49 protein-coding genes and 1 riboswitch (1 of these 50 running past the window's edge) are annotated in these 57,671 nt (G+C 63.7%); of the genes, 23 read left to right on the top strand and 26 right to left on the bottom strand.

Annotated features, from left to right (window positions below; genetic code table 11):
* Positions 1–2,238, bottom strand: partial view of a pyruvate dehydrogenase (acetyl-transferring), homodimeric type gene (gene aceE, locus VGG51_10140; protein ID HEY1883384.1) — the 5' portion only. Its footprint begins 453 nt before the window's first position; 2,238 of the gene's 2,691 nt are visible here — the first part of the coding sequence; it begins with the start codon at positions 2,236–2,238; its stop codon lies off the left edge, out of view.
* A 133-nt stretch (positions 2,239–2,371) separates the two neighbouring features.
* Positions 2,372–2,478, top strand: a riboswitch (TPP riboswitch).
* On the opposite strand from aceE, the gene thiC reads away from it, so the two are divergent.
* Positions 2,469–4,133, top strand: a complete 1,665-nt coding sequence (thiC, locus tag VGG51_10135) for a phosphomethylpyrimidine synthase ThiC (protein ID HEY1883383.1) — start codon at positions 2,469–2,471, stop codon at positions 4,131–4,133. (Overlaps the previous riboswitch by 10 nt.)
* Entirely contained in the window at positions 4,133–4,627 is a 495-nt protein-coding gene (locus tag VGG51_10130) for an HAD family hydrolase (GenBank protein ID HEY1883382.1), read from the top strand. The genes thiC and VGG51_10130 overlap by 1 nt, the downstream gene beginning before the upstream one ends.
* Here VGG51_10130 and VGG51_10125 read toward each other — a convergent pair.
* Positions 4,600–5,091 (bottom strand): lytic transglycosylase domain-containing protein, encoded by a 492-nt coding sequence (locus VGG51_10125; GenBank protein ID HEY1883381.1) that lies wholly within the window; start codon positions 5,089–5,091, stop codon positions 4,600–4,602. The two genes, VGG51_10130 and VGG51_10125, sit on opposite strands and share 28 nt — an antisense overlap.
* A 321-nt stretch (positions 5,092–5,412) precedes the next feature.
* On the opposite strand from VGG51_10125, the gene VGG51_10120 reads away from it, so the two are divergent.
* Complete coding sequence (locus tag VGG51_10120; GenBank protein ID HEY1883380.1) at positions 5,413–8,634, top strand: hypothetical protein; 3,222 nt, start codon at positions 5,413–5,415, stop codon at positions 8,632–8,634.
* The gene (locus VGG51_10115) at positions 8,631–11,705 is read left to right on the top strand and encodes a hypothetical protein (GenBank protein HEY1883379.1); all 3,075 of its coding nucleotides are present in this window, start codon (positions 8,631–8,633) and stop codon (positions 11,703–11,705) included. The genes VGG51_10120 and VGG51_10115 overlap by 4 nt, the downstream gene beginning before the upstream one ends.
* Here the strand turns inward: VGG51_10115 and VGG51_10110 are convergent.
* Entirely contained in the window at positions 11,702–12,532 is an 831-nt protein-coding gene (locus VGG51_10110) for a serine hydrolase (GenBank protein ID HEY1883378.1), read from the bottom strand. The two genes, VGG51_10115 and VGG51_10110, sit on opposite strands and share 4 nt — an antisense overlap.
* 38 nt (positions 12,533–12,570) lie before the next feature.
* On the opposite strand from VGG51_10110, the gene VGG51_10105 reads away from it, so the two are divergent.
* A complete protein-coding gene (locus tag VGG51_10105) occupies positions 12,571–13,896 on the top strand; it encodes a sugar porter family MFS transporter (protein ID HEY1883377.1) in 1,326 nt (441 codons plus the stop codon).
* Between the two features lie 10 nt (positions 13,897–13,906).
* Positions 13,907–15,445, top strand: a complete 1,539-nt coding sequence (locus tag VGG51_10100) for a glycosyltransferase family 2 protein (protein HEY1883376.1) — start codon at positions 13,907–13,909, stop codon at positions 15,443–15,445.
* On the opposite strand, the gene VGG51_10095 is transcribed toward VGG51_10100, so the two are convergent.
* The 4 genes from VGG51_10095 to VGG51_10080 are packed head-to-tail and all read right to left on the bottom strand — an operon-like array spanning position 15,347 to position 20,312.
* The gene (locus VGG51_10095; protein ID HEY1883375.1) at positions 15,347–17,008 is read right to left on the bottom strand and encodes a hydantoinase B/oxoprolinase family protein; all 1,662 of its coding nucleotides are present in this window, start codon (positions 17,006–17,008) and stop codon (positions 15,347–15,349) included. The genes VGG51_10100 and VGG51_10095 overlap by 99 nt on opposite strands.
* Complete coding sequence (locus VGG51_10090) at positions 17,005–19,077, bottom strand: hydantoinase/oxoprolinase family protein (GenBank protein ID HEY1883374.1); 2,073 nt, start codon at positions 19,075–19,077, stop codon at positions 17,005–17,007. Before VGG51_10090 ends, VGG51_10095 begins: the two co-directional genes overlap by 4 nt.
* A 3-nt stretch (positions 19,078–19,080) precedes the next feature.
* Positions 19,081–19,896, bottom strand: coding sequence for a VOC family protein (locus tag VGG51_10085; protein ID HEY1883373.1), 816 nt, complete (start codon positions 19,894–19,896; stop codon positions 19,081–19,083).
* Positions 19,893–20,312, bottom strand: a complete 420-nt coding sequence (locus VGG51_10080; GenBank protein ID HEY1883372.1) for a VOC family protein — start codon at positions 20,310–20,312, stop codon at positions 19,893–19,895. Before VGG51_10080 ends, VGG51_10085 begins: the two co-directional genes overlap by 4 nt.
* A gap of 133 nt (positions 20,313–20,445) precedes the next feature.
* Here VGG51_10080 and VGG51_10075 point away from each other — a divergent pair, with 133 nt between their 5' ends.
* Positions 20,446–21,114, top strand: a complete 669-nt coding sequence (locus VGG51_10075) for a helix-turn-helix domain-containing protein (GenBank protein ID HEY1883371.1) — start codon at positions 20,446–20,448, stop codon at positions 21,112–21,114.
* Here the strand turns inward: VGG51_10075 and VGG51_10070 are convergent.
* Positions 21,111–21,515 (bottom strand): hypothetical protein, encoded by a 405-nt coding sequence (locus tag VGG51_10070; GenBank protein HEY1883370.1) that lies wholly within the window; start codon positions 21,513–21,515, stop codon positions 21,111–21,113. The genes VGG51_10075 and VGG51_10070 overlap by 4 nt on opposite strands.
* A gap of 368 nt (positions 21,516–21,883) precedes the next feature.
* Between VGG51_10070 and VGG51_10065 the strand changes: the two genes are divergently transcribed.
* Positions 21,884–22,699, top strand: a complete 816-nt coding sequence (locus tag VGG51_10065) for an isocitrate lyase/phosphoenolpyruvate mutase family protein (GenBank protein HEY1883369.1) — start codon at positions 21,884–21,886, stop codon at positions 22,697–22,699.
* Between the two features lie 80 nt (positions 22,700–22,779).
* On the opposite strand, the gene VGG51_10060 is transcribed toward VGG51_10065, so the two are convergent.
* Entirely contained in the window at positions 22,780–23,988 is a 1,209-nt protein-coding gene (locus VGG51_10060; protein HEY1883368.1) for a hypothetical protein, read from the bottom strand.
* Between the two features lie 99 nt (positions 23,989–24,087).
* Between VGG51_10060 and VGG51_10055 the strand changes: the two genes are divergently transcribed.
* Positions 24,088–25,602 carry an RDD family protein gene (locus tag VGG51_10055; protein HEY1883367.1) on the top strand — a complete coding sequence of 505 codons (1,515 nt, stop codon included), beginning with the start codon at positions 24,088–24,090 and terminating at the stop codon, positions 25,600–25,602.
* Here the strand turns inward: VGG51_10055 and VGG51_10050 are convergent.
* Entirely contained in the window at positions 25,580–26,515 is a 936-nt protein-coding gene (locus VGG51_10050; protein HEY1883366.1) for a CsgG/HfaB family protein, read from the bottom strand. The genes VGG51_10055 and VGG51_10050 overlap by 23 nt on opposite strands.
* A gap of 86 nt (positions 26,516–26,601) precedes the next feature.
* Here VGG51_10050 and VGG51_10045 point away from each other — a divergent pair, with 86 nt between their 5' ends.
* The gene (locus tag VGG51_10045) at positions 26,602–27,213 is read left to right on the top strand and encodes an SOS response-associated peptidase (protein ID HEY1883365.1); all 612 of its coding nucleotides are present in this window, start codon (positions 26,602–26,604) and stop codon (positions 27,211–27,213) included.
* Here the strand turns inward: VGG51_10045 and VGG51_10040 are convergent.
* Genes VGG51_10040 through VGG51_10030 form a run of 3 tightly spaced genes read right to left on the bottom strand, consistent with a single transcriptional unit; the run spans position 27,165 to position 30,571 of the window.
* Entirely contained in the window at positions 27,165–27,863 is a 699-nt protein-coding gene (locus VGG51_10040) for a DUF4386 family protein (protein ID HEY1883364.1), read from the bottom strand. The two genes, VGG51_10045 and VGG51_10040, sit on opposite strands and share 49 nt — an antisense overlap.
* 51 nt (positions 27,864–27,914) lie before the next feature.
* Positions 27,915–29,459: a glycosyltransferase family 39 protein gene (locus VGG51_10035; GenBank protein HEY1883363.1), complete on the bottom strand. Its 1,545-nt coding sequence runs from the start codon at positions 29,457–29,459 to the stop codon at positions 27,915–27,917.
* Positions 29,456–30,571, bottom strand: a complete 1,116-nt coding sequence (locus tag VGG51_10030; GenBank protein ID HEY1883362.1) for a hypothetical protein — start codon at positions 30,569–30,571, stop codon at positions 29,456–29,458. The genes VGG51_10035 and VGG51_10030 overlap by 4 nt, the downstream gene beginning before the upstream one ends.
* A gap of 159 nt (positions 30,572–30,730) precedes the next feature.
* Here VGG51_10030 and VGG51_10025 point away from each other — a divergent pair, with 159 nt between their 5' ends.
* Entirely contained in the window at positions 30,731–31,045 is a 315-nt protein-coding gene (locus VGG51_10025) for a hypothetical protein (protein ID HEY1883361.1), read from the top strand.
* A gap of 5 nt (positions 31,046–31,050) precedes the next feature.
* Here VGG51_10025 and VGG51_10020 read toward each other — a convergent pair whose 3' ends face one another.
* Positions 31,051–31,878: a YihY/virulence factor BrkB family protein gene (locus VGG51_10020; protein HEY1883360.1), complete on the bottom strand. Its 828-nt coding sequence runs from the start codon at positions 31,876–31,878 to the stop codon at positions 31,051–31,053.
* Between the two features lie 150 nt (positions 31,879–32,028).
* On the opposite strand from VGG51_10020, the gene VGG51_10015 reads away from it, so the two are divergent.
* Positions 32,029–33,282, top strand: a complete 1,254-nt coding sequence (locus VGG51_10015) for a hypothetical protein (GenBank protein HEY1883359.1) — start codon at positions 32,029–32,031, stop codon at positions 33,280–33,282.
* Between the two features lie 62 nt (positions 33,283–33,344).
* On the opposite strand, the gene VGG51_10010 is transcribed toward VGG51_10015, so the two are convergent.
* From VGG51_10010 to VGG51_10000, 3 genes are read right to left on the bottom strand one after another with little or no spacing between them, the layout of a single operon-like run.
* Positions 33,345–33,659: a hypothetical protein gene (locus tag VGG51_10010; protein ID HEY1883358.1), complete on the bottom strand. Its 315-nt coding sequence runs from the start codon at positions 33,657–33,659 to the stop codon at positions 33,345–33,347.
* Between the two features lie 55 nt (positions 33,660–33,714).
* Positions 33,715–33,861 (bottom strand): hypothetical protein, encoded by a 147-nt coding sequence (locus VGG51_10005; protein HEY1883357.1) that lies wholly within the window; start codon positions 33,859–33,861, stop codon positions 33,715–33,717.
* Between the two features lie 38 nt (positions 33,862–33,899).
* Complete coding sequence (locus VGG51_10000; protein HEY1883356.1) at positions 33,900–37,307, bottom strand: TM0106 family RecB-like putative nuclease; 3,408 nt, start codon at positions 37,305–37,307, stop codon at positions 33,900–33,902.
* On the opposite strand from VGG51_10000, the gene VGG51_09995 reads away from it, so the two are divergent.
* The 4 genes from VGG51_09995 (at position 37,306) to VGG51_09980 (ending at position 42,856) form a co-directional block, all read left to right on the top strand.
* Positions 37,306–38,514, top strand: coding sequence for an MFS transporter (locus VGG51_09995; GenBank protein ID HEY1883355.1), 1,209 nt, complete (start codon positions 37,306–37,308; stop codon positions 38,512–38,514). The genes VGG51_10000 and VGG51_09995 overlap by 2 nt on opposite strands.
* On the top strand, positions 38,511–39,893 hold the full coding sequence (locus tag VGG51_09990) for an alkaline phosphatase family protein (protein HEY1883354.1): 1,383 nt from the start codon (positions 38,511–38,513) through the stop codon (positions 39,891–39,893). Before VGG51_09995 ends, VGG51_09990 begins: the two co-directional genes overlap by 4 nt.
* A complete protein-coding gene (locus VGG51_09985) occupies positions 39,886–42,465 on the top strand; it encodes a SpoIIE family protein phosphatase (protein ID HEY1883353.1) in 2,580 nt (859 codons plus the stop codon). Before VGG51_09990 ends, VGG51_09985 begins: the two co-directional genes overlap by 8 nt.
* Before the next feature lie 79 nt (positions 42,466–42,544).
* Complete coding sequence (locus VGG51_09980) at positions 42,545–42,856, top strand: HPF/RaiA family ribosome-associated protein (GenBank protein ID HEY1883352.1); 312 nt, start codon at positions 42,545–42,547, stop codon at positions 42,854–42,856.
* Between the two features lie 11 nt (positions 42,857–42,867).
* Here VGG51_09980 and VGG51_09975 read toward each other — a convergent pair whose 3' ends face one another.
* Both VGG51_09975 and VGG51_09970 read right to left on the bottom strand, forming a co-directional pair.
* Complete coding sequence (locus VGG51_09975; protein ID HEY1883351.1) at positions 42,868–44,220, bottom strand: MBL fold metallo-hydrolase; 1,353 nt, start codon at positions 44,218–44,220, stop codon at positions 42,868–42,870.
* Entirely contained in the window at positions 44,208–44,792 is a 585-nt protein-coding gene (locus VGG51_09970) for a hypothetical protein (protein HEY1883350.1), read from the bottom strand. The genes VGG51_09975 and VGG51_09970 overlap by 13 nt, the downstream gene beginning before the upstream one ends.
* A gap of 120 nt (positions 44,793–44,912) precedes the next feature.
* On the opposite strand from VGG51_09970, the gene VGG51_09965 reads away from it, so the two are divergent.
* Positions 44,913–45,518, top strand: a complete 606-nt coding sequence (locus VGG51_09965; GenBank protein ID HEY1883349.1) for a hypothetical protein — start codon at positions 44,913–44,915, stop codon at positions 45,516–45,518.
* Here VGG51_09965 and VGG51_09960 read toward each other — a convergent pair.
* Positions 45,493–45,972, bottom strand: a complete 480-nt coding sequence (locus VGG51_09960) for an Lrp/AsnC family transcriptional regulator (GenBank protein HEY1883348.1) — start codon at positions 45,970–45,972, stop codon at positions 45,493–45,495. The genes VGG51_09965 and VGG51_09960 overlap by 26 nt on opposite strands.
* Before the next feature lie 87 nt (positions 45,973–46,059).
* Here VGG51_09960 and VGG51_09955 point away from each other — a divergent pair, with 87 nt between their 5' ends.
* Genes VGG51_09955 through VGG51_09940 form a run of 4 tightly spaced genes read left to right on the top strand, consistent with a single transcriptional unit; the run spans position 46,060 to position 49,340 of the window.
* The gene (locus tag VGG51_09955) at positions 46,060–46,941 is read left to right on the top strand and encodes a hypothetical protein (protein HEY1883347.1); all 882 of its coding nucleotides are present in this window, start codon (positions 46,060–46,062) and stop codon (positions 46,939–46,941) included.
* Positions 46,938–47,972, top strand: a complete 1,035-nt coding sequence (locus VGG51_09950; GenBank protein HEY1883346.1) for a hypothetical protein — start codon at positions 46,938–46,940, stop codon at positions 47,970–47,972. Before VGG51_09955 ends, VGG51_09950 begins: the two co-directional genes overlap by 4 nt.
* Before the next feature lie 40 nt (positions 47,973–48,012).
* The gene (locus tag VGG51_09945; protein ID HEY1883345.1) at positions 48,013–48,654 is read left to right on the top strand and encodes a hypothetical protein; all 642 of its coding nucleotides are present in this window, start codon (positions 48,013–48,015) and stop codon (positions 48,652–48,654) included.
* 44 nt (positions 48,655–48,698) lie between these two features.
* Positions 48,699–49,340 (top strand): hypothetical protein, encoded by a 642-nt coding sequence (locus tag VGG51_09940; GenBank protein ID HEY1883344.1) that lies wholly within the window; start codon positions 48,699–48,701, stop codon positions 49,338–49,340.
* A 22-nt stretch (positions 49,341–49,362) separates the two neighbouring features.
* Here the strand turns inward: VGG51_09940 and VGG51_09935 are convergent, their stop codons facing one another.
* The 3 genes from VGG51_09935 to VGG51_09925 form a co-directional block, all read right to left on the bottom strand.
* Positions 49,363–50,016 (bottom strand): HAD-IA family hydrolase, encoded by a 654-nt coding sequence (locus VGG51_09935; protein HEY1883343.1) that lies wholly within the window; start codon positions 50,014–50,016, stop codon positions 49,363–49,365.
* Positions 50,017–51,678 carry a mechanosensitive ion channel family protein gene (locus VGG51_09930; GenBank protein HEY1883342.1) on the bottom strand — a complete coding sequence of 554 codons (1,662 nt, stop codon included), beginning with the start codon at positions 51,676–51,678 and terminating at the stop codon, positions 50,017–50,019.
* A gap of 231 nt (positions 51,679–51,909) precedes the next feature.
* Positions 51,910–52,410: a transcriptional repressor gene (locus tag VGG51_09925; protein HEY1883341.1), complete on the bottom strand. Its 501-nt coding sequence runs from the start codon at positions 52,408–52,410 to the stop codon at positions 51,910–51,912.
* A 141-nt stretch (positions 52,411–52,551) separates the two neighbouring features.
* Here VGG51_09925 and katG point away from each other — a divergent pair, with 141 nt between their 5' ends.
* The gene (katG, locus tag VGG51_09920) at positions 52,552–54,759 is read left to right on the top strand and encodes a catalase/peroxidase HPI (protein HEY1883340.1); all 2,208 of its coding nucleotides are present in this window, start codon (positions 52,552–52,554) and stop codon (positions 54,757–54,759) included.
* An 86-nt stretch (positions 54,760–54,845) separates the two neighbouring features.
* Here katG and VGG51_09915 read toward each other — a convergent pair whose 3' ends face one another.
* Complete coding sequence (locus tag VGG51_09915; GenBank protein ID HEY1883339.1) at positions 54,846–55,409, bottom strand: TetR family transcriptional regulator; 564 nt, start codon at positions 55,407–55,409, stop codon at positions 54,846–54,848.
* A 125-nt stretch (positions 55,410–55,534) separates the two neighbouring features.
* Here VGG51_09915 and VGG51_09910 point away from each other — a divergent pair, with 125 nt between their 5' ends.
* Entirely contained in the window at positions 55,535–56,443 is a 909-nt protein-coding gene (locus tag VGG51_09910; GenBank protein ID HEY1883338.1) for an SDR family oxidoreductase, read from the top strand.
* A gap of 50 nt (positions 56,444–56,493) precedes the next feature.
* Here the strand turns inward: VGG51_09910 and VGG51_09905 are convergent, their stop codons facing one another.
* Together VGG51_09905 and VGG51_09900 are read right to left on the bottom strand one after the other, a co-directional pair.
* The gene (locus VGG51_09905) at positions 56,494–56,853 is read right to left on the bottom strand and encodes a hypothetical protein (GenBank protein ID HEY1883337.1); all 360 of its coding nucleotides are present in this window, start codon (positions 56,851–56,853) and stop codon (positions 56,494–56,496) included.
* 185 nt (positions 56,854–57,038) lie between these two features.
* On the bottom strand, positions 57,039–57,671 hold a 633-nt coding region (locus VGG51_09900; GenBank protein HEY1883336.1), incomplete at its 5' end, for a fatty acid desaturase.

The raw sequence follows: 57,671 nt of genomic DNA, 5'->3' as shown, positions 1-57,671 counted from the left end.
CAGTTCCGATGCCGCAAGTACCTCGCGCAGAATCGCGCCCGAGCCGAAAAGCTGCACGCGAGGCGCCTTCCGATCGGGCTTGCCGGCGTCTGCCAGCAAGTACATCCCGCGTAAAATGCCGTCACGCGCATCGGGCGGCATCGCCGGATGCTGGTAATTTTCGTTGAGCAGCGTGATGTAGTAATAAACGTCTTCTTGTTCGACGAGCATGCGCCGGAGGCCATCTTGAATGATGACCGCAACTTCATAGGCATAGGTGGGATCGTAGCTGCGGCAGTTTGGTACGAACGAGGCTGCGACTTGGCTGCTGCCGTCTTCGTGCTGCAGGCCCTCGCCGTTGAGCGTCGTTCGGCCGGAAGTTGCGCCGAGCAGAAATCCGCGCGTGCGGCTATCGCCTGCGGCCCATGTCAGATCGCCCACGCGTTGAAATCCGAACATCGAATAGAAGATGTAAAATGGAATCATCGGCAGGTTGTGATTGGAGTACGAAGTACCGGCCGCAATCCAGGACGAAAGTGCTCCGGCTTCATTGATGCCTTCCTGCAAAATCTGTCCGAGCTTGTCTTCGCGGTACCACATGAGCTGCTCGGCGTCTTGCGGGTGGTAGAGCTGGCCGACCGACGAGTAGATTCCAAGCTGCCGGAACATCCCTTCCATACCGAAGGTACGCGATTCGTCGGCGACGATCGGAACGACGCGCGGACCGATTTCTCGATCGCGGGCGATCGTATTGAGCACGCGAACGAACGCCATCGTCGTCGAAATGCTGCGATCGCCGGTGCCCTGCAGCTGCGCGTCGAACGCCGAAAGCTCGGGCACGGCTAGTGAAACCGACCGGCGGCGACGCTGCGGTACACTTCCCAACGCCGCAGTTCGTTCGCGCAGGTAGCGCATCTCCGCCGAGTCCTCGGGGGGCTTGTAGAACGGAACCTTCTCGCCGGCGATGGCTTCGTCTGAAATCGGCAGGTCGAAGCGGTCGCGGAAGGTGCGCATCGCTTCGATCTCCATCTTTTTGGCTTGGTGCGCGATATTTTGCGCTTCGCCCGCCTCGCCCATCCCGTAGCCTTTGATCGTCTTTGCCAGCACGACCGTCGGCGCGCCGCGGTGTTCGCAGGCCGCCTTATAGGCGGCGTAGACCTTTATTGAATCGTGGCCGCCGCGCTGCAGCGCCCAGATCTCGTCGTCGGTCCACCCCTCGACCATCGCTGCGGTCTCCGGATAACGGCCGAAAAATTCGTCCCGAACGTACTTGCCATTGCGTGATTTGAACGTTTGATAGTCGCCGTCGACGCATTCCGTCATCAGCTGCACGAGCCGGCCGTTAGCGTCGGTGCGCAGAAGCTGATCCCAGCGGCTCCCCCAAATGACCTTGATGACGTTCCACCCGGCGCCCTTGAAAACGCCCTCGAGCTCCTGAATGATCTTTCCGTTACCGCGGACCGGACCGTCGAGCCGCTGCAGGTTGGCGTTGACGACCCAGATAAGGTCGTCGAGCTTCTCGCGTCCGGCAAGCGAGATCGCCCCGAGCGATTCGGGTTCGTCCATCTCGCCGTCGCCGACGAAGGCCCACACCTTGCGGCCGCTGGCGTCTCGCAGCCCGCGATCGTGCAAATATCGCATGAAGCGCGCCTGGTAGATCGACATGATCGGGCCCAAGCCCATCGATACCGTCGGGAACTGCCAGAAGTCCGGCATTAGCCACGGGTGCGGATACGAAGAGAGGCCCTCTCCGCTTACCTCTTGGCGGAAGTGTTCGAGTTGCGTTTCGCTGATGCGCCCTTCGAGAAATGCTCGCGCGTACACGCCTGGTGAGGAGTGCCCTTGAAAGAAAACGAGGTCGCCGCCGGCGTCCTCGCTCGGCGCGCGGAAGAAGTGGTTGAAGCCGACGTCGTAGAGCGTCGCCGCCGAAGCGAAGCTCGCCACGTGGCCGCCGAGCTCGGAGCTGACTTTGTTCGCGCGCACGACCGTGGCGAGCGCGTTCCAGCGAACGATGTGCCGCAGACGCGCCTCGAGCTCGCGATCGCCGGGCATCGCCGGCTGCTTGTCGACGGGGATCGTATTCACGTAAGGGGTCGTAAGGCCGAGCGATACGTGGGCGCCGCCACGCTGTGCTTCGTCGACGACCGCCGCGATCAGTTGCCGCGCGCGGTCCTGCCCCTCGACGGCGAGCACGCCGCGCATCGCTTCGAGCCATTCACGGGTTTCCTGCGGATCGGGATCTACGCCGAACGTCGTCATCGTTGCGCTCCATTCCCCGCCGCAGGCCAATCCCTTTCGGCGTGGGTGCTGCCCGCCGAGTGCTCGCCGCGCCCTGCCCAGCCGCCGCACAAAATCCGCGCTCCGCGCATGAGGCTGACGCCGAGCGGATAAACTAAGAAGCAGCGGGAGCTGCATTGGCTGAGAGGGCGGACGAGCTCCGCCGACCGCAAGCGACCTGATCCGGGTAATGCCGGCGTAGGGAGGATTTAATGAAGGTTTACGTTAGCGGGGACGACCCGTCGATTCGAGTTCCCCGGCGCGCGATCGCGCTGACCGACGGCACCGTGCACACGGTGTACGATACCAGTGGGCCGTACACGGATCCGCAAAGCGAGATCGATATTCGGGGCGGCTTAGCGACTTTACGAGAGCCATGGATCGCCGCTCGCGGCGATACCGTCGACCTCGAGCGGCCCTCCTCGCTCTATCGCCGCGGCCGCGACGCGATGCCGGAGCTCGACGAGCTGCGGTTCCCGGCTCCGCGTCGCCCGAAGCGAGCGAAGCCCAGGGGTAACGTCACGCAGATGCACTACGCGAGGCGGGGGGAGATTACGCCCGAGATGGAGTTCGTCGCGCTGCGGGAAACCGTCGAACCGGATTTCGTCCGCGGCGAAATCGCTCGCGGGCGAGCGATCATTCCCTGCAACGTCAATCACCCCGAGAGCGAGCCGATGATCATCGGCCGCAACTTTCTCGTGAAAATCAACGCGAACATCGGCAACTCCGCGGTGAGCTCATCGATCGACGAGGAGGTCGAAAAGATGACCTGGGCCACGCGTTGGGGCGCCGACACCGTGATGGACCTCTCGACGGGCAAAAACATTCACGAGACGCGTGAGTGGATTCTGCGCAACTCGCCGGTGCCGATCGGAACCGTGCCGATCTACCAGGCGCTCGAAAAAGTCGGCGGCAAAGCCGAGGAGCTGACGTGGGAGCTCTTTCGCGACACCCTGGTGGAGCAGGCCGAGCAAGGCGTCGACTATTTCACGATTCACGCCGGCGTGCTGCTGCGTTACGTCCCGCTCACCGCCAATCGAATTACCGGCATCGTTTCACGCGGCGGTTCCATTCTCGCGAAGTGGTGCCTCGCACACCACCGGGAGAACTTTCTCTACGAGCACTTCGAAGATATCTGCGAGATCATGAAGGCCTACGACGTCGCGTTCTCGCTCGGCGACGGGCTGCGCCCGGGCTGCACGGCCGACGCAAACGACGCGGCGCAATTCGGAGAGCTGGAAACGCTCGGCGAGCTAACCTCGGTCGCCTGGAAGCACGACGTGCAGGTGATGATCGAAGGACCGGGACACGTGCCGATGCACCTGATCGAGGAGAACGTGCGCAAACAGCTCGAGGTCTGCAAGGAGGCGCCGTTCTATACGCTCGGGCCGCTCGTTACCGACATCGCTCCCGGCTACGATCACATCACCAGCGCCATCGGAGCGGCGATGATCGGCTGGTACGGCACCGCGATGCTCTGCTACGTCACTCCGAAAGAACACCTCGGCCTTCCGAACAAGAAGGACGTGAAGGACGGAGTGATCGCCTACAAGATCGCCGCGCACGCCGCCGATCTCGCGAAGGGGCACCGGGGCGCCGCGCATTGGGACGACGTGCTCTCGAAGGCGCGCTTCGAGTTTCGCTGGCAGGACCAGTTCGATCTCTCGCTCGATCCGCAGACCGCGCGGGAGTTTCACGACGAGACGCTGCCCGCGCCGGGCGCGAAGGTCGCGCACTTCTGCTCGATGTGCGGACCACATTTCTGCTCGATGAAGATTACGCAAGAGGTTCGCGAATACGCGCAAAGCGGAATGGCCGAAAAGTCTCGCGAGTTTTTGGAACAGGGCGCAGAGGTCTACGTTCCGGTTTCGCCTTAGTGGTAAAACCCTGTGCGGTTCTCTTCGATCGCGATGAGACGATCGTCGTCGACGTCCCCTTTAACGGCGATCCCGAACGCGTCGAGCCCGCACCCGAAGCGCGGGCACTGCTCGACCGGCTGCGCGCTGCCGGGCTGCCCCTCGCCGTTGTCAGCAATCAGAGCGGCGTGGGACGCGGATTGCTCACGAGTGAGGCGGTCGACGCGGTCAATCGCCGCGTGAACGAACTGCTCGGTCCGTTCGCCGGCTTTTTCGTCTGTCCACACGCACCCGAGGACGGCTGCGACTGCCGCAAGCCCAAGCCGAAGTTAATCCTTGATGCCGCGCGGGCGCTCGGCGTCGATCCGGCGTGCTGCGTCGTCGTGGGCGACCGGGCGAGCGACGTGGAGGCGGCTCGCAGCGCAGGCGCGATCGCGCTGCGGGTCGAGGGACCGCGGGGATTGGCGAAGGCGGTCGAGCGGATTCTTTACTGGGTCGAGGCGTCGAGCCAGTAGTCGATGTCGAGTCCGTGTGCCGGCAATGGCAATGCCGCATACGCGTCGTCCGGCAGATGGACCGTTCGGGCCAGCGTTTCCCATGTCGCGAGAACGCGGACGACGTAGTTCTGCGTTTCATCGAACGGCGGAATCCCGCCGTATTCGGTCACGGCCTTGGGCCCGGCGTTGTACGCCGCAAAGACGAGATCGTAGTGCTTCGAGCCGAAGCGCTGCACAAGGCCGCGCAGGTAGCGCGCGGCCCCCGAGAGGTTCTGCGCCGGATCGCGCGGGTTGACGCCGAGCAGCGCCGCGGTGCCGGGCATCAGTTGCCCAAGCCCGATCGCGCCCGCTCGGGAAATCGCGTGCGTATGCCAGCGCGACTCGACGGTGACGACTGCGACCAGCATGTTTGCGTCGAGGCGCCAGCGCTCCGCATTCACGAGCACGCGCTGCGCCAAATTGCGGCTTTGCCAACTCGGCATTTGCGGATTGATATGGCGCAAAACTTTTGAATAGACGGCGATAGCGACCGCGGAGGCAGGCACCGCTCGATTGGCTGCCTGGGCGGGCAGAGAAAAGATGGGCCCCATCAAAAAGGCAGCCGTAGCCAGGAGGCTCACAACGGTCCTGCGCATATTGCGTCCCGTGGGTTCGCGCCGCGCCCTCCCCGTCCTCCTCTTCTTGTTTGTCCTAATGTGCGGGATGATCGCGTGGTCCCAGTGGTACGCGATTCACGTGAACGTCCCGATGTATCGTGCGCAGCACGGACCCGCACCTACGCACTGATCTTCGACGAGGGAGTTTTGGAGTTGTTTCTTCGCACGCTGCTTGCAGTGTCGTTCTGCGGTGTCCTCTCATTCTTCGCGCCGGCGGCGGCGCAGGCGGTAGAACCGACGGCTTCGCCGTTGCCGGCATCGCCGCGGCCGCCCAAACCCGCAGCACCCACGCCGACACCATCGCCGACTCCGACGCCCGGACCGCCCTTTTCCAATATGAGCTGGCGCGAGATCGGGCCGGCGGGAGCGGGAGGGCGCGTCGCCGCGGTTGCCGGCTCGGCAACAAATCCCAAGCTGTACTACCTCGGCAGCGCGGGCGGCGGCGTTTGGAAATCGGAGAACGGCGCGCAGACGTGGGATCCGGTCTTCGATAAGGCGGGCGTCGGCGCGATCGGCGCCCTGACGATCGATCCGACGGACAACAACACCGTTTGGGTGGGTACGGGCGAAGCGAATCCGCGTAACGACGTGAGCTACGGCGACGGCATTTACAAGACGACCGATGGCGGCGACACGTGGACGAACCTCGGGTTGAAGGACACGAAATACATCGCGCGCATCCTCGTCGATCCGCGCAACCACAACCACGTCGTCGTCGCCGCGCTCGGCGACGTCTTTAGCGACAGCACGCAACGCGGTGTGTATGTCACCAACGACGGCGGCCGCACCTGGAAGCAGACGCTGTACGTTGGCCCCCAGAGCGGCGCTTGCGATCTGGCGATGAACGAACAGAATCCCAGCGTACTCTACGCGGGGATATGGAAGTTTCAACGGCGCCCGTGGACCTTCGTCAGCGGCGGCGCCGAAGACGGGCTCTATCGGTCGACCGACGGCGGCGAGACGTGGACGAAGCTGGAGGGGCACGGGCTGCCGGAGGGCACGGTCGGGCGAGTCGGCGTGGCGGTGGCGCCGAGCAACGGCAACCGCGTGTACGCTCTGATCGAGTCGAAGGACGGCATCCTCTGGCGCTCCGACGACGGCGGCAATAACTGGATGAAAGTGAGCGACGACTCGCTGGTTAACGCTCGCGCCTTCTACTTCACGCACGTGACGGTCGACCCGAAGAATCCCGACCGCGTCTACGCCCTCTCGTTCGAGACGATGATGAGCACCGACGGCGGCAAGAAGTTCAAGCCGATCGCGCGGGACGTACACTCCGACTTTCACTCGGTCTGGATCGCGCCGAACGATCCGACGCGCATCATGCTCGGAGAAGACGGCGGCTACGCGCTGACGCTCGACGGCGGCCAGAGCTGGTTCTTCTCCCGCAACGTACCGATCGGCCAAGTCTATCGCGTCGGTTTGGGCAACGATAATCCGTATACGGTCTGCGGCGGCCTGCAGGACAACAACGGCTGGTGCGGGCCGTCGAACTCGCTCGACTCTTCGGGAATTCAGAACAAAGCGTGGATCGTCACCGTCGGCGGCGACGGCGAGTGGGGCATTCCCGAGCCCGATGACGCTAACTGGATCTGGTCGGACTCGCAAAACGGCTCGATCGTCGTCTACAACCGAGTCACCAAAGACGGCTGGTCGGCGCAGCCCTATCTGCAGACGGCCAAAGAATCGTGGGTGCCCGCTACGAGCAAGTACCGCTTCAACTGGGAATCGCCGATTGCGTTTGCGCCTTGGCGTGCGGCCGGCGGTGCGGTGATCGGTTGGCTCGGCGGCAACGTCGTCTTCCAAACGACCGATCGCGGCCGCAGCTGGAAGCCGATCAGTCCGGACCTGACGCGCAACGTCAAAGAGCATCAGCAGCCCGCCGGCGGTCCGATCGTCAACGACGTCTCCGGGGCCGAGTATACCGATACGATTCTCGACATCGAGGGCTCGGCGCTTCATCGCGGCGAGATCTGGGTCGGCACCGACGACGGGCTCGTGCAGTTGACGCTTGACGGCGGCAAGCGCTGGGCGAACGTTACCCCGCCGGGCGCGCCGCAGAACGGGCGTTTCGCGACGGTGGCACCATCGACGCTCGTCGATGGAACGGCGTACGCGGTCAACGACGCCCATGAGATGGGCGACAGCGCGCCGTACGTCTTCGTTACGCACGACTACGGCAAGCATTGGAGCAAAATCGTCGATGGTCTGCCCGGAAACGAGTGGGCGCGCTCGGTTCGGCCGGACATTCGCAATCGCCAACTCGTCTATCTCGGCACCGAGGAGGGCATCTGGATCTCGTTCGACGGCGGCGCGCACTGGCAGTCGTTCCGCAACGACTTGCCGCCGGTATCGGTCCACGACATTCGCCTGCAGCCGCAGTACGACGATCTGGTGATCGCGACGCACGGTCGCGCGATCTATATCATGGACGATCTTCGTGGAGTCCAGGGCCTGCAGCAAGCCATCGCGCGCGGCACCTGGCTCTTCACACCCCGCACGAGTTACGAGTGGACCCTGCACGAGGACGACGAGGGAACCTACACGGACTTCGCGGCGGATAACCCCCCGTACGGCGTCGCGTTGACCTTCTACCAGTCGCAGCCGCAAAAGACGGCGCCGAAGCTCGAGATCCTCGACGCCCGGGGCCGCGTGATCCGCAGCGTTTCGGGAACGCACAAAGTCGCCGGTAAGGACGAGCCATACATCACGAACAAGGCTGGTCTCAACCGCTACGTTTGGGACTTCGCCGTCAATGGACCCGTAAAGTGGAACGGCGGCAACGAGTTCTCCAAAGGCCCGGATACGGGCCCGGGGGTGGTGCCCGGCAGCTATTCCGCACGCATGACTCTGACCGGGCGAACGTACGTGCAGTCTTTCAGCGTAGGCCCCGATCCTCGCTCGCGTTTCACGCAAGCCGACTATCGGCGCAGCTTCGACGAAGCTATGCGCCAGATGGCGCACCTCTCTGCCGTCGACACGATGCTCAATAATCTCGACGAGGTCAAGAAAGGAATCGAGACGGCGCTCGAGGCCTCGAAGAAGGCGAACAACGCCGCGCTGACGACGAAGCTGCAGGACGCTTCCACGGCACGCCAGACGCTGTTCGACTCGCTCGCCGTCAATATACGCGGCGAGGGGACCGAAGACGAAGGCAGGCTCCACGACGATGTTTTCGGCGCGTATTTCGCGGCGCAGGGCCTGATCACGCCGGCAGTTTCCAGCCTGCTAGCCCGAGCGGATGCAGAGTATCGCGACGGGGTTAATCGCTACAATGCGTACCTTAACGCCGTACTGCCGGGCGTCAACGCGGCCCTGAAACAAGCCGGCATGAAGGCGCTGCCGGCCGTCAGCGAGGTGAAGACATGATCCTCTCATCGATCGTCTTGGCGGCAGCCGCGTACGCCAATCTTTCCTGGCGTTCGATCGGCCCGGCAATCGCGGGCGGACGAGTCGCGGCCGTCGCCGGGACGGCGCAGAACGATCAGCTGTACTATATCGGCACCGCCGGCGGCGGCGTCTGGAAGAGCGAGAACGGCGGCGCAACGTGGCAGCCCGCCTTCGATAAGCAAGGAGTCTCCGCGATCGGCGCGGTGGAGATCGACCCAACGAACGAAAAGGTCGTCTGGGCCGGAACCGGCGAGGCGAACCCGCGCAACAACGTCAGTTATGGCGACGGCCTCTACAAGTCGACCGACGGCGCGAAGACATGGCGCCGTGTAGGGCTCAAGGGCGTGTGGAGCATCTCGCGCATCGCGATCGATCCGCGCGATTCACGCCACGTCGTCGTCGGGGCATTCGGCGATCCGTACAAAGACTCGGCCAACCGGGGCGTCTTCGTCACGTTCGACGGCGGCGCGAGCTGGCGCAAGTCGCTCTATCTCTCGCCGTCGAGCGGCGCGAGCGATATCGCGATGGACCCGCGCAATCCCAACGTCGTCTACGCGGGCATGTGGCATTTTCGGCGCGTGCCGTGGACCTTTACGAGCGGCGGCCCCGACGACGGTCTCTATAAGTCGACCGACGGGGGCGCAACTTGGAAAAGGCTGACCGGCAATGGCTTGCCTTCGGGGTATACGGGAAGGATCGGCTTGGCGATCGCGCCGAGTAAGCCCAATCGCGTCTTTGCCCTCATCGAAGCGAAGGGTGGAATTCTCTGGCGGACCGACGACGCCGGCGCGCATTGGTCGATGACCAGCGATGACACGCTCGTCGATCAGCGGCCGTTCTACTTTACGCACATCGCCGTCGATCCTCGCAATCCCAATCACGTCTATGCCGTGTCGGAGATGCTCTCGGAGAGCAAGGACGGCGGGCGTAAGTTCAAAGAGATCGCAAAAGACGTTCACGTCGATTACCATGCGATATGGATTGCGCCGAACGATCCCAAGCGGATCATCGTCGGCGAGGACGGCGGCTACGCGCTGACCACCGACCTCGAGCACTGGTCGTTCTCGCGCAATTTGTCGATCGGCCAGATCTATCACGTCGGAATCTCCAATGAGAACCCGTATCAAGTCTGCGCCGCGTTTCAAGATAACGGCGGCTTCTGCGGTCCCTCGAACTCTCTGGACAACGAAGGGATTCTCGACCGTCACTGGATCGACGTCGTCGGCGGCGACGGCATGTGGACCGTACCCGATCCCATCGATCCCAACTACATCTGGGCGGACCTCGAAGACGGGGCGCTGACGATCTTCAATCGCCGCACGGGCGTGAGCCGATTCGTGCGGCCGTACGATTCTTTCCCGGGGAGTTTCCTCGGCCCGTTCGACCTGCGCACCGTGCCTTATCGGTTCAACTGGGATTCGCCGGTCGCGTTTGCGCCTTGGGATGGACACATCGGCTGGTTTGGCGGCAACGTCGTCTTTCAATCCAGCGATCGCGGTGCAACGTGGAGCATTATCAGCCCCGATCTCACGCGAAACATCAAGGAGCACCAGGCGCCGTCGGGCGGCCCTTTGGCAAAGGACGTCTCGGGCGCCGAATACTCCGACACAATCCTGTACATCGAGGGATCGGCGCTGGCACGCGGCGAGATTTGGGTTGGGACCGATGACGGCTACGTGCAGATGACGCGCGACGGCGGAGCGCACTGGCGGAACGTTACCCCGCCCGGCACGCCGGAGTATGCGCGCGTCGAGACGGTCGCCCCATCGCCGATCGTTGCGGGGACGGCCTACGCGATCGCCGACAATCATCGATCGGGCGACTACGCCCCGTACGCCTACGTTACGCACGACTACGGCGCTACGTGGAGGAAGATCGTCGGCGGGCTTCCTGCCGGCCAGTACGTGCGGACGATTCGTCCCGATCCGCGCAATAGCAACTTGCTCTACGCCGGAACCGAGAACGGGATGTGGATTTCGTACGACGCCGGTTCCCACTGGCAAGACTTCCGCATCAACCTTCCCACCGTTTCGGTGCGCGACATTCATGTCGAGCCGCAGTTCGACGATCTCGTTGCGGCAACGCACGGGCGCGACCTATGGATTCTCGACGACATCGGTTCGGTGCAGCAACTGGGCGCCGCGCAGAGCGCCGGTCTCATGCTGTTCGCGCCGCGCACGGCGTTCGAGTACCACTATCACTCCAACGACCTGGGCACGTACACTCGATACACCGGCGAGAACCCGGCGAAGGGTGCAACCATCGATTTCTACCAAGCCGCGGCGCAGAAGAGCGTAGCGGCGATGCAGATCTTCGATGCGAACGGACGCGTCGTGCGTACGATTACCGGCACGCATAAGGTGAAGGGTAAGCAGGAACCGTACGTCCCGAACAAGGTGGGCATCAACCGCTACGTTTGGGACTTCACCGAGGACGCGCCGGCCAAGTGGTACGGCGCCGCACGCGAAGAGTATCAGGGCCCGAAGAGCGGCCCGGTCGTCGTCCCCGCAACGTACTCGGTCCGTTTAACGCTGGGCGGGCGAACGTTCACGCAGCCGCTGACGGTAAAACCGGATCCGCGCGACGATTGGACGGCGGCGCAGTACGAAGCGGGTTACGCCTACGCCCGTAAGTATTCGACGATCTACGGTAAGATCGACGAGATCCTCAACAACCTCGACGCGATCAAGAAGTCCCTCGCGGCCGCAGCGGTGTCGGCAAAGAACAATGCGGCACTCGCGGGGCAGGTTGCAGCCGCGCAGCAGGCATGGACGCCGGTATTCGCGGCCTTCACGGCCGACTACAAGAACGACGAAGACTCGATCCAACGCAGCGGATCGTTACGCGAATCGGTACCGCGGACCGGATTCGGCGGCCCGCAGCTTCCGCCGAGCGCGGCGCAGCTGGAGTTTTCGCAACGCTTCGACGCAGCGTATGCGGCTGCGGTCAACGAGTACAACGCTTACGTTGCGTCGCTGCGGCCGCTGCAGACCGCGCTGCACGGCGCCGGCCTCAAACCGCTCGAGGGCGTAAAGCCCGCGACGCACTAACGAAAGAGGCGCTTGAGGAAGGTTTCGTGGCGGTATGAGGAGCGGCGGCCGAAGCGGACGATCGCGAGCTCGAGGGACGGTACGAGATAGAGCGCTTGGCCTCCGGAGCCGCTGGCGTAGATGAGATCGGCGGGCGCGCCGGCGGCCCCGAGCCACCAGCCCAGACCGTAACGCGCGTTGGCTTGCGAACCGGTAAAGCACTGCGCGAGCCGCGAGTATTCGCGCAGCACGTACTGTCCGTAGGCGAGCCAGCTGTGCGCGGTCAGCGATGCGCCGGTGGGCAGCGGCTGCGTTCCGTCGGCGAGGCGGCGCCAGCTCTCGACGCGTACGCCCGCCGGAAGGAGCACCCGATCGTGAAGGTACTCGTGCGGCGTGCGAGGGGCGAGCTTGCGCGCGAGCAGCGCGCCGAAGACTTGCAACGGAATTCCGCCATACGTAAAACGCGTGCCGGGCTCGTTCTTCAACGGCATCGCCAAGGCACGTGCGTAGACCGGGACGGCGGCTCCCAGGCCTCCGAATCCGAAGCCGGCTGTGAGCGAGAGCAGCATGCGCGCCGTCACCCGGCGCTTCCACGGGTCGTCGCGCCACTCGCGAAGCGTTTCGCAGACGGGTTCGTCGAGATCGAGCAGTCCATCTGCCTGCGCGAAGAGCGCCGCCGGGCCCCAGAAACTCTTCGTTCCGCTGTACAGTGCGTTCGCGGTCTCCGCCGTAGCGCCGTCGCCAAATGTTCGTGCAACGATCTCGCCGCCGCGTGCGATGAGGATCGCCCGCAGGTCGTGTGCCCGAGCATACTCGATCGCCGCAGCCGTTTCGATCTCTCGCTTCATTGGAGGAGCGTTCGGACGTCGCTTGCAAAAGCGCCTGCATGAGGCCGTACGTGCTGCTCGTCGCTTCGATCGCAGCCTTGGGAGGATTGCTCTTCGGGTACGACACCGGCGTCATCTCCGGCGCGATCCTCTTCATCACCAAGGATTTCGTGCTCGACACGCGCCTGCAGGCCTTCACGATCAGCGTTGTTTTGATCGGATGCATCGCGGGATCGGCGGTGGCGGGGACGGTGGCCGATCGCGTCGGACGCCGTCCGACGCTCTTCGGCGCAGGGGTCATCTTCTTGCTCGGTGCGTTGATTTCGGCGCTGACGCCGAGCGAGAACGTTCTGCTCTTGGGACGCTTCGTCGTAGGCATCGGCATCGGTTTCAGCTCGGTCGTGGCCCCGCTGTATATCTCGGAAGTTGCGCCCGCGAAGACACGGGGCGCGTTGGTCTCGCTCTACCAGTTTGCGATTACGATCGGCATCCTGGGCGCATATCTTGTCGATTACGCGCTTGCCGGACACGCTCAATGGCGCGGAATGTTGGGCGTCGCGGTCGTGCCATCGGCCATCTTAATGGCGGGAATGATCTGGATGCCCGAGAGCCCGCGGTACCTCTTCAAGATCGGACGCGAGGCGCTGGCGCGCGCCGAACTGACGCACATCTACGAAGATCCGACAGAGAGTTCGCGCGAGGAGGCCTCGATTGTCGAAAGCCTCCGGATCAAAGGAGCCGGCTTCCGCGCGCTCTTCGCCCGCGGGACCCGGCTCGCGCTCGTCGTCGGGATATCGCTTGCAGTCCTGCAGCAGATTACCGGCATCAACACGGTGATCTACTACGGCCCGCGGATCTTCGAGATGGCGGGAGTCGCTACGGCGGCCGGCTCGATCCTCGCGCAAACGGCCGTCGGCACGGTCAACTGTCTCATGACGCTGGTCGCGATCTTCTTCGTCGACCGGCTCGGGCGTAAACCGCTGCTCTACGTCGGCCTCGCCGGCATGTTCGTCGCGTTATCGGCGATGGCGCTGGCGTTCTCGCAGTCGCACCTTTCGTCGTCGCTCGGAGCGATTGCCTTGAGCAGCATGATGGTCTACGTCGGGTGCTACGCCTTTAGCCTAGGTCCCATTGTCTGGCTGCTGCTCTCCGAGATCTTTCCCCTTCCGGTTCGCGGGCTCGGGATGTCGCTCTCGACGTTGTCGAACTGGATTGGAAACTTCTTGGTCTCGCAGTTCTTCTTGACGATGGTCGAGCAACTCGGAATCTCCGCGACGTTCTGGGTTTACGCCGGAATCTGCGTTCTAACCGTGATCTTCGTTGCTACGATGGTCCCGGAGACGAAGCAGGAGCTGCTCGAACAGGTGCGTGTCAGGCCGGTATAACTTGCGCGCCGTGCACCCGCAGCTCAGTATCGTCATTCCCGTTTACGATAATTGGTGGCTTACGGCGCGGTGCCTGAGAGAACTGGATCGCCTGCGCAAGCGGGGTACGGTCAGCTTCGAGACGATCGTCGTCGACAACGCATCGCGCGATGAGACCCCACAGGCAATCGGCGACTTTCCCTGGGTTCGATACGTGCGCCACGAGGAGAACCGCAACTTCGCCGGCGCGTGCAATGCGGGTGTGCGGGCCGCCGGCGCCCCGCTGACGCTTTTGCTCAACAACGACGCCTACCCGGTCGGAGACGCGCTAACCCCGATCGTTCGCGCTTTCGAAGCAGCGGAGGTGAGCGTCGCCGGCGGCGCACTTTTTTTTGAAGACTTTGCGACGCAGGCGGCCGGGCTCGTCGTGCTGCCGAACGCGCACTGGCACTACTACTGCCGGAACCTCTCTGCAGTACCCGATGCGGCACGGCCGCGCGATGCGCTCGGCGTATCGGGTGCGGCAATGGCCGTGCGCACGCGGTGGTTTCTCGAGAGCGGCGGATTCGACGAATCCTACGTCAACGGATTCGAGGACGTCGACCTTTGCATGCGTGCACGCGCCCAAGAACGCGCGATCGCCTACGTGCCGGAGGCTCGCTTCGTTCATTACGAGGCCGCGTCGGCCGGCCGCTTCGACCGCGAGGCCGCAAACGAGCGGCTCTTCTACGATCGTTGGGGGACCGCGATGAGCGCGCTTCCGCGAACCGCTCGCGGAGAAGTCGGCGCGATCGCGATACGCCGCGGTGCCGCGGATCCGCTGCTGCACGCAGCGCTGTGCGATCTTGAGAACGCGCTTCGCGCGTTTGGCCACCCGATCGTGCACGAAAGGGTCGCTCTGTGGCAGCGCCTCGATCGTCGCTTTCGAAAGTCGGCGGCGCTCGCGTGGTTTTGCGACGCCGCGACGGTGCCCGCCGTCGAGATTACGGGCGCGCAGAGCTCGGTCGCGACGATCCGCACGCGCGGCGCAATCGAGATCGACGTACCGTGGCTGCCGTGCGCGGCGCAGGATCGGGTTGCGTCGTGCCGCATCCGGCCTTCGGAGGATCCATCGTGCACGGCGGTGGCGATTGCCGGAAGCGTTCCGCCCGCCATTGAGCGCGACCTCGGATCACGCGCGGTACGCGTAACGGCGGCGATGCTGCTCGGCGATGCGCCGCGGGTCGACGTGGCCTGCGTCATCCACGGCAGCTGGACCGATGCCGCTGCATTCGGAAACGTCCTGCTCGCACAGGCTGGGGTTCCCGCGGTTGCGTTGGACTCCCCGCAAGTGCGCGCCATTATTGCCGCCGATACGGCACTCTTCGCAGAGGCTGAGCGGGTAGGTGAAGCGATTGCACGCTTCACCGGTGATCTCGAATCGAGACACAGGTACGGGCGTGCGATCGCCGCCGACTCGCGCCGGCGCTTCTCACCCCGGCGCAGCGCGATTCGCGTCGTCGATCTTCTCTGCGCGGCGCGCTTCGGTCTCGAGCGCCCCGCTGGGGCGCTGCCCGGCGTTCCCTTCTGAGCCGTAGCCCCCGCCGCCGGGCGTCTGAATCGTCAGGACGTCGCCGCAGCGAAAAGCGAAACTCGTTTTCGCCGGCAGCGGCGTGGTGCTTCCCTCCCGCTCCAGTTCGTGCCGCCCGCATGCGCCCGGCCCGCCGCCGGCTGCACCCGGGGGCGCGAGCGTGTGGCGATCGGCGAGCAGCGTTGCCTGCGCGGATCCTTCGATGAGTTCGAGCGCGCGAACGAGGCCGTTGCCGCCGCGATAGCGTCCGGAGCCCGCCGTCCCTTCGGCGATCTCGTAGCGAACGACGCGCATCGGAAACTCGCGCTCGAGCGCCTCGATCGGAGTGTTGAGCGTATTGGTCATATGGCATTGGATCGCGTCGATGCCGTCGTCGTTCGGACGCGCGCCCATGCCGCAGCCGTTGGTTTCATAAAAGGACCAGGAGCGGCCGTCGCTACGCAGGCCGCCGAGCATCACGTTGCTCATCGTACCGCCGCTGCAGGCTCCGACTCGCAGCGGCGCCGCCTGCGCCAGCGCCTGCAGCACGACATCCGCGTTACGGGTGCTCGTCTCGACGTTGCCGCCGGAGACTGGTGCCGGCCGGCGCGGATTGAGCAGCGTCCCTGCGGGGGCGTGCACTTCGATCGGGCGAAAACAGCCCTCGTTCATCGGGATCGTCGGATCGGTGACGGCGCGCAAGGCATAATGCACGCCGGAGAGCGTCACGCCGAAGACGGCGTTGAGGGGAGCGTCGACCTGCGCGGAGGTGCCGTCGTAGTCGAAGCTCGCTCGACCGTCGCGCAGTTCGAGCCGCAGTACGATCCGGATGTTCGGGGTGCCGTCGCGATCCTCGAGATAGTCCGATGCGCAGAAAACGCCATCACCGATCGCTCGCAGAGCCGCTCGCATCGCGAGCTCGCTTTCGTCGAGGGCGCGCTCCACGGCCTCCTCGAACGTATCGCGGCCGTAACGCACGCAGAGCTCGAGCAGACGGCGCTCGCCGACGATATTGCCCGCGATTTGCGCGCGCAGATCGCCGCTGCGCGCGTGCGGCGTTCGCGAGTTTGCGCGAAGAAGACCGATGGTTTCTTCGAGGATCCGGCCGTCACGCATGAGGCGCAGCGGCGGAAGGACGACGCCTTCGGCGAAGAGATCCGCAGCATCGGCGGGCATCGAGCCCGGCACGGCGCCGCCGACGTCGGCGTGATGCGCTTTGTTGGCGGCGTAGCCGGCAAGGATTCCCTGGTCGAAGATCGGACGCAGTACGGTTATGTCGTTGAGGTGCGTGCCGGTCAGGTACGGGTCGTTGGCCACCCACATCTCACCTTCGCGTACGCCGCCGAACTCTCCGTCGATGCGCTCGAGTACCCGCTTCAATCCCCACGGCAGCGAGCCGAGGTGCACCGGGATGTGTTCGGCTTGCGCGATCAGGCGCCCGAAGCAGTCGAATAGCGCACAGGAATGATCGAGACGCTCTTTGATGTTCGGTGAGTAGGCGCTGTTGCGAACGGTGATGCCCATCTCCTCACCCGCGTAGACGAGCGCGCCTTTGACGATCTCAACGGTGATCGGGTCGATCATGCGACCTGCCTCTCGAGCCGCAGCATCTCTCCGTCGACGGCGAGCGACCATTCCGGCGGCACGTACGTCGTACTGTCGTAGTCTTCGACGATCGCCGGGCCGTCGACGCGCCGGCCGTCCGCGAGCAACGCGCGCTGCAGAACGGGAACATCGACGAAGCCGCCGGCGACGTAGACCTTGCGCGCGGCTGCTCCGTCACGATCGCCACCGCGCGCCTGGGGCCCGGCATCGAAATCCCGCACGAAGGGCAGGCTTCCGACGCCGGTCAGCTTCGCATTCACGAGTTCGACCGATTCGCTTCTGACGTCGTAGCCGTAACGGGCGCGATGAGCGTCGTGAAAGCGCGCTGCGATCGCTTCCGGAGAGGCGTCGTGCTCGATCGTCAGCTCAAAACTCTGGCCTTGATAGCGGGCGTCGTACTGCCGGCGGAAAGCGATGTTCTCCGGGCGAGCTCCTTGTACGGCGAGCGCTTGCGCGGCGCGCGATTCGCTTCGCGCGAACCACCTCTCGACAGCCCGATGATCCATCTGCGCGGTCGTCTGCAAGACCGGGTGCAGCTCCGTCTCGACGAGCATCGCGTCGAGCAGTCCGATGGCAGAGAAGAGCCCGGGATGCGCGGGCACGACAACGCGCGCGATTCCGAGCTCTTCGGCCAACGCGCACGCGTGCAGCGGGCCGCCGCCGCCGAATGCGCACAGCGTAAAGCCGCGGGGATCGATCCCGCGCTCGACGGTAACGATCCGCAAGACCTTCGCCATCGCGTGGTCGACGATTGCGACGATGCCGAGCGCCATCGCTTCGACGCTCAGGCCGGCCGGTTCTGCGACGCTCTCGATCGCCGCGCGAGCGCGCGCCGCATCGATCGGAAAGGCGCCGCCCAGCAGCGCGCTGGGGTTGAGCCGCCCAAGCACGACGTTCGCATCGGTGACCGTCGCACGGTCCGAGCGGCCGTAGCACGCCGGTCCTGGGTCGGCGCCGGCAGAAAGCGGACCGACGTGCAGCACGCCGGGCGCATCGCGCCAGGCGATAGTCCCACCGCCGGCGCTCACCTCGGCGAGGTCGACGAAAGGAAATCGAACCGGATAACCGCTGCCCTTTACGGCGCGGCCGCTGTGGGTTGCGCCGGCAGCTTCAAATTCGCCGGCAACCTGCACGACGCCGTCGACGACTGCACCCGCCTTCGCTGTCGTACCGCCCATGTCGAACGAGAGCAGGCGGGCATCGCCGATCTGTTTTCCCAGTGCGGCCGTTGCGATAACGCCGCCGGCCGGCCCGCTCTCGATGATCGCCGCGGGGAGCGAGCGAATCCGCTGCGCCGTTGCCAACCCGCCGTCGCTGCGCATGACTAAGAGGGTCGTGCTCACTCCCCGACGCCGCAAATCCCGTGCAAGCCGTTCGAGATACGCCTCGACGATCGGCGCGAGCACCGCATTGACGACGGTTGTCGAGAAGCGTTCGTACTCGCGGTACTGCGGATCGATCTGCGAGGAGTACATGACGCGCGCCGCCGGGAGCGCCGCGGAGATAGCCTGCGCGAGCAAACGCTCGTGCACGTCGTTTGCGTAGGAGTGCAGCAGGCAGACGGCTACGGCCGCGACGTTGCGGGCGCCCAGCTCCGCGCAAACGCGCCGCACCTCGGACTCGTCGAGTTCGAGCAGAATCTGACCGCGATAGTCGATGCGTTCGCGAACCGTTAACCGGTCCTCGCGCGCCACCAGCGGCCGCGGGCGGCGAACGAAGAGATTGTATATCTCGCTGCGGTTTTGGCGTCCGATCTCGATGACGTCGCGAAAACCCGCGGTGGTGACGAGCCCCGCTCGCGGGAGCTCGAGACCGATTTGCCCGAGCAGGGCGTTGGTCGCGATCGTCGTCGAGTGCGCGAGCAGCTCGATTGCCGGCGGCGGATCGTACTGCGCGAGAAGGCGCGCGAGCCCGTCGCAGACCGCACGTTGAGGCTCCCGCGGCGTGCTCGCGAGCTTGTGGGTTACCGTTCGCCCGCTCCACGATTCGACGGCGACGAGATCGGTAAAGGTGCCGCCGACGTCGATTCCGACGCGAAGCGAGCGCACGAGTCAGGCTCGCGCGACTCGACTGATCGTGAACACCGCTCCCGCGGGATCGGAAATCACGCAGCGCCGGAACCCTGCTGCGTCATGCGGCGGCACGAGCAATGCGGCGCCGCAGTCTGCAGCACGAGCCGCGCCGGCATCGACGTCGTCGATCCAAAAGTCGACGCTCCAGTGCGGGACAGCCTCGGAACCCGCTTCGTGCTCGATCATTACGCCGACGACGTCGCGCGGTACCGGCTGAGTAGGTTCGCCGCCGAAATATCCCGGCAGCCGGCATAGCGTCGCGCTCATTGCGCCGGCTGCAAACCTCTCCCACTCCCAGCCGAAGAGCGTGTGATAGAAACGCTTCGCCGCTTCGATATCCGGCGTGAACAGCGCGCTCATGGCCCACGCGCTCGGCTCGTTGATCAGCTGTGCCCCGGCTCGCTCTGCGGCCTCCCAAAGACAGAACTGGGCACCGGACGGATCGGCAACGACCGCCATCCGGCCGGCGGGAAGCGCGTCGAACGGTGCAGCGAGAATCGTTCCCCCGGCGCGCTGCGCCAGCGCGGAGCTTTCATCGACGTCGGCTACGCTGACGTAGGTTTCCCAAAAGCCCGGCGAGCCGCCAAGGTTCGGCGGTGCCGAGCCTACGCCGGCGACGTCGCGCCCGCGCAGCCGAGCGACGAAGTATTTGCCGCCCGCACTCGGCATCGGCGCCGGGCCGATAAACTCCCATCCGAGGACGTTGCCGTAGAAGCGAAGTTCGGATTGCGGATCCGCAGACAGCAGGTCGACCCAGCAAGGCGTTCCCGGGGGATAGTGCGATCGTTCACTCATCTGCTCGGACCCCGCTGCAGATTCAGCATCCACCGAATGCCGAATTTGTCGACCGCCATTCCGAATTTGGGAGAGAAGAACGTCTCTCCGAGCGGCATCATCACCGTGCCGCCCTCGCTGAGTTTGGCAAAGACTGCATCGATCTCGGCGGCATCGGGGCTCTGGATTCCAATCGAGAAGTTGTCGCCGGCGGTAACGATGCCCCGCGCCGGCGGGAGGTCCATCGCGTTGATCGTTCCCAGCGGCGAGCGGAGCGTGCCGTAGAGAACCTTCTCGCCGTATTCCGGCGGGGCTTCGGCTGCGGCCGGCGTTCCCGCAAAGCGGACGATCTCCAACTCGCCGCCGAGCGCGTCGCGATAGTGTTCGAGCGCGTCCTGCGCGTTTCCATTAAAGACCAGATTCGGTTCGAGTTGCATGAGAAATCCTTTCGTTGCGATGCAAGAAGGGCGAAGGAAAGAAGACGCCGTATCGCATTGGCGCATTGTAACAAGCGCACTTGCTTTTTACAAGTATATTGCAAAAGAAAAAGTTCTGCTTTATAATCGAAGCGTGGCCGCCCGAACCTACAACCAGTATTGCGGCCTGGCGCGCGCCGCGGAGCTCCTCGGCGAGCGTTGGGCCCTATTGATCGTGCGCAACCTGTTGGTCGAGCCGAAGCGTTTCACCGACCTGCAGCGCGGGCTCACGGGGATTCCCAGCAACGTCCTGACGACGAGGCTCAAAGAGCTCGAAGAGGCGGGGGTCATTCGGCGGCGCGTTCTGCCCAGACCCGCCGCCGCGATCGTTTACGAGTTGACCGAATACGGGGCGGAGTTGGAGACCGCGCTGATCGCCATCGGCCGCTGGGGCGCCAAGTCGCTGGGCGATCCGCGCCCGGCGGAGCGAATAACCGAAGATTCGATGATCGTGGCATTGCGCTCGATATTTCGCCCCAACGCCGCCGCGGGGGTCAAGGCGAGCTTCGAGCTGCACCTCGGCCCGATTGTTTTGAACGCGCGTGTCGCCAACAAGCGCGTCGCCGTCGCGCCGGGCCCGCTTGCGGGAGCCGATCTGATCATTGAGGCAGGACCCGCAATCCGCGCGCTCATGGCCGGCGAGATTACGCCGGCCGCGGCGCGCAAGAGCGGCGTCGTCAGGATAAACGGTAACGGTCGGCCCGAAATGCTCGAGCTCTTCGCCAAACTCTTTCGGATCGACCCCAAACCGGCAGCGTCCTAAAACGTAAGCCGATAGCTGTCGTTGGCGGTGCCGCACGCTACGTCGGGTGTCTTCAGCTTGAAGTTGAAGACCGTCGTCCCGTTCCCGGCGTCTGTCGCGCGCGGCCAAACGTACGTGAACTGGTACGACTGCCCCACGGGCAGCGGCGGAATGCCCTTCGCGTCGACTTGCTGAGCGCCGTCGAAAATTTGAATGGTCTGAATGACGTTGGACGCCTGCCTCTGGGCGCCGACGTTGGTTACCGTGCCGGCGATCGTGTAATGGTTAAGCGCGTTGCTCGTGACGACGCTTTTCACGCTCACCGAGGTGATCGCCGGGTCAGGCCCAGCGCAGGTCGCCGCCCGTGCGGCCGCCGGGCAAGCCACCGCGGCGGCGATTATCAAGCTGATGGCACGAATCATTACAGGTACCTCGCTTTTAACGTGTCGACCGCTTCTATACCCGCCGCGAGCCCGTGATATTCCTAGAGCGCCCCGACGCCGGCGGGTCTGGCGCGGATGAAGCAGATGCTCGATCGTTTTCCAGCAAGCTCTCCGCGATCGATACGAGCAAACGCAACGCTGCGCGGTCGCAGCGGCATGCGGTTAATGCGGTTCGGGGCAAGCATTCGACTATGCCGTCGGGAAGGTACCAATCGAGGATCTGCTCGCCCAGTACAGAGCAAGAAAGGCGCCGCGTTCAGCCTTGAAGAGTTTCACAACGATCTGCTCTCGCACGGAACGGTGCCGGTCAGCATCATCGCAAGCGAGATGCTCGCGCAATAAAACCAATGGGTTCTCCTAGCTCGGCGTACGAGCGCTTTCGAGCGCTCCACGAACGGCCACGCGCCTTCATCATGCCCAACGCGTGGGATGGCGCGTCGGCGGCGCTGCTCGCGCGCGCCGGATTCGAGGCGCTCGGCAGCACGTCGCTTGGCCTGGCTTTCTCGCTCGGGCGCCAAGACGGATGTCACACCGTCTCGCGCGCGCAAGCCGTCGCGCACGCGGCGCTGCTCGGGCGCGTGAGCGGACTGCCGATAAACGGCGATCTCGAAGATGGGTTCGGTGCCGATCCGCAAGACTGCGTGGCAACGGTGAACGCCGCCGTCGCGGCCGGTCTGGGGGGACTCGGCATCGAGGACACGACGGCCGATCCAGCTCATCCGATTCACGCCTTCGACGACGCGGTCGCACGAATCCGCGCCGCGGCCGGCGCAGCCGCCGGCCGCATCGTGCTCACCGGACGTACGGATAACTATCTGCACGGCCGGGCCGACCTCGACGATACGATCCGCCGCTTGACGGCCTTCGCTCAGGCCGGCGCCGACGTGCTTTACGCTCCGGGCTTGGACACGATGGAAGAGATTCGCGCCGTGGTGCGCGCGGTTGCGCCCAAACCGGTCAACGTTCTGATCGGTCCTACTCCGCCAGTTGCGCTTGCGGAGCTCGACGCGGCCGGCGTCCGCCGCATCAGCGTCGGCGGCGCGCTCTATCGGAAAGCGATGACGGCGCTCAATGAAACCGCGCTTGCACTGCATGCGGATTTGGCGGCTGCGACCGGCGCGATCCCCGGCAGCGAGATCGCGCCGTTATTTCCGCGAGATTAAGGTAGTTCGCGCAAGGGTTGGGCGGCGTCCGCGCTTTTCGCGCGAGCGTCGCCCATTCTTATCTTAGATTCGCGACTAAACTAGAAAGCGGTTACGCCGTTGGGCGTGCCGTTTCCGGTTGGCCCGTCGTAGCCCGGGCCGCCGGTGCAGAGTTCCTTGTGCTTGCACGAACCATTGGTGCCTGAAGTGACGTCGAAGAGCGACGCCCCCTTTGCGTAGAGCGACTCTCCTCCGTGCTGCGATGAGGCGTTACCGGCAAGCGCGTACACCGCGCCGATGATCGGCGACGCCGCGCTCGTGCCGCCGATGACGCTCCAGCCGCCGCGGTCGAACGTATCGTAAATCGCCACGCCCGTCGCCGGGCTCGCGACCGCCGAGACGTCGTTCATCGTGCGGAACTTGCAGCCCTTATCGTGCTGCCACGCCGGTTTATGGTGACGAAGCACGCATCCGCTTCCGGTTCCGGCCCACGCCGTTTCGCTCCAGCCGCGGCTTCCGGACGAAGTGCTCAAAGCAGTGCCGCCGACCGCCACGACGTCGTCGAAGCCGGCCGGCTCCCCGACCTTATATCCTTCGTCACCGGCGGCAGCGACGATAACGTGTCCGGGATGACGGTAGAACGCACTTCCCCCTAACGACTTGTCGTTGTAGCCGATGTAGCTGTTGCTGACGACGTCGGCATGAAGAATATTGACGGCCGTATTGACCGACGTGCCGAGATCGACGAAGTTGTTGGTCGTCCCCTCAACGAGAATTATTTTGCAGTTGGGGCAAATGGCCGAGACCATGTCGACGTCGAGCGATTCCTCGACACCCCAACTTGAACTGCCCTGCGGGTAGTTGCTCTGCTGCCCCTGCTCATTGACCTTTTCAAAGCACGGGTTCTTTTTGTTGCAAGCCGGGAGACCGAACTGCTTACGATAGACGGCGAGATCGCTCTCGGCATTGGGGTCGTCGAAGGCGTCGACGACGGCCACGACTTCACCCTTTCCGGCTTTGGCCGAGGGCAGGTTGTACGCGCTTTGGAGATCGCTTGGAACGAGCCCCGAAATGTCCGGGCCGCCGCCGACGTCCGTCCGGACCAGCGCCTGGCATTGTGCGATGTTCGGGCCATAGACCGCCGGGCACGCGCGAACGACGTTGGCTGAATAAGCGTACGCACCGCCGCGCTGCGCGGGCGCGACTGACGATTGTCCGCCGGCCGAGGGAATGCCCCCGGTATTCGCGCCGCAGGCGGACAACGCCAGCGCCAGCGCCGTTAATCCGGTGATTGGGAGAAATGAACGCACGGGAAAACCTCCGCAGAAAAAGTGGGATTATGCGTGGGGTAGTCAGTGAAGATTGCGTGAAGCCGGGCACGGCTCCTCGTTTGGAGAAGAGGCGCCCTGGTGGAGTCCCTCTTTAACGGGCCCGGTTCGCTGCGAGAACCATCCGAAACGCTTGCTTTTTGGCTGACGGGGCTGTGCGCGTTTCCCGCCGCCTTGCTGATCGGTTACGTGCTCCACGAGTCGATCGGCGCGTCGCAAGTTGCGCTCTTCATCGTCGTCGCGATGGTGTACGTTACATTGGCTCGGGGGCGCTTGCTCGGCTCGAGCGTCCGCATTCACCAGACGCAGTACCCACGCGTTTTTTCGATCGTGCGCGGTTCGTGCGCAGCGCTCGAGATTCCGATGCCGATGATTTTCGTACGTGAGGATAACTACGTGCCCGCGGTCGCGCTTGGCTTCGGCGTGCCATATTCGCTCGTACTCTCGAGCCACTGGGTCGAGCTCTTCTCCGACGACGAACTGACCTTTATGATCGGGCGCGAACTCGGTCACATTGCTGCCGGCCACACCCGCTTTCATTCTTTGCTCAGCGTCAACGGCGGCGAGAATCCGCTGATTTCGTTGATCTTCGGGGCGTGGCTGCGGCGCTGCGCGCTCACCTGCGATAAGGTGGGCCTGCTCTGCTGCGGGTCGCTCGAATCCGCGATCCGCGCGCTGGGCGTCGCGTCGTTTCACGAGTTCGGCCGGCGCGTCGATTATCAGGCCTTTGCCGAGCAGCAATCGGAAATCGCCTCCGACTCGGTGCTGCGCTGGGGCGAGTGGCTGAGCGCCGAACCATATGCCACTGCGCGCATCGCGTCGCTGAAGCGCTTTAAGGCGACGCAGGCGTTCGCCGATGCGGAGGCGTGGTTCGTTCGCGAGCGCTCGGAGACGCCCCCGGAGATCGCACTCCCAGGTGAAGCGACGGTCGCGACGCGAGACTGCGCGGGCTGGTGGCGGCGCTTCGCCGCCTGGGGCATCGACGCGGTCGTCGTCAGCGCGATCATCACCTCATTTGGCGGCTCGATCGCGCCGGGAGCCCACGCGAAGGAAGCGACGGCGTCGGTGTCGCCGGGCGACGTCGAGGTCGCTGCGCCCGGTATCGCGTCGATACGCATTAAGGGAAAAGAGAACCCTGCGCCGGCTGCGACGCCTTCGGCGCGGCGGTCGCCGACGGTGACCCGCGAAAAATACGACTTGGGGCCGATCACGCTCTCCGACCAAGGGACGACCGTCAATGTCGGCGGTTCGAGCGTACCACTCGAAGCAGATGCGTTCGGAGAGATCGTCGCAGCTGCAGTCAAGAAGCTGGGCTTCTCGTTTTGGTTCCCCGTCTATCTGGCGATTCTCGTCATCCTCGCCGGTCAAACGTTCGGCATGATGATCACCGGGTTACGCGTCGTAACAACGGACTTTTGCAAGCCGAGCATCGGCCGCACGATCGTGCGCTATCTCATCACCTTCGCGTTGTGGTGGCTGATCATGCCGCTGAGCCTAATCTGGCGGCGAGTGCTCCTTCACGACCGATGGACGAAGACGCGCGTCGTTAAGGTCGAACGCGTCGTCGCCCGTGCTACGGGTTCCCTTCCGACCTAACCGTCAGCCGAGCGGCCGCCGTACCCGAGAGAAGGTGTCCGACGGCGGCGTTGCTGCTGACCGTATCGATTTGCAGGCGGCCAACGTTTTCATCGACGTGCAGCGTTTGGTGCGTCGTTGGATCGACGAGCGACTTCGACTTGACGATCAAGAACGTTTGGCCTGGCTGGACGCCGGCGTTCGAGCCAATGTTGATGATGATGGTCTGACCGCTGACTTGAGCGATGTGCCCGGTGAGGGTTGGTGCGACCGGGCCCGAGTTGAAGCGGCTCGGATCGAGCGTCGCCGCAATCTTCGCGGCCTCGTCGTCGATCAGGTGCCCCATGTCGCTGTTCACGAACTGCTCGTTGCTGTACGATCCGCCGGTGTAGCCCGCAACGCCGCTCGCGTTCCACGACGTTCCAGAGCGGCTTGCTTCATCGGAGAAGCTCTGCACGATCTGTCCCGTCTTTGCGTCGATCACGCGCACCGCCACCTTGATCGTCACCCGGTGTGTCGCGACGCCGCCGGCTGCCGCGCCGAAGACTCCCGGCAGTAGGCTTCCGGCGCTGGCGCCGCTCTGGCCCGTCTGATCGAGTTGTATGATGTTTCCCGTCACGAGGTACCGCGCTCCGACGAGCTGGCCGGCCTTGATCGCCGAGGCCGGGTCGACCTCGCCGCTGGCCGCGAGCTGATGCTCGCCGAGCGTCGAGCTCAAGTGCGTACGATCGAGCACGTTGAAACGGCTGCCGTTGACCATCTGATCGGTCAGCAGATCGCTCAGCGCGACTCCCGGCTGAAAGTTGCCGTACCAGTCAGAGGTTAGCCCTTGCGTCGAGAAGTCGAGCACCGCGATCGGCGGCCGCGCGGCGCCCTGGGCGGCGAGGGTAAGTGGGGCCGCTGCCAAACCGGCAGCGATCAGAAGAGAAAGCAAACGTCCAAGCACCCCCTTGTTATACCACAAGCGCCGCCCCATGGGGTATTGTCACGGGGAGAGGAAGGCGGGACGTTTTAGAGAGGATGTGTGGCCGTTTCACGCTGACGAAGCCGCAGGGGTTGCGCACCGCCTTCCCCCAGTTCCGCTATCCCGAGTTCAGCGAGACGCGCCTTCCGCGCTATAACATTGCCCCGACCCAGGATGTACTGGGAGTTCGCAACGATGGGGAGAAACGCATCGAGCCGCTGCGTTGGGGGATTCGCGGGCGCATCAACATCCGCGCTGAATCGATCCTGGCCAGACGCAATCCGGTGCGGCGCCGCTGCGTCGAGTTCGCCGACGGTTTTTTCGAGTGGCGCGAGCGCCGCCCGTACTACTACACCTTGCGCTCGGGGAAGCCGTTCGCTTTTGCCGGGCTCTGGGAGCCGGCCGACGGCGTGCCCTGCTGCGACGTCGTTACCTGCAAGCCCAACGCGCTCGTTGCCCCGGTCCACGACCGGATGCCGGTGATCCTCACGCGGGAGGGCCTCGAACGCTGGCTGGATCCCGAACCTTTACCGCCCGAAACCGCCTCGACGATCCTGCTTCCGTTCGACGCCGCGCTGATGGATGTTCGGGAGGTCACCAGGCGCGTGAACAACGCTAACTACGACGTTGCCGATGTGCTCGACGAGCCCGATCCGCGCTTGCTCTGAATCAAGACAAGGCCGGTTGCGATTAGCCAGATCGCGGCCGGCAGAGCGCCGATAACCCCGGGTGCGGGGCCGCCGGGCGCCATCGGGCCGTAGGGAATGAAGATCGAGAGCGTGGCGACCGAGGCTCCGAACGCCGCAACGTAGCCTAGGGTCGCGAGCCAGGGCGGGGCGGAGTCGTGCCGGCGCATGCTGTGAGCCGCTGCAAAGAGAAAGACGGCGACGGGCGCGTAGCCGAGGCCGTTCTGAACGAAAACAAACGCGTCGTAGATGCCCGAGAGGGCGTTGTCTTGGAAGGTTTCCGGCGGAACGTAGACCGCGGCGGTCTGCAGCATCGCGGCCCACAGCGAGCTCGCGATCATCACGATCCCGGCGATCATCGCAAACGTCGGCAGCCCCTCCTGACGCCCAGGCGCAAAGCTCAGATAGCTGCGAAGCCCGACCAAAAACCATAAGAAGAAGGCGATTGCGGGAAAGGTAAGCCAGGCGCCCAGCAGCAGCATAAACTTATGCGCGTCGATGACCAGCGCGGCGTCCGAGCTCTTCATCTCGATCGACGGCATTCCCGACGTCAAAATCGTTGCGACGATGAGAAGCGCAACGTAGCAGAGGACCGACCAGCCGGCGGATCGTTCCGCGTGAACGTTTTCCATAGACGGTTCACTCATGCTAAGACTGAAAAGATTCCTCCCTTGCTCGCCCCTTCACAGCCCGTAATACTTAAACGCCGGCCACATAGCGGCGAGCGAGACGCGCGGCTTCGTACAGAGGTAAATCGGCAGCGGGCCTTCGAGCATCCAGCGGTAGTCGTTGCGATAGAGCGCGACTTGGCGAACGCTGCCGAACCAATGCAGCAGCAGATGGTAGTCGGTCGCTCCGACTGCCAAAACCGAGGCTCCGCTATAGCCTCGCGTTCCCCAAAGGTAGTAGTTGTTGTTGGGACTGATCGCAACCGGCAGTCCGTAACGCGCGCCGTAATAGTCGAGTGCGCCCGCATACGCGTAACGATCGGCAAAGACGGCGGTCGCCCTTCGTTGCTGAGGCGGAAGCGACCAGTACGCACCCGCGACCGTTTGCGTCATCGTCTTCCAGCCAAGCTGGTCGGCATACATCGGATTGATCAGATGGCTCTTACCGTCGGGCGGTGCGGGGCGGCTCAATCCGATCGCGCGTTCGTAGGCCATATACTGCGGCAATGAAAGAATTGGCAACGCGAGGGGAACCATCGGTATGCCGGCGATGAATGCGGCGGCTGCGATTGCCGCTTTAGCCCACCGCGGTTTGGCGCTGAGCGCGGCTTCGATTGCGACCGCTCCGGCGGCGAACAGCGCCGGATAGATCCCTTGAATGTAGTACCCGCGTCCGATCGTGAGAACCAGCATTCCCAAGAGAAGTAGATAGGCCACCGCCAAGAAGCGGTACGGAGGCCTTCGCAGCAGCCAAATGAGGCCCCAGATCCAGATGACTCCGAAGAGCGGATTATTGTACATGAACTGCAGGCCGAACATAAAGCGAGCGTTGATCCAGCGGTTCGGCGATTCGTCAGCCATCCCGTTGGCGAGCGCGTGGCGGTTCAACTGGTCGTTGTGCAGCACTTCGAGCATTGGAAAACCGTGGAAGACCTGCCAGAGTGCATTGGGGAGCACGAGCAGAGCGGTCAGGGCGATGCCGATCGCGAGCCGGCGCGAATGCAGAAGCTTGCCGTGCCCCGTGCAGAGCAACCCGATTGCGAGCGCGACGGCGCATGCGGCGATCGAATACTTCGCATAGAGCGCCGTCGTGACGACGAGAGCCATCGGCAGGTAGAGCCGGCGATCGCCGCTCTTTACCAGGAGAATGGTGAGGTAGATCAAGGCGGTCCACGTCGCCGGCGAAAGGAACTCGGTCGACAGCCCGTACGCGATTCCGACGAGCCCCGGGGCAAGACCGACAGCCAACCCCGTCAGCAGCTGGGCATAGGCACGACCGCCGAGCTCTCGTGCGATCGCGCAGGCGAGCAGTACCGTTACGCCTGCGAGCACGCTGGGGAAGAAGCGCACCGCCCAAACGGGATATCCCAGGGGCGCGGTCAGCCACGTTACCAGCGGGGCGAGCGGCGGCTGGTCTACGTATCCCCACGCCAAATGCTTGGCGCAGTCAATGAAGTAGAGCTCGTCGCGATAGAGTCCGAAGCGGTGGCAGAAGGCGAGGTGTACGGCGGCACAGATGAGAGCTAAGGCATACGCGATCGGCGATAGCCGCGGCTTCATGCAGTCGTCGTCGCCTGCGATCCAGCGAGCACCAGTTGGCTGATGCAAAGGCCGACGAGCCCGGCCTCCACGATCGACCCAAAAATGAAGCTCGCGTCCCACCACGTCCCGCCAAAGAGCGGCACGGCGAACGCGAAGTACGCGGCAAAGTAGACGGACGGAACGGCAAAGCCCAAGAGGCGAAGCGCGTTTGGCCGGCGCGGACCGGCCGCAAGCTTTGCGACGATGAAGTCACCGATCGCGCCGGCGGCGGCGGAGGCCAGGACGACGAGCAGCACCTCGTTGGGGTCGTTTGCGATCTCGCCGCAGATCCATAGTTTGACGGCAACGCTCAGAACGATCAGAGCTCCGAACCGCAGCTGCGTGCGCACGCAAAGGTAGAGCACCGCTGCGGATAGCAGCAGGCTCTGCCAAATGACGATCGATATCTCGAGCGCCTGTTTATAGAATAGGAAGACGGAGAGCACGAACTGCTCGCCGGGAAACCCGCTCTGCGCAAGGGGGCGATCGCGCATCAGCGCCTCGGGATAGAAGCCGTACTGCGTGCAGAACTGGATGATCTCGAACGCGAGGCCGAGCGATATCAGCATCGGCAGTTGTCCGAGCAGCGTGGCGGCCGGCTGCCGCCCGAGCGCGCTGCGAACCGGACCCGTAACCAAGAAGAAGAGGCCGGTAAGCAAGAAAAGGTGCGGCGGGCTCAAGAGCAGATCGAGCTGGTGCTCGAAACCGAAGAATGCGTGCCAGACGAAATCGAGCGCGCCTCCCACGAGCAACCCCACGACGCCGATAACGCTCCCTGCATAGCCTTGCGGGACCGCCTTCCAAAACGAGCCGGCGCTGCGATAATTTCGGGCGATCGTGACGGCGAGGACGGCGGCCGCGAAGATCGCGCCGGTGTACATCGTGACGTGCCAGGGATTGAAGAAGGATTCGACTGCAAGGAACAGATGCTGATGCGCGTCGACGAAGAGGCCCGTGATGATCCACACACCCGCGAAGGTGACCAGCCAATCGAGCCAGGTGGGCACGCCCGAAGCATCGACCGCGAGATCGAGGAATGGTAATGAAGGCCTCGCCTCCCCCGTACGGGAAAGCAAATTAATCGACTTCATAGCTCGGCTGTCATTCTTATGCTTCGATTGACCTCGAAACCCTCCTCGACTCTCGTTCCGGCGATAACGCTGGGGGCACTCTGCTGCATCAGCGGATGCTCGTCGGCGCCGGTTTCGGTGCCTTCGAATTTAACGGTTTCTAGCAAGCTTCCCCAGCCGATGCCGCGGGCGCCGGTCGCGCAGCCGAACGCCCCTCCTCAGATCGTGGCAATGTGGTTTTCGACGCTGACGATTACGCCGGGGAGCTGGTTTGACGGTACGATCGTTGGAAGCACGAACGTGGCATCGGTCGAAGTGCGAACCGCGGCTTTTTCGATAAATAGCAAACAGGTCGCGCCGGGTGTCTATCGCTTTCACATGCGCGTGCTCGAGCTGCCGCCGCTCTCACGCCGCCACGGGTACGAACTCTATATCATCGCGCGAAACACGCCGGGCGAGCAGTTCGTCGAAGAGGCGCCGCTCCGGGTGGAGTAGTGCGATTAGCGTTCGCGTTGCGAATAAGCGTGCGTGAACTCCGCACCGAGGAGCAGAATCTGCGACGAATAGTTCGCCCAAAGCAGAAAGACCACGAGCGAACCGAAGGCGCCATACGCCGAGCTCACGCCGGCGCCGCTCAGGTACCACCCGAGTAAGAGCTGTCCGGCGACGAAGAGAACCGCCGTCAAGCCGCCGCCCAGCCACACGTCGCGCCACGCAACTCGCGCGTCGGGTAAATACTTGAAAAGCAGGACGAAGAACAGCCAGCTGAGCGCTGCCGAAAGTACGAAATCTGCCGGCTTCGCAAGCGCGGCCGGCCCCGCGATCGAGAGGCCGAAGTGACTCGATGCGACGGCGAGCGCGGTATTTGCCAGGACCGAAAGCATCAGCAGCAGCGCGAGTGCCAGCATCATCGCAAAGACGAGGGCGCGTTCTTTGATCGTTTGCCCGATGCCGAGTCTTTTCGGAGCGACCTCCCAAACGCTGTTCAACGCAAACTGGAGTGCGTTAAATAGCCCGATGGCCGCTACGACGAAGAGCGCCCAGCCGGCGATCTGCGCGATAACGGAATGACGCTGCTGGTCCAGCGTGGAAGCCACGATCTGACGCACCGCGAGCGTGCCGGGTCCCGGTATACGCTCGTAAATCGCGTTAAGCGCACTCTGGTGAGAGTGAATGAAGAGGCCGGCGATCGCAACGACGACGATGATCAGCGGCGCGACCGCGAAAGCGGCAAAATAGGCGAGCGCGGCGGCCAGCCATTGCGCGTTGTGGCGTTGGTAGTTCGTCCACGTTTGCACCGCCAAACGGAACGGCAGCGACCGCGTCACAGAGGCGCACTTCTGCCGGAAAAGGAACGATCGAGTGCCGCGGCCTTCGAGCGGTATCCCCCAGACACTGCCACCTTACCCCAGCGCGGCACGTCGACCGTATCGCCGATGGTAGGGCGCAGGCATGAAGAAATCGTGAAGGAGAGGAGCGTGAAGCTCTCGGACCTCGCCGCTATGCACGCCGGCTTTCGAATTGTCGTCGTAGGCCTCGCGCTGGCGGCCGGCTGCGGCCGGCAGCCGGGCGGTGCGGACCCGCTGCCCGCCGCGCCGGGCGTGCGCGCGCAACGTTCGAACGGGAGTGTGGCTAAGGCGTATGTGTTCTTGCGCTTCATGATGGACAGATACGCCAAGGGTGCGGCGATACGCCTCGTCCGGAGCTTCGACGGCGGCCCATTGCGGCATTTCACCGATGCGGTGACCTACGACGATGCGCTCTTCGTCGATGCGATGCTGGCCGAGGGGACCGATGACGGCGTGTCTCGCTCGAAAATCGTCGGCAGCGCCTTTCTCTTCGTACAGGCGCACGACCCGGCCGGCGACGGACGTCTGCGCGCTGCCTACGCGCCGCGGCCGCTGCGGAGCCCACAAGACATCAAGATCGACGACGGCAGCAGCGATGCCGGCAACATGGCCTGGGTCGGGCAAGCGCTCGTGCAGCTGTACGTAAGGACGGGCGAGGCGCGGTATTTGCGGGGCGCTGCTGCGATCGCGGCGTGGCTTGCGCGCAACGCGCACGATACTCGCGGCAGCGGCGGCTACACCGGGGGCTACACCGCACGCGGTAAGAAGATTGAGTGGAAGTCGACGGAACACAACATCGACATTTACGCGTTCTTCGAGATGCTTGCCAGCCGAACCGGCGAGCGGAAATGGGACGCAAAGGCGCGCTGGGCCGAGCGGTTCGTCGCCTCGATGTGGGATGCGCGTGACGGCCGATTTTACGTCGGCACCGGCAACGACGGCGTTACCCCGAACAAGTCGTTTCGGCCCGAGGATGTTAACTCATGGAGCTATCTCGCGTTCGAAAATTCTCACTGGGCCGCCGCTCCGAGCTGGGACGTCACGCATCTCGCGGTAGGTAAGGGCGGCTTCGACGGCGTCAGCTTCTGCAGCGGCGACCGCTCGGGAGTGTGGTTCGAGGGAACCGCTCATCTCGCCGGAGCGCTGAAGTTGCGCGCTGCCCGAGGCGACCGGTCGCAGGCGCAGACGTATCTCGCGGATATCGCGTACGCGCAGCAAAACGGGCTCAATGGCGACGGCCGCGGCATCATCGCAGCCTCCAAGAATGGCTTGAGCGATTGCGACGGCGACAAATATTTCGCATCGCCGCAGGTCGGCGCTACGGCGTGGTACGCGCTCGCCTCCGGCGGGTTCGATCCTTTCTTGCCGTTGCCGTCGCCCTAGAGCGTACACTGCCATACTGATGGCAGGGAGCGGCCGTATCGTGGCGGCATGCTTCCGGAACGCTACTGCGTAATCGACGTCGAGACGACCGGCTTGCGCCCGGCGCAGGATCGTATCGTCGAGATTGCCTGCATTATCGTCGAGTACGACCGAATCGTCGGCCGATGGGCGACCCTCGTGAACCCCGGAATACCGATTCCGCCGATTGCAACGGGCCTGCACGGCATCTCCGACGAGATGGTCGCGCGTGCGCCGAGCGCTGCCTGGGCGCTGCAGTCCGTCCGGCGATGGTGTCGCGGCCGCACCGTCGCCGCGCATTGCGCCAACTTCGATCTCTCCTTCGTCGGCCCGTCGGTTGCAACGCGCGGACTCTGCACGATGCGCCTCGCGCGAGCGCTCTTTCCCGAAGCGCCAAATCACAAGAACCAGACGCTACGCCGTTTCCTCGCTATCGACCGCGCCGCCGGCGAGCGATTTGAAGCCCACCGGGCACTGAGCGATGCGCTCGTCAGCGCTCACGTCTTGATCGCTTGCCGGCGGCGCTTCGGAGCTTACCGCGGCGGTGAAGCGTGGGCCCATTTTCTGGCCGAAACGGCCTTCGTGAACGTTGGGCCCGTTCACCAATCGGCGGCCGCGGCGCGCTCCTTGAAAGCGCAGAGCAGATTTACCAGCGCCATCTCGGCCGGCGTGCGGCACGAGACGTCGAGCAGCCTCGGGTTACAAACCAAAACGCTCGCCGCGCGCGCCCGCGATATCGCGACGTTGAACCGATTTCGCTCGAAAAGGAACTCCATATCCCGCGGCATCTCCTCACCGCTGGAGGTCGCCATCGAATAGAAGACCACCGCGGCCTCCTGCCCCTGGAACTTGTCGACGGTGCCGACGCGAACGTAATTGTGTCCGGCCTCCGCCAGCTTGCTCGCGATCAGACGGCGTTGCGCGTTGTAGGGCGTAACGACGATGATATCCCGCTCGTAGGCAGCCAGTCGCGAGATCCGCGCAACGACCTCCGCGGCCTCCTCGACCGAGCTGGAACTGTTGCCGGAATGTTCGACCGGTGCGAAATAAAGGCCGGCGAGGCGCCGGTCTCCCATCGCCACGTGATGCTGCGCCGCTGCGGGCGACGGGTGCAGGCGGCCTTCATACATCGCGTCGGAAACGAACGCGCAGATATCGGACTCCATCCGGTAGCTGACATCCAAGAATATTCCGCGATCCTTCGGGACGGTTCGGTCGGCGGCGAGCAGATGCTTGAGGGCCGAGTCGCCGACGTGCAGTACGTGGCTCCCCTGGCTGACTTGAGCGAGCTGCGAGGGATCCCCGAGCAAGACGACGTTGCGCGCGCACAGCGAGAGCGCAAGGGCGTCGGCGAGCGCGACTTGCCCCGCTTCGTCGATGAAAAGATAGTCGAACTGTCCTTCGAGTTCTTCACGTGCCAGCAGCCATGCCGTGCCGCCGGCGAGGTCGTAGCCTTCGCCGACGAAGCCATCGTTCGTATCGACCGAGTCGATCATCGCGATGCGAAGCTTCGAACGGAATTCGGAGCCGTCGCTGGAGGACGAATGCTTGTACCGGCCGCGAAAGCCGAGGCCCCGCTCCTGCATGCTCGATTCGACCTTGTGCAGCAGGTTATGGATCGCGGCATGACTCGTGCTGGTGACCGCGACGCGCTTGCCCGCAGCTAGCAGGTCGCAGATCACGCTGGAGCCATAGGTGCTCTTCCCGCTGCCGGGCGGCCCCTGAACGAACAGATAGCTGCCCTCGAGCGCGGCCGCGATTTTGGTAATGCCGGCCGCGTCGACCTCCGCCGGCTGAATCGGCCCGCGGGCGCCGCCGGCAAGCCGCGGAGGCCGACGCAAAAGCAGATCGTTTGCGCACGGATAGCGTCGCGAAAGGTCGCCGGCCAGAAAGGATTTTGCGATGCGTTCGATCGCGTCGCGTTGCGGCTTGGCCGTAGGCGGGCGGGGCGGAATCAGCTCCGCGATCGCGCGCGCGTCCTCGATCGAGGCGCCGGTGCGCAGCTCCAGCAGGTTGCGCTCGTCGTCGATCGAGACGATCGCGACGCTCTTGCGCGTGCGAGGATTCTCCGCGTTACCCGGCCCCATCTTGTGATGCTGTTCGGGAAACGCGTACGTGTAGATCTTACTGCGCTTGATCTCTTTTGCGGGGATGTGTTCGCACAGCCGTAGTCCGGCGATCGGCTCGCGATCGAACTCGAGGAGGTCGTCGATGTTCTCGCAGCGGTCGAAGTACGCCCACCACTGCGGTTTTGCTTCCCGCGTGTGGTACGCCAGCAGACCGCCGATTAGGTAGCGAGCGCGACGGTCATCGCTCATGCGCTCGTATTCTTCTTCGGACTTCGGCGACAGCACGTTTTCGAGGATTCGCCGCTCGAGATCGCTGCGCCGGCTCTCCTCCTCTTGCGTCTTGAGGCTCGGCGTGCTCGAGCGATGCTCGTAGAACGGGAAGCTGATCCCGAACGCAGCCGCGGCCTCCAGCCGGCGTGCCAGCAACCACTCGCGCAGGAGAAAGGTCGACCGGCAGTCGTCGCGGTTGTACGCTTCGATATCGTCGAGGATGCGTCGATCCTTTTCGAGCATCCAGCGCTCGAACATGACGATTGAGTCGTCACCCTTGCGGACTTCGGTCTCACGGGTGAGATCGTAAAAGCGCTCGAGTTTCTTTAAGCCGTAGCCGTCCTCCGAGATGACCAGAGATTGGCGGACGACCGCATAGAGGTCGACGAGCACGCCCTCGCGCAGCAGAACGTCGACTTCGTTCTCCTTGGTGCGGTGCTCTTGCGCGAGTCGCCGGAGCGCCGACTTTTCGTAGTTCGCATAATGGTAGACGTGCAGCGATGGGTAGCGCGCGCGGCGCTCCATTAGGAATTCGATGAAGGACTCGAACGCGACTCTCTCGTCGGCGCGCGTGGTTCCCCAGAACGCTCGAAACGGGTGTTCGTCGTCGGGCATCCAGCAGCCGAAAAGGTATTCGAGGCCGCGGCCGGGCTCGTAAAGTGGGTCACCCTCCATATCGAAGAAGACGTCACCTGCTGACGGCGGGGGGAGCAGCGAGAAGCCGAGCGGAGGCTCGTGCTCGAGCAGTTCGTAGATCGGGCGGCGGCTTTCACGGCCGCGTACCTGAAGCTCCGCCTGCCGCCGCAGCTTGATAAAGGTTTCGGGATTCATCCCCGTGGGGCGCCGCTCGCCGGTGGCCGTCGCGAGCTCGGAAACTCGCGTGATGCCGTTGTGTTCGAACTTAGCGATCTGGTCGCGGCGCATCCAGGCCACGAGGCTTAGATGGTCGTCGCTCTCGCGTTGCGCCGCGCACGCGCGTCTCCACGCGCAGTCCGAGCAGTGCCGGCATCTGTGGGGATACTGCCGGGGCAGCTCGATTTGCTCGAGGGCCGGGTCGCCGGCAAAATCTAAAAACGCATGTTTGAGGTGGCGGTAATACGCCATGTAGTCGTTGATGCGGAAGCGATCTTCGGTGCCATCACCGAAAACGACGTGGCCGAATTCCGGGATGTGCCCCTGTAGTCGCGCGAGATGCTCGCTGTAATTACAGAGCTGCACCAAGTAGTAGGCTTTGGGTGCCAGCGCCAACTTCGTGTCGACGACCTCGTAGCCGTAAGCGCCTAGATCCGACGGTGTCGAAACGCGGCGTAAGAAGTCCGCGTGGCCGATGAACAGGCCGTCAAAGAACGTCGCCTGGTAGATGACGCGCTTACCTTTGCGCATCTCTTCGAGCGTCCGCCGCTCGGCTTGATGGTAGGCTTCGATGCCTGCTTCGGAGCGTTCGAACTCAACGACCTCGCCCGGATAACGCTCCAGCAAGCCGGCCAGGTGCCGGCGTTCGTGCTCGTCCCCCTTGCGGCGAACCAGCGCAGAGCGCTCGTCATCGTCATCCGGGCGCCGCAGGCGTTTGCGCGCCACGAGTGCTTCGAGCTCGGTCAACCGCTTGCACTCGAGGTAGTCGTTGAGATCGCTTGCAGAGTAAATGAACCGCCCGTCGAGGCGTTGCATGCAAGAGATTATCTCATGCGGGTGCAAGACGCACGGCTTGAACAAGAACGAGCTGCGCGGCGCGCTGCGATTCGTCGTCGCACTCGGTATCGTCAATCTCTTCGCAGACATGACGTACGAGGGAGCACGCGGCGTGTCCGGTGCCTTCTTGGGACACCTCGGCGCCAACGGTGCAATGGTCGGTGCGGTCGCCGGAGGCGGAGAGCTGGCCGGTTATCTCATCCGCTCGGTCAGCGGTGCCGTGGCAGATCGTACCGGACGCTACTGGATCAATGTCTGGGTCGGCTACGCGATCAACATGCTGTGCGTTCCGGCGCTTGCTTTTGCAGGGAGTTGGCCGGCCGCCGCGGGCCTGCTCGTGGGCGAGCGCATCGGGCGAGGTATCCGAAAACCGGTTACCGCGGTGATACTTTCGGAGGCCGGCCGCCGGCTCGGCCGCGGCCGCGTCTTCGGGCTGAATGAATTGCTCGATCAGATCGGAGCGACCGCAGGTCCGCTCATCGTCGCCTATGCGGTGACGCGCGGGGGGTATCGAACCGGGTTCGGCGTGCTGATCGTTCCCGCATTGCTTACACTCGCGGCCCTTGGCGTTGCAGCGTCGCGGGGAAGCCGGCTCGTTCCTCATGACGAGCCCGAACCGCAGGGTTCGTCGGCCGGCGATCGCGCCACGCTGCTACGCTACGCCGCCGGAGGCGCGCTCTTTGCCGCCGGCTACGTCGATTTCGCTCTGATTTCCTATCATTTTTCGACGGCCGGGATCATGCCGGTCGCGGCGATTTCCGTCGCCTTTGCACTCGCGATGGCCGTTGGCGCGGTCGTCTCTCCGGTCGCCGGGCATCTCTTCGACCGCTTCGGCAAACCGGTAATCGCCGTCGCGCTGGCGGTAACCGCGGCGGCCGTCCCGCTGGCATTTCTGGGACGAGGCTCGCTCGCCGTTGCCGGGGCGACGGTATGGGGTGTCGGTACCGCCGTGCAGGACGCGCTCTTGCTGGCGCTGGTCGCCACCGTACTGGCGCGACGAAAGAAAGCGACCGTCTTCGGCCTCTACGACCTTGCGTTCGGCGTCGCGTGGTTTGCAGGCAGCGTCGTCAGCGGCATCCTCCTCGACCGATCGATCACCGCGCTCATTGCGTTCTCGATGCTCCTGCAGGTTGCAGCGATCCCCTTCTTCATTTTTGGGAAAGACCCGGTACAGGCCAGGACGTGACCGGCAAGACGCTGAAAAATTTTGCGCTGATGAGTGCCTGGCGATCCGCGACCGTAACCTCGGTCATCGTATCGCTGACGATTGCGGCGGGATGCACCAGCCGGTCCGGCTCCAGTCTCGCGCCGTCCGCTCCTTTAGCGTTGCGGCACTACATTACGCACGTCGTCGTGATCGTTCAGGAGAATCGCAGCTTCGATAATCTGTTCAGCGGCTTTGCGGGTGCCGACGCGCCGCGCTTCGGCTACGACGGCCGCCGGCGGATTGCGCTGCACCCTATCCCGCTCGAGGATCCCGGTAATATCGAAAACAACTGGCGCGACGCGATCGCCGGCTGGAATAACGCAAAGATGGACGGCTTTGCGAGCGAGCATTTTTACGGCGGCCCACTCGATTATGCGTACGCGGTCGTCCCGCGGGCCGAGACGGCCCCGTACTGGGCGATGGCCAAGCAGTACGTTCTCGCCGACCACATGTTTCCAATGGAGTTCGGCCCCAGCTTCACGGCGCACCTCAGTTTGATCGCCGCAAATACGACGATTGCGCCGGCGCCCATCGCTGAGGTCGATGCGCCCGCGCGCTACCCGTGGGGATGCGACGCGCCGCCGGGCACCGGTTCCTTCACGCTCGATGCCCGGCGAATCGAGAAGTTCAACGGGCCGTCTCCGTGCTTCTCGAAGCTGGCGACGATCGCCGACCAGCTCAACGGCGCCGGGCTTTCGTGGAGCTACTATGCCGCTCCGTTGAGCAAGATCGGGGGCAAGGTGTGGTCGGAGTTCGATTCGATCCGAGCCATCCGCTACAGCGGTTACTGGAAGAATGTAAAATCGCCGCAGACTCGGATTCTGCGCGACGTCCAGGCCGGCAGCCTCGCGGACGTCTCTTGGGTGACGCCGGACTGGCAGGACTCAGATCACACGGGCAGCGGGTACGACTCCGGTCCCTCGTGGGTGGCCTCGATCGTCAACGCGATCGGCCGCAGCCCGTACTGGAGCACGACGGCCATTGTCGTCCTCTGGGACGACTGGGGCGGCTGGTACGACAACGTGCCTCCGCCGCAGCTCGATTTTCGCGGGCTCGGCATTCGGGTACCATGCATTATCATTTCACCGTATGCACGCATCGCTAAAGGTGCTCGTTCCGGGTACGTCTCGCACACGCAGTACGAGTTCGGCAGCATCCTGAAGTTCGTCGAAGAGGTCTTTAACCTGCAGCCGATCGGTTCGCCGGCGAGCGGCTATACCGACACGCGGGCCGCAAGCATTCTCGACAGCTTCGACTTTACGCAGGCACCGCGGCGTTTCAGCCCCATACCGGCGCGCTATTCGGCCTCTCGTTTTCTCAACGAACGTCCCTCTTTCGTCGCCCCCGACAATGACTGAGCGCAAGCGGGCCGGCTCCGGCCAACGAGCGACGACCGGGACGACGTCCGATGCGCTGCTCGCGGCCGAGCGTTTGCGCGACGATTTCCGAACGATCGCCGAGGCTATGCCGCAGTTGGTCTGGACGGCCGGCGGCGACGGAAAGATCGATTACTTCAATCAGCGCTGGATCGACTACACCGGGGTCGACCTCGACGAATTCCGCCGCCGCGGAGAGTATGTCGGCATCGTGCACGGCGACGACGTCGACGAAACGTGGAACCGGTGGACCGAAGCGATCGAGTCGGGCACTCCGTACGAAGGAGAGTTTCGTCTGCGTCGCGGCGCCGACGGCGGTTATCGCTGGTTTCTCTGCCGTGCCGTCCCGCTCTTCGCGCAGGACGGCAAGGTCTCGCGGTGGATCGGTACGGCAACCGACGTCGACGCGCAGAGGCGGGCGCGCGATAGTTTGAGCTTCATGGTTCAGGCGGGCAACGTGCTGGCCGCCCCCAGCGAAGCCGACGAGATATGTAAGGCGTTGGCGCGTGTGGCGATCGAGCGTTTTGCCGACTGGTGTTTCGTGACGTTAGCCGAGGGCGACGCGTTCGATACGATTGCCTTCGAACATCGCGATCGGGATCGCGTCGTATTCGTGCAGCAATATCGCGATCGCTATCCACCTCGCCCCGGCGATGCGCTGTTTGCTTCGATCGAGGAGAACCGGCCTGCGCTCTTCGAGCGCATAACCGACGATCAGCTCGTGGCGGGTGCGCGTGACGAGGAACACCTGCGCCTGCTGCGCTCGCTGGAAATGCGCTCGTGCATGATCATCCCTTTGGCAACGCTCGAAGGCAAGGTGTTAGGGGCGCTGACGATGATCTCGGCCGAATCCGGGCGCCTTTTCGATGGAAGCGACCTCGAAATCGCCGGCGCGATCGCTACGCGCGCCGCGACCGCGATCGCAAACACCCGTATGCTCAAGGCCGAACGGCGTATCGCCGAGCAGCTGCGCTTTACCAGTCGCGTCAACAAGCTGTTCTTCGAGAGTCCGGCTCCCTGGAAGGCGATGAGCCGCGTCGCAAAGATGATCGCGCTCGAAATTGCCGACGCCGGCGCGATCCTTCGCGTGCGGGACGACGCGCTGCGTACCGAAGTCATGGTGCATCGCAAGCCCAAGGTCAACGCGATCGTCGCGGCGCTGCGGGGGAAGCGCATCCTGCGCCTCGCGCCGGAGCGCGACCTTGTCGAGCGGCTGAGACGGCGAGAGACCGTCGTATTCCGTGACGAGCAGCCGGGCTTCATGCGAGAGCGCGCCTGGCCATACCTTTCCGACGAGATCGATGCGCTTTCGGTGAGGTCGAGCGTGATCGTTCCGCTCTACGCGGGTAAGACGACGTACGGCGCGCTGGTCGCATACTATTCCGACCGGCCATTTGAGCCCGACGACGTCGTGCTGCTCGAAGAGATAGCGGCGCGCGCCTCGGTGGCGGTCGAGCAGGTCGAAACGCTCGAGCGCGAACGTAAGATCGCGACGACGCTCCAGCAGGCATCTCTTCCGACGTTGATACCACGAGTTGAGAATTTGCGGTTTGACGCCGTTTATTCGCCTGCAGGCGACGAAGGCGACGTCGGCGGCGATTGGTACGACGCGATCGAACTCGATGACGGTTCGGTCGTGGTGAGCGTCGGCGACGTAACCGGCCGCGGAATCCAGGCCGCCGCAATAATGAGCAAGGTTAGACACGCGATGGGCATGGCGCCGCTGCACGAGAGCGACCCCACCAAGATTCTCGATTCGGCGGAGTGGTTTTTGCGAAAGCGCTACCCGGATGCGATCGTCACGGCCTTTGTGGCGATCGTCAGCCCCGATCGGCGCACGATCCGCTTCGCCAACGCCGGACATCCGCGGCCGCTGCTTTGGAGAGACGGCGCGTCGATCGAACTGCAGGCTTCGGGACTTCCGCTGGGCCTGCGCAGCTTCGCAGCGGCCGAGAAAAGCGTCTCGATGGAATTGCGTGACGGCGACGTGATCATGCTCTTCACCGATGGGCTGATCGAAGCGACGCGCAACTTGAGCGAGGGGGAGCGCTTGCTGCGCGAGGTCGTTAACAGCGGCGTTCTGTCCGCCTCGGTTGCTCCCGCAAAGCTCGTCGCGCGCGCGTGCTTGCCGCCACACGTTCACGATGACGTTGCGATTCTGAGCGTGTCGATCGGCCGGCCGCCGGCCTGGACGTTCGCCGCGGAGGATGCGCGGGCGGCGGTTGACGCGCGAGCGCAATTCGTCCAGTTTCTCCATCAAGCTGGGCAGGACGACGACCTCGTCGATCGGACGGAGCTGGTCTTCGGCGAGCTGCTCGGTAACGTCGTTCGCCACGCTCCTGGTCCGGTCGAGGTTTCGTTCGACGCCGGCGGCGAGTCCGCCACCCTGCACGTCATCGACTCCGGCTCGGCCTTCAGTCTAACGCAGGCGCACTTGCCCGATGACGACTTCGCCGAGCTGGGACGGGGGCTGTTCATCGTCCAACAGTTGGCCGCCCGCATGCGCATGAAGCACATTCCCAACTGCGGCAATCACATCAGCGTCGAGCTCTAAGCGGTCGGCCGGCCGCCCATCTCGCTGCGCAAAAGGCGCGTCCCTGGCATTTCTTATTTTAAGGGCGTAAACTCTGGGCATGGAACTACCGCTCCAGATTACCTACCGGGGAGTCAGCCCATCGGGCGCGCTTCGCCGGCTCATTCACAAAGAGGGTGCGAAGCTCGAGCATTTCTTCGCAAGGATCACGAGCTGTCGGGTCCTTGTCGAGCGGGAGCCGCGTCATATGCGCGAAGCCGCGCCGTTTCGCGTGCGCATCGACCTCGGCGTGCCCGGCAACGAACTCTTGACAGATACACTGGAAAGGGATTCCAGGGTCGCCGTCCGCGATGCGTTTCGCCGGGCTCGGCGCCGGCTGCAGGACTACGCAACGCGGCTGAAGGGAACGTAAACCTTCAGGCCCTAGAGCTTAACGGTCACCCCGCGTCGCGCCACGGCGGCCGCAAATCCGCCCGCGTGAAGCGCGCCCGCCAAGCCCTGGGCACCCGCCGGCTCCGCGTGGACGAGGTAGATCTGGGTAGAACTCGAGCGCAGGAGCGCGAGCCACCGCAAGATCTCGTCCTGCCCGGCGTGCGCACTGAAACCCGAAAGCGGAACGATCGCGCTGCGTACGCAAAGTTCGTCGCCCAAAATGCGGATGGTCCGCGCCCCGTCGATCAGCAGTCGCCCCGGTGTTCCCGTAACTTGGTAACCGGGGAAGACGATCGTCGCGTGCGGATTCGAGAGATGCCGGTGTAAATGGTAGAGGATACGCCCGCCGCTGGCCATGCCGCTGGACGCGAGAATGATCGCGGGTCCGTGCAGCGAGTTCAGCCGGCGCGATTCCTCGTTGGTGACGTGAATCGTCAGGTTCCGGCAGCCGAACGGGGCGTCCGGCCGCTCGGGAATTTGCCGGTAGGCCTCGCGGTGGTGTTCGAAAACCGCGTCGACCTTGATTGCCATGGGGCTGTCGAGGTGAACTCCCACCTGCGCGATCGTTGGATCATCTCCCTGAAGGCGTCCGATCGTGAAGAGCAGATCTTGCGCGCGTTCGACCGCGAAGGTTGGGATAACGATCGGGCCGCCGCGTGCGATTCCGCTGAGAAGCGTCGCTTTGAATGCGTCGAGCGTATCGGATGGATGCGGCCGGTCGCCGTAGGTTGCTTCGCATACGACGGTATCCGCGCCGTCGAGCGGTGCCGGATCGTAGAGCAGCGCGGAGTTGTACCGGCCGAGATCCCCGGAGAAGATCGCGCGGCGTCCGCCGGTTCGAAGCTCAACGAAGGCCGCCCCGATGATGTGGCCCGCGTAGTGGTAGCGCAGCGTTGCGCCGCAAAGATTGAAATCGGTCTCGAGCGGCACCCGCTTGATTTGCGAAAGCGCTTCTGCGACGTCGCGCTCGGTAAAAAAAGGCGTGAGATTATGCGACCGCTCGCGGTGAAATCCGCGGTCGTGCATGTGCCGCTGGAGGTGCGCCGCGTCTTCGAGAACGATCGCCGCCACGTCGGCGGTCGCGGGCGTACAATAGATCGGGCCTTTGAAGCCGTCGCGCACGAGCTTTGGAAGATATCCGATGTGGTCGAGGTGGCCGTGCGTGATGACGACGCCGTCCATCTCGGCGGCGGGGACCGGTAAAGGAGCGTGGTTGAGCGCTTCGACCTGGGGCGGCCCTTGAAAGAGCCCGCAATCGACGAATAGATGACGGCCGTCGATGGTGACGAGGTGCTTGCTGCCGGTGACGGTTCCGGCCGCGCCGACGAAGGTCAGCTCAGCCACGTCATCACGCTCGAGAAGGCAATCGCACTTGGGCGTCCTGCGCCGGCATACTGCTCCGCGCAGCGGTCGATCAGCGCGTCGGGGTCGGTATCCTCGATCAAGACGGCGCCCGTCGCCTTTCCGAAAAGGCGCGCGATTGCCTTAAACTCGTTCGAGATTCCACCCGAATCCCGCAGGACGCCGATGAGCTTTCCTTCGTCGAAGGCGATGGAGAACTCGCCGAGCGTTCCGCTGCGTCCGCCGATGAAGATCACAAAGTCGGAGCTGTGGATGTTGTCGACTTCACGCCCCATGAGTCCGGAGCCGGTGAAGACGATCGCGGTGTAGGGCTCGAGCGGCGATTCGTAGAGGCCGACGTGCTCTTCGCGAGAGTGCGCGGGCGAGACTCCCAAACTCTGGCCGCCCGCCTCGTGCGCGCCTAAGACGGCCGCGTGAGGAAGCCCCGGGCTGGCCCCGGTAACGATCAGCGCGCCGCGGCGAGCGATATTGCGCCCCAGCCGTTGGGCCAACCCAAGCTCACCGCTGGTCAGAACGCCGCCGGCGGAGCCCATGACCCCGATCTGTAGTTTCACGGCGGCGTAGGTTCGCCGCCCAAAGCATTCTCCCACCTAGCGAGCCCGAACTCAGAGTTTTGGGTAAGAGAAGTCTCTCGCCGTCGCGCAAAGGGCGGCAAGGGAGAAAGGCCACGAGCCATGCGCTCCATCATACTCATCCTCATCGCTCTCGCGCTAACCGCGCCAAGAGCATTTGCAGCGGGCGATCCGTATGCAGATATCAGCACGATGCGCGTAGCGTTTTCACACGTCCGGTCGGTCGTCGCCGTCCAGCGTTACAGCTCCGGCGAGTTCGCGACCGTTGAGTACGCCTCACCCAATCGCTATCACGTGACGATGCGTACGTCGCAAATCGTGCTGGCGGGCAACGTCGAATACGATAAACGAGTCGGCGGCGTTTGGAAACGTTCGCCGAACGGCGCCCAGCATCAGGCGCTGCTTTCGGCGGCGTGGAACCTCGCCGGACCGCCGAGCGCCGACGTTCACAAGCTTTTTACGATTACGTCCCTCGGCAGCAAGAGGATCGACCGTACCACGCTACGCGGCTACCTGCTCCACGATGCAGCAGGCGCATACGACGCGACGGTCTGGATCGGGCCAACCTATCTGCCCGTATTCGCGTCCATCCAACTGCCGGATCAAACGATCAAAGTCCACTACATCAACTACAATGCCTCGGTCGACGTTGCGTTGCCCGAGCAGCCGAAAATCGACGAGACTACGGTCGGCGACCGTTCGCCGTAACCGAAATGGAGAGGCCGTCGAACGACGTCGACAGCACGACGAGCGTAACGATGTGGACCGCGGCCGGCTCCAAGTGATTGAGAAGCGCCTCGAGGTGCGCGACGTCGGGCACGACCGCTTGGGCGATGAACGAGAATTCGCCCGTAACGCGATGGCACGCGAGGATCTCGGGGCGCTCGCCGGCGACCTTGACGAAACGCGCATCTGGTCCGTTCGGGCGGGCCAAGATGAACGCCATGACCGGGTAGCCTAACTTCGCCGCAGACAGGCGCACCGAATAACCCTCGATGACGCCGACTTGTTCGAGGCGCCGAACTCTCTCCGATACGCTGGTCGCCGATAGCCCGACGGCTTTGCCGATCTCCGCGAAGGATCCGCGGCCGTTTTTTTGCAGCTCGCCGAGAATCGAGCAATCGACGCGGTCGAGGGCGTGAAAACCAGGGCCCTGCGCCAAAGTCCCCTCCTATTCCAAGGCGAAAGCCCAATTTCGCACAAGCTCTCTTCTGTTCCCGGCCCTGCGGCGATGGTACGCTGCAAGGGCATGGCCGATTGTACTCTGGTCACGTGCGCCCTCGTGCCCGATCTCGATCCGGACGACCGGCTTCTGCAGCGGGAGATGCAGCGGCGCGGTCTCGACGTTTCGGTCGAAGTCTGGAGCGAGCCGCAGACTGACTGGAGCGCTTCAACCCTGTGCGTACTGCGTTCGACCTGGGACTACCACGTTCGCTACGACGAGTTCGTTTCGTGGATCGATCGAGCATCGGCGGTTACCCGGCTCCAGAACGGCCCGCACCTTCTTAAGTGGAACGCCGACAAGTCGTACCTGCGGGCTCTGCAAGAGCGCGGGGTGCCGATCGTTCCGACCGCGTGGGTCGCGCGCGGAGAGCGATGCAGCCTGGCGACGCTCGCCGAGATGCGCGGCTGGCGCGATCTCGTGCTCAAGCCGGCGAAGGGCCTGGCCGGGCACGGTGTCTCGCTGGTGCGTCGCGGTGCGAAGTCGTTTGCGGCGGCGCAGGCGAGGCTCGATCACCTCGCCCAAACGTGCGACATGCTGATACAGCCCTACTTAGAGGGTGTATTCGCCTACGGCGAGCGGGCGCTGATCTTTATCGACGGCCATTACTCGCACGCCATCGTGAAGAAGCCCTTCGACACGCTCTTGGCAATTAGCGACACGGACTCATCGCTCGTCGAGGCGACCGGCGACGAGATCGCGATCGCCTTGAAGGCACTCGACGCGGTCCCGGCTCCGACACTGTACGCGCGGGTCGACCTGCTGCGCGACGACGACGACAACGTCTGCGTCAGCGAGCTCGAACTCATCGAGCCCGCGCTCTATTTCGGCGTTCACGAGCCGGCCCGCGCCGCGCTCGCCGACGCCGTTATCCGACAACTTGCTGCTTTTACGGAGGCTCTATCGTGAGAAAATGTCGTCTTGATTTGATTCGGTACGCCCTATCCGCCGGCGCCGGCTGCGCTATTCTTGCCGGATGCTCGACAGCCTCGAGCCCCGTACCGCAGCGTCCGGCGCTCGCCGGCGCAACGCGCGTTTTGGGCCACTTGAACCGCGCCTCGTCGTGGGTGCTTCCCGAGGCAAAGAAGCAGGCTCTATTGTACGTCTCGGATCTCGAGGCGCAAGAGGTCTTCATTTATACGTATCGCGCCAAGAAGCTGGTGGGCACGCTGAGCGGATTCTTCAATCCGGAGGGCTTGTGCGTCGATAAAAAAGGCAACGTCTGGGTGACCAACGATACGAGCGACGGCAATCACCAAGTCATCGAGTACGCGCACGGCGCAACGACGCCCTTGCAGACGTTGAACGATCCGGACGGCCGAGTCAACGGCTGCGCCGTCAACCCGGTCACGGGCGATCTGGCGGTCACGAACTTTTGGGGAGCCACGGAGCGCGCGGGGGGCGTTTCGATCTATCGGCACGGCAGCGGATCGCCGGTGTCCTACACGGATCCGAGCATCTACTACTACTACTATTGCGGCTACGACGATAAGGGCGATCTCTTCGTCGACGGGCTCAGCTACGGGAGCGAAACAGGCTTCGCCGAGTTGCCCGCCGGAGGCAAATCGTTCGTCGATATCGCGCTCCCGGAGACGATCTACCTTCCCGGCGGCGTGCAGTGGGACGGCCAATACATGGCCGTCGGCGATCAGGTTGCGGTCAAGCACAATTTTCAGAGCGTCATCTATCAGTTCGCGATCAGCGGGAGCGGCGGCACCGAAGTTGGCATGACGATCTTGAACGGCGCAAATGAGGTCGCGCAATTCTGGCTGCCTCGCGTTGGGAAAGGGAAGAAGAGCCGAGCCACGCACGTCATTGGTCCCAACGGTGACGGCATGAACACGTTGATCTGGTCGTATCCCAACGCCGGCAATCCGGTAAGGACGTACTCCGGGGAACAAGACCCGACCGGAGCTACGCTCAGCACGGCGAAGCGCTAAGTTCGAGGGGGCGGCCGCTCGCCGCGAAGAAGTTGCCGCTATGAGAATCTCGATCGCGGCTGCAGCCGCCCTCTCACTCGTTCTGACCGCGCCGCACGCCGGCGCTGCGCAGACCGCATCGCTGGATCTGCTGAGTCGCGCCGTCGACCCGAATCCGGCGCTCAATTCCTACACCGCGTCGGTCCAGCTTTCGGCGACGCTGCACGTGCTGATTCCGGTCCACAAAAACTTCAGCGGCACCGTCTACTATCTTCGCCCGAGGCGCAAGATCGAGTTCGAAAACGTCTCCGGCGCGTTGAGCCGCTTCAAGGATCTCGCGTCGCAGACGCCCAGCTACGAGCAGGCGATGAAGGAGTACACGATCGCACCGCTGCAGGACAACGGCACGATTTCGACCTACTCGGCGGTTCCGAAGAAGCCGGGCGGCCGGGTGAAGAGCATCACGCTGACGGTCACCGACGCGACGTCATTGATCGCTCGTGCGCAGTGGGCATATTCAAACGGCGGATCGCTGAGTTTCGATCAGAACTATACGAACGTGGGTCAATACCGGCTGCCGGCCAAGACGAATATTGCCGCCCGCTTTCCCGGATACAGCGTCGACGGAACGCTGACGTTTGCGACGTACCGGCCGAATTCGACGGTCTCGCCCTCGGTTTTCGCCTCGCCGAATCCTTCGTAAAGCCCGGCTGCAACCTTTTGCCCCGCTGCGCGATTGCGGCAGACATGAACGACGTTAGAGAACTCGTCCGCAAAGCGTCGCCGGGCGGCCGCCCACAGCCGCTGGCATATCGCGATAAGAGGCTCTGGGTGGGCGCTTGGGATACCGATAGAATCTACGCGGTCGATCCGGCGACGTGGAAGGTCGTCGATGAAGTCGAGGCGCCCGGCAGACCGTACGGGATGGCGGTGCTTGGTGACGAGATTCGCGTCGTGGTCTCGATTGGCGCCGACGACGACCGTTATTTCTACCGGTTCGTACCGGGCAAGGGATTCGACGACGCGAGCAAGACGCCGTGCCCCGACTTTACCGGTTCGCACTTGGCGGCTCACAACGGCACCCTCTATCTCTTGCAGATGGGTTTGCGGCGCATCCTTGCGTTCGACGAACGCGGAGCGATCGCGCGAGAGATCCCGCTGCCGACGCGTTGCGGCGGAATCGGCGTCCGCGACGGAGACTTCTACATGATCTCCGCTGACGAAGAGTTCGACAACCTCACGCTTGCAACGCTCGACGTGGGGCTCCCCTCGCCGCAGGCGGTTCCGATAGCGGTGCTCAATCCCGAGGCGCGCGCGCTGACGTTTGACGGCAAAGCCTGGTGGACGAGTTACCGCGAGCAGAACGAGATCGTCTCATTCGAGATCTGAAGCCCCAGGAGCCTACCGGGTCCTAGAGTCCCAGCATCGCGCCGACGAATGCCGCATCGAGCGTATCGAGGTTCGTAATCGTGCGCGCGGCCAGCGAAAGCGTTTGCGCGTCCGGCGCGAACTCGCGATTCGGAACGGCGATGACGCGCATTCCGGCGTTGTAAGCCGAGCGAATGCCGTTCGCCGAATCTTCGACGGCTGCAGCAAGATCCGGCGGCGTTTTCAGCAACTCGAGCGCACGCAGGTAGACGTCCGGCGCGGGCTTTCCGCGGGCGACCTCGTCGGCCGAGACCACGACGGCGAAGCGTTCGCGCCAGCCGGTCCGAGCGAGAATCGCGTTTGCGACCGGCAGCGCTGCCGAGGTCGCGAGCCCGAGCCGAAATGCTCGGCCGAGACGATCGAGCGCCTCGCTTGCCCCGGGCAGCACGGGGACGTTTTCTAAGCGCGCGATTACGCCGGCGATCACCGCGTCGGCGATTGCGGACTCGTCGAGCGCGACGCCGAGATCGGCGCGGATGTAGCGTGCCCATTCGTTGGTGCGCATGCCGATCATCGTTGCCTGAGCACCGTCTTGCCAGCGCCCGCCCTGGGCGATGACGAAGTCGCGGCGCACGTCCCGCCAGACTTGCTCGGTCTCGACGAGCGTCCCGTCGAGATCGAAGACCACGCTAATCACCTACTGAGTCTCCGGCTGAACTTGCGCCTGCAAGACCACCGACTGCGGAACGCCAAGCGAGATGTTCTCCTTTCGGAACGCCTCGCTCACGCGCTGGTTGATCTCGCGGGTGAGTGCCGCCTTCTGCGCAGGCAACGTCTTAATCCAGGCGCGCAGTACGATGCCGGCGTGTGAAACCGCGTCGACGCCGAGCATTTGCGGCGGTTCGACGATGGTCTTGTTCCAGCCGGGGTCTGCCGCGATCTGGTCGAGGGTTGCCGTCAAAACTTCGATGGCTCGCGTGATGTCGCTCGAGGCAGCAACCGCGACGCGGTAGTCGATTCGCGACCACAGGCGCGTCTGATTTTCGACCGCGACGACCGAGCTGTTGGGGATCGTGACCAGCCGGCCGTCGTCGGTGCGCAGTCGCGTGATCCGTAGGGTCAAGTCTTCGACGTTACCGCTGAAGCCGTTGATCGTGACGACGTCGCCGATCGCAAACTGATCCTCGGCGAGAATCAAGAAGCCGTTGAGATAGTCTTTGATGAGGCTCTGCGTCGCAAACGAGAGCGCGAAGGCGATCACCGCGCCGATCGTTAGAACCGAGGCTGGGGAAATGGAAAGTACGGAGAGGGTGGCGAGGATCGCGATCGCCCAGAGAACGATCGACTTGAGGTTCTCGATTGCCCGTACGACGGTCGGGCGCCGAAGCGTCAAGCGCGCGCGTTCACCAGGAGTCGCAAAGAGGCTCGATTCCCAGTTGTCGGCAACGCGGACGATGGCGACGTTGAGCAAGCGATCCAAGAGGGCAAGGATCAGCCAAACCACGACGACACGGATCGATCGTGTCGTCAGCTGGTTGGCGAGCGCGTGCGTCGACGGGAGGATGCCGAGCACCCAAAGGACGATCACGGCCCACATCGCCAGCAGCGCCGCGCTCGACAGGCGCAGTCCTCCCGAAACGATCGATCGCTCGATGCGCAGATTTTTGGCGCCTGCAGAGTCGCTGGTTTCGTGCGGATCGACCGATTCGGCGGCAGCGTCGAGCACATCGTTGCGGCGGCGCAAGCGCCGGCGAAGTACGATCAGAAGCACTGTGGCGAGAAGGCCGCCGAGAATAACGAAGGGCAGTCTGCGAAGCTGCGAAGCAAAATACTGCGGCTCCGCCGTCAACAGGGCCCGCCCGAGTGCGGCTTCGAGCACGCCCTGCCACTGCACCGCCAGATCGTTCTTCGACATCGAGTTCAGCGTGGCGTCGGGCTCGGTCAGCGTCATGATCGGCGCCACTTCGCGCCTCGAGCCGTCCGTTGCATAGAGCGTCGGATAGCCGTTCTCGCTGCCGATGCTCACTTTGAAGGTCTTAGGATCGAAGTGCGATGCCGGCCTATTTCCCAGGCTTACCGCCGCGGGTACGATGCGCTGCAAATTGTCGTTGATCGTATCGACACGCTGCACGATCGGTGGGACGGGGGCGTCGGCGGGCGCTGCCGGCGCTGCAACCACGAAGAGGCGCTGACCTTCGAAAAAAATCGGCGCGGTATCGAGATTGTTGACCCGTTTGATCGGAAATCCCCACGGTGACGCCGTCGCGGTGTAGCCCGGGATTCCAAGCGGCACCCCCGGCACTTGCGCGAGCACTGGGGCGCCCGTGACTGCGGCCAGCACGAAGAAAAGCTTCAGCACCGAGTCCGTGCACTTCGCGAACGAACCGTAGTCGCCTCGATCTTTTCGTCGCGCGCAGCGACCGTGCTTGTCCCAGAGAGTTGCACGGAAAGGGGGACCATGTGCAGACGGTCCCCCCTCGTTGTTGCGACTGTCACTTTGACGGAGCTAACCGTACCATGCAAAGCTGAAGGCTTCCTTAAGTGCGGAGGTTAGTTCGTATGAAATTGCGTGGTCATTCTGAGGCGATTCTCAGGAGGGGGCGCAGGCCGCGCACTGCCCTTCGAAGGTTATTCGTTCGCTCTTAATGTTGAAACCGTGCCGCAACCCGAGCAACTTGAGCGTACGTGCGGGAATTGCGTAGGCTACATCTTCGATTCCGCCGCAGTGCGTGCAGCGAAAGTGAGCGTGCCGCGGTCCCGCCGGCTCGTAGGTCGCGGCGTCTGCGCCGGGAAGGTGGAGCTCGGAGACCAGTCCAAGGTCGCGCAGGCGCTCGAGGCCCCGATAGACGGTAGAGAATCCGATGCCTGGCCTGCGCTTGAGAGCCTTTGCAAAGATTTGCGAAGAAGTAAGGTGGCGCCCGATCCCGCTCTCGGCAACGATGTCGTAAATCAGCCGGTAATTTTTCGGCAGCGACCCCTGCACGGATGGCGCCATAATGTCCCCCATCATCTCGTCCTTTTCCGTCGCCGTCTGCCTATTGACGGCGGCAGCTTGCGGCAGTATCCTGCCCATTATGAGAGTGACATTCACTTTCAAAGCCTCCGCCCACGGGACCTTCGACCGCACCCCGCCGTCTAGCACTCGAACGCCTACCTGCCCGCGAGATCCGTGACGGGCTGGGCGCAGCGGATTACTTATCACTTTTTCTTGGATCGGAGAAGTTAGAAAAAAATGGAAAATACGATCGTCGAGCTGTCGGAAGCCGATCAGGGCTGTCCAGTAAAGCACGTACCCCTCCGGCCGAGAGTCAACATCGATTGGTTCCCCGAACTCTTGGATCTTTCGGTGCTGCAGCGGCCGTCTGCGCTCTCCGACCCAATGGGTCCCGATTTTAATTACGCGCGTGAGTTCAACAGCCTCGATCTCAAAGCGGTCAAGGATGATCTCGTCGCATTGATGACCACGTCGCAAGACTGGTGGCCGGCCGACTACGGTCACTACGGCCCGCTCTTCATTCGTATGGCGTGGCACGCTGCCGGGACGTATCGCATCGGCGACGGGCGCGGCGGCGCCGGTTCGGGAGAGCAGCGCTTCGCGCCGCTCAACAGCTGGCCGGACAATGCGAACCTCGATAAGGCGCGCCTGTTGCTCTGGCCGCTCAAGCAGAAATATGGGCGGAAGATCTCGTGGGCCGATCTCATGGTGCTTGCCGGCAACTGCGCTCTCGAGTCGATGGGATTCGGCACGTTCGGATTTGGCGGCGGGCGCGTCGATGCATGGGAACCCGACGAAAACATTTACTGGGGGCCGGAAGATACGTGGCTCGCCGATAAGCGCTACAGCGGCGAACGCGAGCTCGAGAAGCCGCTCGCCGCCGTGCAGATGGGCCTGATCTACGTGAACCCGGAAGGCCCCAACGGCGAGCCCGATCCGCTTGCCGCGGCGGTCGACATTCGCGAAACCTTCGGCCGGATGGCGATGAACGATGTCGAGACGGTCGCCCTGATCGCCGGCGGCCATACGTTCGGCAAAGCGCACGGCGCGGCCGATCCGGGACAGTACGTTGGTTTTGGGCCCGCCGGTGCCGGCATCGAAGAGCAGAATCTCGGCTGGCGCAACTCGTTCGGCAGCGGTTCCGGCGACGACGCGATCACGAGCGGGCTCGAAGGCGCGTGGACTGCGACGCCGACGCGTTGGAATAACGAATACTTCAACAATCTCTTCAACTACGAATGGGAACTTACGAAGAGTCCCGCCGGCGGTTATCAGTGGACGCCGAAGGACGGCGCCGGCGCTGACACGGTTCCAGGCGCGCACGATTCGTCGAAGCGGCACGCCCCGATCATGTTCACGACGGACCTTTCGCTCAAGGTCGACCCCGTTTACGGGCCGATCTCAAAGCGTTTCCACGAAAATCCCCAAGAGTTTGCCGACGCCTTTGCCAAGGCGTGGTACAAGCTGACGCACCGCGACATGGGGCCCATTTCGCGCTATCTCGGGCCGGAGGTGCCCGCCGAACCGCAGATCTGGCAAGATCCGGTTCCCGCAGCCGATCGCACGCCGATCGACGAGCAGGAGATCGCCGCGTTGAAGAGCCGGATCCTTAACTCGGGGCTGACGGTGGCGCAACTGGTTGCGACCGCCTGGGCGTCGGCCTCGACATTCCGCGGCACGGATAAGCGCGGCGGCGCTAACGGCGCGCGCGTTCGTCTCACACCGCAGAAGGACTGGGGCGTCAATCAGCCGGCCGAGCTGGCGAAGGTGCTGCAGACGCTCGAAAAGGTGCAAGCAGACTTCAACGCGTCGTTATCCGGCGGCAAGAAGGTCTCGCTCGCCGACACGATCGTTCTCGGCGGCTGCGCCGCGATCGAACGGGCCGCCAAGAGCGCGGGGGAAGACGTGAAGGTGACGTTTGCGCCGGGCCGCACGGATGCAACGCAGGAAAATACCGACACCGAATCCTTCGCGGTTCTCGAACCGGCGGCGGACGGATTTCGCAACTACCTGGGCAGCTCGCACTCGCGTTCGCCCGAACAGCGGCTTCTCGATCGCGCCAACCTGCTCACGTTGACGGCCCCCGAGATGACGGTATTGCTCGGCGGTCTGCGCGTTCTCGGCGCAAACACCGGCGCGTCGAAGCACGGCGTCTTCACGAATCGCGAGGGCACACTGACGAACGACTTCTTCGTGAACCTGCTGGATTTGGGGACAAGGTGGCAGCCCGCCGGCAGCACCTACGTCTACGAGGGTAAAGACCGGCGCACCGGCGAGGTCAAATGGACGGCCACCAATTGCGACCTCATCTTCGGATCCAACTCGCAGTTGCGCGCACTCGCCGAGGTCTATGCCGTCGAGGGCGATCACTTCGTGCGCGACTTTGTCGCCGCGTGGGAAAAGGTGATGGATCTCGATCGCTTCGACCTTGCAGTGCCTGCATAGCTTCCAGAACTGCCGAAACGCGAAGGCGGCGTGTCGTGCGGCACGCCGCCTTCCTCAGTTGCTGAAGTCAGCTGCAGTTACTGAAGTCAGCTGCGCGCGATTACTTTCAGTTCGTTCAGCGATTCCCTGATGATCTGTGAAAAGTCGCTCCGGTCGTTTTCCTCGATCCAGCGCTCGAACGCAATTCTGAACACGGCGATCCCCATTTCTGCGGCCAGACCGGCCCCCGGATCTGGAACGCCTCGCCGTCGCAGGCCGTCCGCAAGCGCCGCGGCGAGCGATGCAAGCTTGATGCGCTCGCGTTCCTGCAGCTCGGCATTTGCCGCAATGATCGCTTGACGCTGCCGAGCGAGATGACGTCGATCCTGAAGTAAGCCGGCACCGGCCTCCATGGCCAGACCGACCGCATCAATTGCGCCCAGGCCAGGCGGTGCGCCGGCGAGGGCGGTCATGATGCGCTCTTCGAGTGCGCTCGCACCGGAGAAGAGCACCTCGCGCTTGTCCGCAAAGTGACGGAAGAACGTTCGCTCGGTAAGTCCGGCACGCTGGGCGATCTCGGAGACCGTTACCTGAGCAAATCCGCGCTCGCCATAGAGCTCGAGCGCCGCCTCCGCGAGACGGCCCGGCGCATCGGGCTTCCATCTAGTCACCTTGCCAGTCTACCACGCGATGACAGTGATTGACATCGATGCTATACTAGTTATGTCAGTAGCTGACATCACAGCAGTCTCCGGCGCTCGGTCGCTGGGACTCCTCCAAGAAGGAAATTTGTCTTATGCGTGTCTTCGTTACGGGAGCAACCGGCTTCGTCGGCTCCGCCATCGTCGGGGAACTGATCGGCGCGGGCCATCGAGTTCTCGGCCTCGCTCGCTCGGATCGTTCTGCCAAGGCGCTCGTTGCCGCGGGCGCCGAAGCCCATCGCGGTTCGCTTGAGGAGCTCGATACTCTGCGCAGCGGGGCGCGCGCCTCGGACGCCGTCATCCACACCGCCTTCATTCACGATTTTACGAACATCCCGGCGGCGGCGGAGACGGACCGGGTCGCCATCGTGACGCTCGGCGAAGCGCTTGGCAACTCGAATCGTCCTCTATTGGTGACGTCCGGCACGGCGCTGGTCGCGCCGGGCCGCATGGCGACCGAAGAGGACACGCCCGATCCAGCTCTACGTCCGGGGTGGCCTCGCGTATCCGAAGAGACGGCTCTCGAAATGGTCTCGCACGGTGTTGGGGCCTCGGCCGTCCGACTTCCACCTTCCGTTCACGGCGACGGCGATCACGGATTCATTCCGCTGCTTATCGGCATCGCACGCGAAAAGGGCATCTCCGCGTACGTCGGTGACGGGCAAAACCGCTGGGCGGCAGTACATCGCCTTGACGCAGCGCACCTTTTTAGGCTGGCGCTCGAGAGAGGTACGGCGGGGGCACGCTATCATGGAGTCGGCGACGAGGGTGTCCCGTTCCGGGAGATCGCCGATGTAATCGGCCGGCACTTAAACGTGCCCGTCGTGTCGAAATCTGCGGAAGAGGCCGTTGCCCACTTTGGCTGGTTTGCACGCTTCGCTTCGCTGGACATTCCCGCCTCGAGTGCGCGAACGCAGCAGCTGGTCGAGTGGCATCCAGAGCACTCGAAACTCCTCGAAGATCTCGATCGTGGGCATTACTTCGAGACTGCACCGGTCGTTTGACACAAACTTGGCGGCTGCAGCGACTGCCGCGGTGCCGCTAGAGCAACAGGCTATGCGGACCGATCGGGCGTTGCTGAGGCCGCCAGCCAAAACGGCAACTGCCGAACCGTAACCCTAAAGCACCCGAATCCGCACACGTCGGCAATTTGCTGCTCGCTCAAACGATGAAAAGTTTTGTTCCCGAAGCAGAAGGGTTCCCCGGCATCGGTTGCGTCGTAACGAGCCTGCGCGCCAAAGTTCAGCCGCGGTCGCAACTGCAGGGTCTGCTTCTTGAGGTCGACGCGATACGCAAGATCTTTTCCGAAGAGAGTGATCTCTCCGCGACCGTTGGTATAACCGCCGTAGATCGAATCGGAAAGGTCGGAAGCACCCTTGACGTCGCGCTCGGCCTTGATTTCAAGAACGGCCACCGCCGAACCATCACTTAGTTTCACCGACATTTAACAGCCTCGACGCGGCAAAAGGTTGCAGCGCCGGCAATGAAAAGAGCCCGCAGAGACGCCGAGATCACCACGGGCCGCTTCCAGCCCCATTTTGTAGCGGGACAAGTTGATGCGTCGTGGACTCAAAGTCTCCTGCAGACGAAAGGACGGCGTTACGAAAGGGCTGCAACGTCGGTGATCAATTGCGGATGTGACGCGCCGTGCGCGGCTTGGCGGAGCCGCTGCATCGACTTGCTTGGGATCTTGACCCGATCGGCAAGTCGCAAAAATGCAAGGGCCCGAACGTGCCACCACGTCAAATCGATCTCATACCAGCGCAGCCCGTGACGCGCTGAAAACGGAAATGCGTGATGATTGTTGTGCCAGCCTTCGCCCCAGGAGATGATCGCTACCCACCAGCAGTTCGTCGATTTGTCTGAAGTCGGATACGTGCGATAGCCGAGCATATGAGACGCGCTATTCACCAGCCACGTCGAATGATAGCTGATCACCAACCGGACGAAAATGCCCCAAATCACCCACGGCCATCCGCCGATCGCAAAGAGCCCCACGCCGAGCGCGACCTGAAGTGGAATGTTGAGATATTGAAGGGCGCGATAGAACGGTTCGGTACGCAGCTCGGGTGCGAAGTGGAGGGTTTCTTCGTCGGTCGGAAGCGCGATGTTGTGCCGGTAGACCCAGTCCATGTGCGCCCATCTAAATCCGCCATGGATGTCGTGGGGATCGCCCTCTTGATCGGCGTGCGCGTGGTGCTTGCGATGCACCGCCACCCAGCGAATCGGATC

Origin of the sequence: Candidatus Cybelea sp., assembly GCA_036489315.1 — a bacterium.
Lineage (GTDB): Bacteria > Vulcanimicrobiota > Vulcanimicrobiia > Vulcanimicrobiales > Vulcanimicrobiaceae > Cybelea.
Note: the sequence above shows the minus strand (reverse complement) of the source record. Positions and strands in the feature narration are given on the sequence as shown.

What these genes read in the sequence shown, in the direction of transcription:
- katG (HEY1883340.1), top strand. Translation starts at nt 52,552, where the DNA reads ATGGAAAATACGATCGTCGAGCTGTCGGAAGCCGATCAGGGCTGTCCA.
- VGG51_10125 (HEY1883381.1), bottom strand. Translation starts at nt 5,091, where the DNA reads ATGCCGAGTTGGCAAAGCCGCAATTTGGCGCAGCGCGTGCTCGTGAAT.
- VGG51_09945 (HEY1883345.1), top strand. Translation starts at nt 48,013, where the DNA reads ATGAGAATCTCGATCGCGGCTGCAGCCGCCCTCTCACTCGTTCTGACC.
- VGG51_10035 (HEY1883363.1), bottom strand. Translation starts at nt 29,459, where the DNA reads ATGAAGCCGCGGCTATCGCCGATCGCGTATGCCTTAGCTCTCATCTGT.
- VGG51_10065 (HEY1883369.1), top strand. Translation starts at nt 21,884, where the DNA reads ATGGGTTCTCCTAGCTCGGCGTACGAGCGCTTTCGAGCGCTCCACGAA.
- VGG51_10115 (HEY1883379.1), top strand. Translation starts at nt 8,631, where the DNA reads ATGATCCTCTCATCGATCGTCTTGGCGGCAGCCGCGTACGCCAATCTT.
- VGG51_09955 (HEY1883347.1), top strand. Translation starts at nt 46,060, where the DNA reads ATGGCCGATTGTACTCTGGTCACGTGCGCCCTCGTGCCCGATCTCGAT.
- VGG51_09965 (HEY1883349.1), top strand. Translation starts at nt 44,913, where the DNA reads ATGCGCTCCATCATACTCATCCTCATCGCTCTCGCGCTAACCGCGCCA.
- VGG51_10080 (HEY1883372.1), bottom strand. Translation starts at nt 20,312, where the DNA reads ATGCAACTCGAACCGAATCTGGTCTTTAATGGAAACGCGCAGGACGCG.
- VGG51_09985 (HEY1883353.1), top strand. Translation starts at nt 39,886, where the DNA reads ATGACTGAGCGCAAGCGGGCCGGCTCCGGCCAACGAGCGACGACCGGG.
- VGG51_09940 (HEY1883344.1), top strand. Translation starts at nt 48,699, where the DNA reads ATGAACGACGTTAGAGAACTCGTCCGCAAAGCGTCGCCGGGCGGCCGC.
- VGG51_10045 (HEY1883365.1), top strand. Translation starts at nt 26,602, where the DNA reads ATGTGTGGCCGTTTCACGCTGACGAAGCCGCAGGGGTTGCGCACCGCC.
- VGG51_10070 (HEY1883370.1), bottom strand. Translation starts at nt 21,515, where the DNA reads ATGATTCGTGCCATCAGCTTGATAATCGCCGCCGCGGTGGCTTGCCCG.
- VGG51_10040 (HEY1883364.1), bottom strand. Translation starts at nt 27,863, where the DNA reads ATGGAAAACGTTCACGCGGAACGATCCGCCGGCTGGTCGGTCCTCTGC.
- VGG51_10095 (HEY1883375.1), bottom strand. Translation starts at nt 17,008, where the DNA reads ATGATCGACCCGATCACCGTTGAGATCGTCAAAGGCGCGCTCGTCTAC.
- VGG51_09995 (HEY1883355.1), top strand. Translation starts at nt 37,306, where the DNA reads ATGCAAGAGATTATCTCATGCGGGTGCAAGACGCACGGCTTGAACAAG.
- VGG51_10000 (HEY1883356.1), bottom strand. Translation starts at nt 37,307, where the DNA reads ATGCAACGCCTCGACGGGCGGTTCATTTACTCTGCAAGCGATCTCAAC.
- VGG51_09980 (HEY1883352.1), top strand. Translation starts at nt 42,545, where the DNA reads ATGGAACTACCGCTCCAGATTACCTACCGGGGAGTCAGCCCATCGGGC.
- VGG51_10085 (HEY1883373.1), bottom strand. Translation starts at nt 19,896, where the DNA reads ATGAGTGAACGATCGCACTATCCCCCGGGAACGCCTTGCTGGGTCGAC.
- VGG51_10030 (HEY1883362.1), bottom strand. Translation starts at nt 30,571, where the DNA reads ATGAAGTCGATTAATTTGCTTTCCCGTACGGGGGAGGCGAGGCCTTCA.
- thiC (HEY1883383.1), top strand. Translation starts at nt 2,469, where the DNA reads ATGAAGGTTTACGTTAGCGGGGACGACCCGTCGATTCGAGTTCCCCGG.
- VGG51_10110 (HEY1883378.1), bottom strand. Translation starts at nt 12,532, where the DNA reads ATGAAGCGAGAGATCGAAACGGCTGCGGCGATCGAGTATGCTCGGGCA.
- VGG51_09910 (HEY1883338.1), top strand. Translation starts at nt 55,535, where the DNA reads ATGCGTGTCTTCGTTACGGGAGCAACCGGCTTCGTCGGCTCCGCCATC.
- VGG51_10025 (HEY1883361.1), top strand. Translation starts at nt 30,731, where the DNA reads ATGCCGCGGGCGCCGGTCGCGCAGCCGAACGCCCCTCCTCAGATCGTG.
- VGG51_10005 (HEY1883357.1), bottom strand. Translation starts at nt 33,861, where the DNA reads ATGGGCCCACGCTTCACCGCCGCGGTAAGCTCCGAAGCGCCGCCGGCA.
- VGG51_10105 (HEY1883377.1), top strand. Translation starts at nt 12,571, where the DNA reads ATGAGGCCGTACGTGCTGCTCGTCGCTTCGATCGCAGCCTTGGGAGGA.